This is a genomic window from Streptomyces diastatochromogenes (assembly GCF_002242805.1).
Classification (GTDB): domain Bacteria; phylum Actinomycetota; class Actinomycetes; order Streptomycetales; family Streptomycetaceae; genus Streptomyces; species Streptomyces diastatochromogenes.
Map to the genome: position 1 here is coordinate 456,864 of NZ_MCGQ01000007.1, position 57,090 is coordinate 513,953.

47 protein-coding genes and 1 riboswitch (2 of these 48 running past the window's edge) are annotated in these 57,090 nt (G+C 71.9%); of the genes, 16 read left to right on the top strand and 31 right to left on the bottom strand.

All coding sequences use genetic code 11. The features are described 5' to 3' along the window. Positions 1–1,561 carry the 5' portion of a DNA helicase PcrA gene (gene pcrA / locus BEK98_RS06585; RefSeq protein WP_094215436.1) on the bottom strand. Its footprint begins 929 nt before the window's first position, so the window shows 1,561 of its 2,490 coding nt (coding positions 1–1,561); its start codon is at positions 1,559–1,561; its stop codon lies beyond the left edge, outside the window. A gap of 263 nt (positions 1,562–1,824) precedes the next feature. Beyond that, positions 1,825–1,993, top strand: a riboswitch (cyclic di-AMP (ydaO/yuaA leader). 8 nt (positions 1,994–2,001) lie between these two features. Here pcrA and BEK98_RS06590 point away from each other — a divergent pair. After that, positions 2,002–3,159, top strand: a complete 1,158-nt coding sequence (locus tag BEK98_RS06590; RefSeq protein ID WP_094215437.1) for a C40 family peptidase — start codon at positions 2,002–2,004, stop codon at positions 3,157–3,159. Positions 3,160–3,286: 127 nt separating this feature from the next. Next, complete coding sequence (locus tag BEK98_RS06595) at positions 3,287–4,255, top strand: tellurite resistance/C4-dicarboxylate transporter family protein (RefSeq protein WP_094215438.1); 969 nt, start codon at positions 3,287–3,289, stop codon at positions 4,253–4,255. A gap of 3 nt (positions 4,256–4,258) precedes the next feature. On the opposite strand, the gene BEK98_RS06600 is transcribed toward BEK98_RS06595, so the two are convergent. Continuing rightward, a complete protein-coding gene (locus tag BEK98_RS06600; RefSeq protein ID WP_094215439.1) occupies positions 4,259–4,612 on the bottom strand; it encodes a hypothetical protein in 354 nt (117 codons plus the stop codon). A gap of 417 nt (positions 4,613–5,029) precedes the next feature. Here BEK98_RS06600 and BEK98_RS06605 point away from each other — a divergent pair, with 417 nt between their 5' ends. Beyond that, positions 5,030–6,094: a C40 family peptidase gene (locus BEK98_RS06605; protein WP_208643029.1), complete on the top strand. Its 1,065-nt coding sequence runs from the start codon at positions 5,030–5,032 to the stop codon at positions 6,092–6,094. A gap of 20 nt (positions 6,095–6,114) precedes the next feature. Here BEK98_RS06605 and BEK98_RS06610 read toward each other — a convergent pair whose 3' ends face one another. Beyond that, the gene (locus BEK98_RS06610) at positions 6,115–6,846 is read right to left on the bottom strand and encodes a LuxR C-terminal-related transcriptional regulator (protein ID WP_094215441.1); all 732 of its coding nucleotides are present in this window, start codon (positions 6,844–6,846) and stop codon (positions 6,115–6,117) included. Beyond that, positions 6,843–8,135 (bottom strand): ATP-binding protein, encoded by a 1,293-nt coding sequence (locus tag BEK98_RS06615; protein ID WP_094215741.1) that lies wholly within the window; start codon positions 8,133–8,135, stop codon positions 6,843–6,845. The genes BEK98_RS06610 and BEK98_RS06615 overlap by 4 nt, the downstream gene beginning before the upstream one ends. A gap of 209 nt (positions 8,136–8,344) precedes the next feature. Here BEK98_RS06615 and BEK98_RS06620 point away from each other — a divergent pair, with 209 nt between their 5' ends. Further along, a complete protein-coding gene (locus BEK98_RS06620) occupies positions 8,345–9,799 on the top strand; it encodes a PspC domain-containing protein (RefSeq protein WP_094215442.1) in 1,455 nt (484 codons plus the stop codon). After that, the gene (locus BEK98_RS06625; RefSeq protein ID WP_094215443.1) at positions 9,786–9,998 is read left to right on the top strand and encodes a hypothetical protein; all 213 of its coding nucleotides are present in this window, start codon (positions 9,786–9,788) and stop codon (positions 9,996–9,998) included. Before BEK98_RS06620 ends, BEK98_RS06625 begins: the two co-directional genes overlap by 14 nt. Here BEK98_RS06625 and BEK98_RS06630 read toward each other — a convergent pair. Together BEK98_RS06630 and BEK98_RS06635 are read right to left on the bottom strand one after the other, a co-directional pair. Continuing rightward, positions 9,995–10,525, bottom strand: coding sequence for a TQO small subunit DoxD (locus BEK98_RS06630; RefSeq protein WP_094215444.1), 531 nt, complete (start codon positions 10,523–10,525; stop codon positions 9,995–9,997). The genes BEK98_RS06625 and BEK98_RS06630 overlap by 4 nt on opposite strands. Before the next feature lie 156 nt (positions 10,526–10,681). Next, entirely contained in the window at positions 10,682–11,968 is a 1,287-nt protein-coding gene (locus BEK98_RS06635) for a hypothetical protein (RefSeq protein WP_094215445.1), read from the bottom strand. Between the two features lie 190 nt (positions 11,969–12,158). Between BEK98_RS06635 and BEK98_RS06640 the strand changes: the two genes are divergently transcribed. Continuing rightward, positions 12,159–13,073, top strand: a complete 915-nt coding sequence (locus BEK98_RS06640) for a DUF4429 domain-containing protein (RefSeq protein WP_094215446.1) — start codon at positions 12,159–12,161, stop codon at positions 13,071–13,073. Here the strand turns inward: BEK98_RS06640 and BEK98_RS06645 are convergent. Further along, entirely contained in the window at positions 13,066–13,860 is a 795-nt protein-coding gene (locus BEK98_RS06645) for a class II aldolase/adducin family protein (RefSeq protein WP_094215447.1), read from the bottom strand. The two genes, BEK98_RS06640 and BEK98_RS06645, sit on opposite strands and share 8 nt — an antisense overlap. Before the next feature lie 155 nt (positions 13,861–14,015). Here BEK98_RS06645 and BEK98_RS06650 point away from each other — a divergent pair, with 155 nt between their 5' ends. Next, positions 14,016–14,477: a pyridoxamine 5'-phosphate oxidase family protein gene (locus tag BEK98_RS06650; protein WP_094215448.1), complete on the top strand. Its 462-nt coding sequence runs from the start codon at positions 14,016–14,018 to the stop codon at positions 14,475–14,477. A 3-nt stretch (positions 14,478–14,480) separates the two neighbouring features. On the opposite strand, the gene guaA is transcribed toward BEK98_RS06650, so the two are convergent. Further along, entirely contained in the window at positions 14,481–16,061 is a 1,581-nt protein-coding gene (gene guaA / locus BEK98_RS06655; RefSeq protein WP_094215449.1) for a glutamine-hydrolyzing GMP synthase, read from the bottom strand. A gap of 284 nt (positions 16,062–16,345) precedes the next feature. Here guaA and BEK98_RS06660 point away from each other — a divergent pair, with 284 nt between their 5' ends. Then, entirely contained in the window at positions 16,346–16,603 is a 258-nt protein-coding gene (locus tag BEK98_RS06660) for a chorismate mutase (RefSeq protein ID WP_094215450.1), read from the top strand. 682 nt (positions 16,604–17,285) lie between these two features. On the opposite strand, the gene BEK98_RS06665 is transcribed toward BEK98_RS06660, so the two are convergent. From BEK98_RS06665 to BEK98_RS06680, 4 genes are all read right to left on the bottom strand, one after another. Next, positions 17,286–19,091 (bottom strand): GMC family oxidoreductase N-terminal domain-containing protein, encoded by a 1,806-nt coding sequence (locus BEK98_RS06665; RefSeq protein WP_094215451.1) that lies wholly within the window; start codon positions 19,089–19,091, stop codon positions 17,286–17,288. Between the two features lie 28 nt (positions 19,092–19,119). After that, complete coding sequence (locus BEK98_RS06670; RefSeq protein WP_094215452.1) at positions 19,120–20,733, bottom strand: succinic semialdehyde dehydrogenase; 1,614 nt, start codon at positions 20,731–20,733, stop codon at positions 19,120–19,122. Between the two features lie 126 nt (positions 20,734–20,859). Further along, positions 20,860–21,753, bottom strand: a complete 894-nt coding sequence (locus BEK98_RS50825; RefSeq protein ID WP_094215453.1) for a serine/threonine-protein kinase — start codon at positions 21,751–21,753, stop codon at positions 20,860–20,862. Positions 21,754–21,798: 45 nt separating this feature from the next. Beyond that, positions 21,799–22,701: an MBL fold metallo-hydrolase gene (locus BEK98_RS06680; protein WP_094215454.1), complete on the bottom strand. Its 903-nt coding sequence runs from the start codon at positions 22,699–22,701 to the stop codon at positions 21,799–21,801. Positions 22,702–22,772: 71 nt separating this feature from the next. On the opposite strand from BEK98_RS06680, the gene BEK98_RS06685 reads away from it, so the two are divergent. Continuing rightward, the gene (locus BEK98_RS06685; protein WP_094215455.1) at positions 22,773–23,708 is read left to right on the top strand and encodes an AraC family transcriptional regulator; all 936 of its coding nucleotides are present in this window, start codon (positions 22,773–22,775) and stop codon (positions 23,706–23,708) included. Here the strand turns inward: BEK98_RS06685 and BEK98_RS06690 are convergent. From BEK98_RS06690 to BEK98_RS06710, 5 genes are all read right to left on the bottom strand, one after another. After that, positions 23,695–25,287: a serine/threonine-protein kinase gene (locus BEK98_RS06690; RefSeq protein ID WP_094215456.1), complete on the bottom strand. Its 1,593-nt coding sequence runs from the start codon at positions 25,285–25,287 to the stop codon at positions 23,695–23,697. The two genes, BEK98_RS06685 and BEK98_RS06690, sit on opposite strands and share 14 nt — an antisense overlap. Before the next feature lie 53 nt (positions 25,288–25,340). Next, positions 25,341–27,020 carry a protein kinase domain-containing protein gene (locus tag BEK98_RS06695; RefSeq protein ID WP_094215457.1) on the bottom strand — a complete coding sequence of 560 codons (1,680 nt, stop codon included), beginning with the start codon at positions 27,018–27,020 and terminating at the stop codon, positions 25,341–25,343. A gap of 64 nt (positions 27,021–27,084) precedes the next feature. Beyond that, the gene (locus BEK98_RS06700; RefSeq protein ID WP_094215458.1) at positions 27,085–28,860 is read right to left on the bottom strand and encodes a serine/threonine-protein kinase; all 1,776 of its coding nucleotides are present in this window, start codon (positions 28,858–28,860) and stop codon (positions 27,085–27,087) included. Between the two features lie 162 nt (positions 28,861–29,022). Further along, positions 29,023–31,821, bottom strand: a complete 2,799-nt coding sequence (locus BEK98_RS06705) for a protein kinase (protein WP_094215742.1) — start codon at positions 31,819–31,821, stop codon at positions 29,023–29,025. A 165-nt stretch (positions 31,822–31,986) separates the two neighbouring features. Next, on the bottom strand, positions 31,987–33,993 hold the full coding sequence (locus BEK98_RS06710; RefSeq protein ID WP_208643030.1) for a serine/threonine-protein kinase: 2,007 nt from the start codon (positions 33,991–33,993) through the stop codon (positions 31,987–31,989). Positions 33,994–34,162: 169 nt separating this feature from the next. Here BEK98_RS06710 and BEK98_RS06715 point away from each other — a divergent pair, with 169 nt between their 5' ends. After that, positions 34,163–35,206 carry a serine hydrolase domain-containing protein gene (locus BEK98_RS06715; RefSeq protein WP_094215460.1) on the top strand — a complete coding sequence of 348 codons (1,044 nt, stop codon included), beginning with the start codon at positions 34,163–34,165 and terminating at the stop codon, positions 35,204–35,206. 71 nt (positions 35,207–35,277) lie between these two features. On the opposite strand, the gene BEK98_RS06720 is transcribed toward BEK98_RS06715, so the two are convergent. Next, a complete protein-coding gene (locus BEK98_RS06720; RefSeq protein WP_094215461.1) occupies positions 35,278–36,987 on the bottom strand; it encodes a glycerol-3-phosphate dehydrogenase/oxidase in 1,710 nt (569 codons plus the stop codon). A gap of 282 nt (positions 36,988–37,269) precedes the next feature. Between BEK98_RS06720 and BEK98_RS06725 the strand changes: the two genes are divergently transcribed. Continuing rightward, positions 37,270–38,478: a nucleotide sugar dehydrogenase gene (locus tag BEK98_RS06725; protein ID WP_094215462.1), complete on the top strand. Its 1,209-nt coding sequence runs from the start codon at positions 37,270–37,272 to the stop codon at positions 38,476–38,478. A 543-nt stretch (positions 38,479–39,021) separates the two neighbouring features. Here BEK98_RS06725 and BEK98_RS06730 read toward each other — a convergent pair. The 4 genes from BEK98_RS06730 to BEK98_RS06745 all read right to left on the bottom strand — a co-directional run bounded on the left by BEK98_RS06730 (position 39,022) and on the right by BEK98_RS06745 (position 43,526). Then, positions 39,022–40,146, bottom strand: a complete 1,125-nt coding sequence (locus BEK98_RS06730) for a GuaB3 family IMP dehydrogenase-related protein (RefSeq protein ID WP_094215463.1) — start codon at positions 40,144–40,146, stop codon at positions 39,022–39,024. Between the two features lie 125 nt (positions 40,147–40,271). Beyond that, complete coding sequence (guaB, locus tag BEK98_RS06735) at positions 40,272–41,777, bottom strand: IMP dehydrogenase (RefSeq protein ID WP_094215464.1); 1,506 nt, start codon at positions 41,775–41,777, stop codon at positions 40,272–40,274. Between the two features lie 164 nt (positions 41,778–41,941). Then, positions 41,942–42,529 carry a sigma-70 family RNA polymerase sigma factor gene (locus tag BEK98_RS06740; RefSeq protein ID WP_094215743.1) on the bottom strand — a complete coding sequence of 196 codons (588 nt, stop codon included), beginning with the start codon at positions 42,527–42,529 and terminating at the stop codon, positions 41,942–41,944. A 385-nt stretch (positions 42,530–42,914) separates the two neighbouring features. After that, positions 42,915–43,526, bottom strand: a complete 612-nt coding sequence (locus BEK98_RS06745) for a response regulator transcription factor (RefSeq protein WP_003948568.1) — start codon at positions 43,524–43,526, stop codon at positions 42,915–42,917. Positions 43,527–43,907: 381 nt separating this feature from the next. Here BEK98_RS06745 and BEK98_RS06750 point away from each other — a divergent pair, with 381 nt between their 5' ends. Beyond that, positions 43,908–44,237 carry a WhiB family transcriptional regulator gene (locus BEK98_RS06750; protein WP_094215465.1) on the top strand — a complete coding sequence of 110 codons (330 nt, stop codon included), beginning with the start codon at positions 43,908–43,910 and terminating at the stop codon, positions 44,235–44,237. 97 nt (positions 44,238–44,334) lie between these two features. On the opposite strand, the gene BEK98_RS06755 is transcribed toward BEK98_RS06750, so the two are convergent. Next, a complete protein-coding gene (locus BEK98_RS06755; RefSeq protein ID WP_094215466.1) occupies positions 44,335–45,234 on the bottom strand; it encodes a LysR family transcriptional regulator in 900 nt (299 codons plus the stop codon). A gap of 80 nt (positions 45,235–45,314) precedes the next feature. On the opposite strand from BEK98_RS06755, the gene BEK98_RS06760 reads away from it, so the two are divergent. The 3 genes from BEK98_RS06760 (at position 45,315) to BEK98_RS06770 (ending at position 47,591) form a co-directional block, all read left to right on the top strand. Continuing rightward, complete coding sequence (locus tag BEK98_RS06760; protein WP_094215467.1) at positions 45,315–45,983, top strand: MOSC domain-containing protein; 669 nt, start codon at positions 45,315–45,317, stop codon at positions 45,981–45,983. Between the two features lie 52 nt (positions 45,984–46,035). Continuing rightward, positions 46,036–46,809, top strand: coding sequence for an SDR family NAD(P)-dependent oxidoreductase (locus BEK98_RS06765; protein ID WP_094215468.1), 774 nt, complete (start codon positions 46,036–46,038; stop codon positions 46,807–46,809). Between the two features lie 74 nt (positions 46,810–46,883). Further along, on the top strand, positions 46,884–47,591 hold the full coding sequence (locus tag BEK98_RS06770; RefSeq protein ID WP_094215469.1) for an ester cyclase: 708 nt from the start codon (positions 46,884–46,886) through the stop codon (positions 47,589–47,591). 58 nt (positions 47,592–47,649) lie between these two features. On the opposite strand, the gene groL is transcribed toward BEK98_RS06770, so the two are convergent. The 4 genes from groL to BEK98_RS06790 all read right to left on the bottom strand — a co-directional run bounded on the left by groL (position 47,650) and on the right by BEK98_RS06790 (position 51,760). Continuing rightward, complete coding sequence (gene groL / locus BEK98_RS06775; RefSeq protein WP_094215470.1) at positions 47,650–49,278, bottom strand: chaperonin GroEL; 1,629 nt, start codon at positions 49,276–49,278, stop codon at positions 47,650–47,652. A gap of 120 nt (positions 49,279–49,398) precedes the next feature. Next, positions 49,399–49,707 (bottom strand): co-chaperone GroES, encoded by a 309-nt coding sequence (gene groES / locus BEK98_RS06780; protein WP_094215471.1) that lies wholly within the window; start codon positions 49,705–49,707, stop codon positions 49,399–49,401. Positions 49,708–49,988: 281 nt separating this feature from the next. Continuing rightward, positions 49,989–50,834 (bottom strand): polysaccharide deacetylase family protein, encoded by an 846-nt coding sequence (locus tag BEK98_RS06785; RefSeq protein ID WP_244201767.1) that lies wholly within the window; start codon positions 50,832–50,834, stop codon positions 49,989–49,991. Next, positions 50,831–51,760, bottom strand: a complete 930-nt coding sequence (locus tag BEK98_RS06790; protein WP_208643031.1) for a polysaccharide deacetylase family protein — start codon at positions 51,758–51,760, stop codon at positions 50,831–50,833. The genes BEK98_RS06785 and BEK98_RS06790 overlap by 4 nt, the downstream gene beginning before the upstream one ends. 90 nt (positions 51,761–51,850) lie before the next feature. Here BEK98_RS06790 and BEK98_RS06795 point away from each other — a divergent pair, with 90 nt between their 5' ends. Next, positions 51,851–53,023 carry a THUMP-like domain-containing protein gene (locus BEK98_RS06795; protein WP_094215472.1) on the top strand — a complete coding sequence of 391 codons (1,173 nt, stop codon included), beginning with the start codon at positions 51,851–51,853 and terminating at the stop codon, positions 53,021–53,023. A gap of 4 nt (positions 53,024–53,027) precedes the next feature. Here BEK98_RS06795 and BEK98_RS06800 read toward each other — a convergent pair whose 3' ends face one another. The 4 genes from BEK98_RS06800 to BEK98_RS06815 form a co-directional block, all read right to left on the bottom strand. Then, positions 53,028–54,338: an RNA polymerase sigma factor gene (locus BEK98_RS06800; protein WP_094215473.1), complete on the bottom strand. Its 1,311-nt coding sequence runs from the start codon at positions 54,336–54,338 to the stop codon at positions 53,028–53,030. Positions 54,339–54,383: 45 nt separating this feature from the next. Continuing rightward, positions 54,384–54,740 (bottom strand): YciI family protein, encoded by a 357-nt coding sequence (locus tag BEK98_RS06805; protein WP_094215474.1) that lies wholly within the window; start codon positions 54,738–54,740, stop codon positions 54,384–54,386. Positions 54,741–54,869: 129 nt separating this feature from the next. Beyond that, complete coding sequence (locus BEK98_RS06810) at positions 54,870–56,231, bottom strand: FG-GAP-like repeat-containing protein (protein ID WP_094215475.1); 1,362 nt, start codon at positions 56,229–56,231, stop codon at positions 54,870–54,872. A gap of 84 nt (positions 56,232–56,315) precedes the next feature. After that, positions 56,316–57,090, bottom strand: partial view of an LCP family protein gene (locus BEK98_RS06815; RefSeq protein ID WP_208643032.1) — the 3' portion only. It continues 281 nt past the right edge of the window; the window shows 775 of its 1,056 coding nt (coding positions 282–1,056); its start codon lies beyond the right edge, outside the window — the gene reads right to left on this strand; it ends in the stop codon at positions 56,316–56,318.

The following is a 57,090-nucleotide window of genomic DNA, read 5'->3' on the forward strand; positions in this document are numbered from 1 at the left end:
GGGGGAAGCTGATCTTCTCGCGCTGGGAGAGCGCGTCGATCATCGCCTCGGCACGCTCGCCGATGCCCCGCTTGGGGACGTTGAGGATGCGGCGCAGCGGCACCGAGTCCTCGGGGTTGGCGAGGACACGCAGGTAGGCCAGGACGTCCCGGACCTCCTTGCGCTCGTAGAAGCGGACGCCGCCGACGACCTTGTAGGGCAGGCCGACGCGGATGAAGACCTCTTCGAAGACACGGGACTGCGCGTTGGTGCGGTAGAAGACGGCGACGTCCCCGGCCTTCGCCTCGCCCGCGTCGGTGAGACGGTCTATCTCGTCGGCGACGAACTGGGCCTCGTCGTGCTCGGTGTCGGCGACGTAGCCGGTGATCCCGGCGCCCTGACCGGCGTTGGTCCACAGGTTCTTCGGGCGGCGGGACTCGTTGCGCTCGATGACCGCGTTGGCGGCGGACAGGATCGTCTGCGTGGAGCGGTAGTTCTGCTCCAGCAGGATCGTCGTCGCGTTCGGGTAGTCCTCCTCGAACTGGAGGATGTTGCGGATGGTCGCGCCGCGGAAGGCGTAGATCGACTGGTCCGCGTCACCCACGACGCACAGTTCGGCGGGCGGGAGGTCGGCCTCGCCGGGCGGTACGTCGGATTCGTCGGCGCGTGCGCCGGTGCCGACCAGCTCGCGCACCAGGGCGTACTGGGCGTGGTTGGTGTCCTGGTACTCGTCGACCAGGACGTGCCGGAAGCGGCGGCGGTAGTGCTCGGCGACGTCCGGGAAGGCGCGCAGCAGGTTGACCGTCGTCATGATCAGGTCGTCGAAGTCGAGCGCGTTGGCCTCGCGCAGCCGTGACTGGTAGAGCGCGTAGGCCTGGGCGAGGGTCTTCTCGAAGCCGTCGGTGGCCTGGGCGGCGAAGTCCTCCTCGTCGATCAGCTCGTTCTTGAGGTTGCTGATCTTGGCGCTGAAGGACTTGGGCGGGAAGCGCTTGGGGTCGAGGTCCAGGTCGCGGCAGACCAGAGCCATCAGGCGCTTGCTGTCGGCGGCGTCGTAGATGGAGAAGCTCGACGTGAAGCCGAGCCTCTTCGACTCGCGGCGCAGGATCCGTACGCACGCGCTGTGGAAGGTCATGACCCACATCGCGTTCGCGCGCGGGCCGACGAGCTGCTCGACGCGCTCCTTCATCTCGCCCGCGGCCTTGTTGGTGAAGGTGATGGCGAGGATCTGGCCCGGGTGCACCTGCCGCTCGGCGAGCAGGTGGGCGATGCGGTGGGTGAGCACGCGGGTCTTGCCGGAGCCGGCGCCGGCGACGATGAGCAGCGGGGAGCCGGCGTGGGCGACCGCGGCGCGCTGGTTCTCGTTCAGCCCCTCCAGGAGCGCGGCCGCGTCGAGCGCCGGGCGCGGGGCGCCGTCGCGGTAGTACGCGTCCCGGTCCGGCGGCGCGTCGAACTTCCCGCCGAACAGATCGTCCGGAAGCGGCTCCGGAGCGTGATCGTCCTCGGGCGGCGGCGGGGGCTCCTCCTCGTGCCCGCGAGGGGTCTGGAGGTCCGCCAGGAAGCTGTCGTCAAAGAGGCTGCTCATCGCTCTCCGAGTCTAGGGTGCCGCACCGACAACCGGTCGCCGTCCCGGAAACCATGGCCGGTTTCCGGGAGGGGCGGACGAGCGCGACCTGGACGCCAACAGCCCCTCACGCAGCGGAATCGCCCCGTGACACGGGAGCGGTCCCACCTCCAGGTCACGAAAATGTATCGGACATATAGTGCACCAACCTTCACACGAGTCACACCAGTTGGCTAGGTTGCCGATCGGGCCGCACGCCCCCTTCCGGCGAACGTCGCCGAGCCGCGCGGCCTCCGCCGAGTCCGGCGCGCCCCTGCACGGCGCCCGGAGCCGGGGACCCACCGAACCTTGGGGTGAATCGGCACACGTCCCGCCCGGGACGAGAGCCGTAGGGCAAACCTTCCGACCGCCCGAACCCGACAGCTAACCCGGTAGGCGGCACATGGAAGGAGTCGCCTCCCTTGGCGTCGCACCGCAAGCCGCGCCCCGCGGGCACCCGCGGAGCAGGTCTCCGCACCCCCGTCCTCGCCACCGCCGCCCTCACCTCCGTGGCCGTGCTGTCCCAGACGGCCGACGCCGCTCCCCCGGCCGATGGGAAGCCGAGCCTGGAGGAGGTCGAGAAGAAGGTCGACGACCTCTACCGCCAGGCGGAGTCGGCGACCGAGAAGTACAACGCCGCCAAGGAGCAGACCGGCAAGCAGCGCAACCACATCGACTCCCTGCGCGAGGAGGTCGCCCGGCGGACCGCCCGGCTGAACAAGGCCCGCGAGGAGCTGGGCTCGTTCGCCGCCGCCCAGTACCGCACCGGGGCCAGTACACCCGACACCGCCACCTTCCTGCTCGCGGACAGTCCCCAGGACTACTTCGACGAGAGCCAGCTGATGAACCGGCTGACCTCGCGGCAGAAGAGCGCCGTCGACGACTACGTCACCGAGCAGGCCGCGACCATGAAGAAGCGGCAGGAGGCCGCCAAGAGCCTCCAGACGCTGTCCGAGTCGCAGAACGAACTGCAGACCGCCAAGGCCACCGTCCAGAAGAAACTCGCCTCCGCGCGCACACTGCTGTCCCAGCTGACGGCCGAGGAGAAGGCCCGGCTGGCGGCGATCGAGCGGCAGAAGCAGCAGGAGGCCGCGCGGAAGGCCGCGGAGCTGGCGAAGCAGCAGGCGGCAGAGGCGCAGGCGCAGGCCCAGCAGGACAGCGGTTCGTCGTCGGGCGGCTCGTCCACGTCCGGCGGCTCGTCGACGTCCGGCGGGACGTACGCCACCAAGGCCGAGAAGGCGATCTCCTTCGCGCGCGCCCAGATCGGAAAGCCGTACGTGTGGGGCGCCACCGGACCCGGCTCGTACGACTGCTCCGGTCTCACCCAGGCCGCCTGGAAGGCCGCCGGCGTCACGCTCCCGCGCACCACCTACGACCAGGTCGACGTGGGAACCACGGTCTCCCTCGCCGACGCGAAGCCGGGCGACCTGATCTTCTTCTACGACGACATCAGCCACGTCGGCATCTACATAGGCAACGGCATGATGATCCACGCCCCCAAGCCCGGCGCGTACGTCCGTGAGGAGTCGATCTACTACGCCGGCGAATCGATCATCCACAGCGTGGTCCGACCCGCCTGAGCGTCCCTTTCTTCCGGCCCGACCGTCCCCTTTCCGCAGTCTGACCGTCCCCTTTTCGAGGTTTTCGAGCCCCACGCGCGCGCGTGCCCTCCGTGCTGCGCCCGCGTGGCTGCCTAGCATCGGGCGCATGCCCGGCATCTCAGCTCTGCGTGCGTGGTGGGCGGGGCATCCGCCGGCGGCGGGGGCCGCCGTCATGGCGACCGCCGTCGTGTCGGTGGGCCTGCATCTGACGGGCGACGAGACGGTGTCCCGGGTCTTCCTGTGGCTGGCCTGCGTCGCCTGGGCGGCGCTGGCCGCCGACTTCGTCGTACGGCTGGTGGCACAGCGGGAGCGCTGGATGGCCGAGGCGCACAGCCCGGGCGCGCTCACCGCGGTCGCCGCCACGGCCGTGCTCGGCACCCGGTTCTCGGCGCTCGGCCGGCAGACCCTGGCCGAGGCGGCGCTGGCGCTGGCCGTGGTGCTCTGGCCGCTGCTGCTGTACCTCGTCATGCGGCACTGGAAGCGACACATGCCGGGAGCGGTGTTCCTGTGTTGTGTGGCCACACAGGCGCCGGCGGTGCTGGCGGCCACGCTGGCCGCGGTCGAGACGGCGGCATGGCTCGCGCACGCCGCTCTGGTGCTGTTCTGGCTGGGCCTGGTGCTCTACGGCCTCGCCCTGCGGCACTTCGATCCGCGGCAGATCGTCGAGGGGGCCGGGGACCAGTGGATCGCGGGCGGGGCGCTCGCCATCTCGGCGCTGGCCGGGTCGAGGCTGCTCTCCGCCGACAGTGTGCGGCTGTACCTGTGGAACGACGACGACCGGGGCGTGCTGCGGAACGTGACGGTGGCGCTGCTCGTCCTGGATCTGGCCTGGTGCGTGATCCTGCTGGTCGCCGAGGTGGCCCGGCCCCGGCTGCACTACGACATGCGGCGGTGGGCGACGGTGTTCCCCATGGGGATGACCGGGGTGGCCACGCTGTCGGTCGCGGCCGCCGTGGACATCGGGTGGCTGAACGGGCCGGGGCGGGTGCTGGTGTGGGTGACGGTGGCGGCGTGGCTCGCGGTCGCGGCCGGCGCGGCCCTCAAGGCCCGCACCGGGATCACCGGACGGCGCTGAGCGTCACGTCCACAGCACGGCGATGAAGATGTTCGCGACGGTCAGCGCGCCGACCAGCCCGAACAGGCTCTTGTCCACCGTCTCCTCGTCGCGCTTCACGTACACCAGCCCGAGGATCACGATCAGCAGGGCCAGCTTCACGCCGATCTTGAAGGTGTTGACGTGGTGGCCGTCGGCCTGGTTGAGGCCGACCAGGGCCACACCGGTGACCAGCATGGTGAACGCGCCGTGCAGCATCCCGGGGACGAAGCGGGCCGTTCCCTGGCCCATCGCCTTCATCTGGGTGAGGAAACCGCCGAGCAGCGCGGCGATGCCGATGATGTGCAGGCCGACGAAGAGATGGATGAGTACGTCCATGAGCCCGGAGCCTAATCAGGGGCTCCACAGCCCTCTGTCACCGGGCCCACCCGGAGCATCCGTGGACCTTGCATATATGCGCGCCATAGCACCCCATGACTCCCGCGTGCCCCGCATTCCGCGCATCGGTCACCACGCTGCGTGAAGACGACGTCTCCAGCCCGGCAATACGGTCACATACGGTCACGCGGCGATCGCTCGAAGCCAGTTCCGTACTCCGCGTTACCTGACCGTCACACTCGGGTTTAGCGTCCTCCCCCAGGTGACCGGCTCCCCACCGCCGCCCGGGCCAGGGGCGGCAGTCGGGCACCACCGCCGAGAAAGGTCCGGCGACGGCCCGCTTCCCCTGTGCGGGCCGCCGCCGGGCACACCGCTCGTCCGGTCGCAGGAGTCCTACGGAAGGACGTGACGGTCCAGGTGGCAGCGCACCGAAAGCCCCGACAGCGCTCGCTCGGCAGAAACACGGCCCGCACGGCCGCCACCCTCGCTCTGGCGGGCGCGGCCACCGCGACCGCCTTCGACGGGACCGGCAACGCCGAGCCGCAGCTGACACCGACCCAGGTGAAGGCCAAGGTGGACAAGCTGTACCAGGAGGCGGAGACCGCCACCGAGAAGTACAACGGCGCGAAGGAGCAGGCGGATACGACCCAGCGGCGGCTGAACTCGCTGCGGGACGAGACCGCCCGCAAGCAGGACAAGCTGAACTCGGCCCGGGAGGCGCTGGGTTCGTACGCGGCGGCGCAGTACCGCGAGGGCGGCATCGACCCCGCCTGGCAGCTCGCCCTGTCCAGCGACCCCGACCAGTACCTGGACGGGGCCACGTTCGCCGAGCGGGCCGGCGAGCGGCAGGCCGGGGCGGTGACTCGGGTACGTCAACAGCTGCGGGAGATCGAGCAGTTGCGCGGCGCCGCCCGGATCGAGCTGAAGTCGCTGCGGTCTCGGCAGGCGGAGCTGAAGCGGCAGAAGAAGACCATCACCGGGAAGCTGGCCGAGGCGCGCAGCCTGCTGGCGCGGCTCACTCCGGCGCAGCGGGCGCAGGCCACCGGCGACGGCACCGCGCCGGGGCGCGCCTCACGCTCGGCCTCGGACGCCCGGGCCGACCTGGAGCAGGCGGGCTCCACCGCCGCCCCCGGCACCCGCGCGGCGGCGGCCGTCGCCTACGCCTACCAGAAGCTCGGCAGCCCCTATGTGTGGGGCGCGACCGGCCCGGACGCCTTCGACTGCTCGGGCCTGGTCCAGGCCGCCTACCGCTCCGCCGGCGTCTCCCTGCCCCGCACCACCTACACCCAGATCAACGCGGGCCGGCGGGTCTCCCGCTCGGAACTCCAGCCCGGCGACCTGGTGTTCTTCTACTCCGGCATCAGCCACGTGGGCATCTACGTCGGCAACGGCCGGATGATCCACGCCCCGAACCCGTCGGCGCCGGTCCGTCTGGCCCCCATCGACCAGATGCCGTTCGCGGGGGCCACGCGGGTGGCGTGAGGGCGGCTGCCCGGCAGGGGTCAGACCAGTCGTCGTGCCGTGGCCCAGCGGGTCAGCTCGTGGCGGTTGGACAGCTGGAGCTTGCGCAGGACCGCCGAGACATGGGACTCGACCGTCTTCACCGAGATGAAGAGCTGCTTGGCGATCTCCTTGTAGGCGTAGCCCCGGGCGATCAGGCGCAGCACCTCCCGCTCGCGCTGGGTGAGGCGGTCCAGGTCCTCGTCGACCGGCGGGGCGTCGGTGGAGGCGAAGGCGTCCAGGACGAACCCGGCCAGGCGGGGGGAGAAGACGGCGTCGCCCTCCTGGACCCGGAAGATCGAGTCGACCAGGTCGGTGCCGGTGATGGTCTTGGTGACATAGCCGCGGGCGCCGCCGCGGATCACACCGATCACGTCCTCCGCGGCGTCCGACACGGACAGCGCGAGGAAGCGCACCGGCTGCTCGGCGTCCGCCATCAACCCGGCGCACCGGCGCAGCACTTCGACCCCGCCGCCGCCCGGCAGGTGGACATCCAGGAGGACCACCTCGGGCCGGGTCGCGGTGATGACCGTGACCGCCTGGTCGACGTCCGCCGCCTCGCCGACCACCTCCACACCGGTCTCGGCGGTCTGCCCGATCTCGGCCTGCACGCCGGTGCGGAACATGCGGTGGTCGTCGACGAGCACCACGCGCACATGCCGCTTCCCGGCGGGGCCAGACCCGGGCGGCTCCGCCGCTCCCGCCGTACCGTTCGCCTCGGTCGCGTCGCTCATGACGTCTTCTCCGCCCTCTCCATCTCCAGCTCGACCTCCGTGCCGCCGCCCGGCACCGCCCGCAGCCGGGCCGTGCCGCCGTGGCGCTCCATGCGGCCGATGATCGATTCTCTAACGCCCATGCGGTCGGCGGGTATCGAGTCGAGGTCGAAGCCCGGGCCGCGGTCGCGGACGGACACGAAGACCGTCCTTCCCTCGACTTCGGCGTAGACCTGTACGGCACCGCCCTCGCCACCGTACTTGGCGGCGTTGACCATCGCCTCGCGCGCGGCCTGCATCTGTGCGCCGGTCCTCTCGTCCAGCGGGCAGTCGCCGACCACGACCACCTCGATGGGCACGCCGTGCTTGTCCTCTACCTCGGCCGCGTTGCGCCGGACCGCCTCGGCGACCGTGTCCGGCTCGTCGGCCTCGTCCTTGCCGGTGCCCTCCGGCTTGTACAGCCAGGTGCGCAGGTCCCGCTCCTGGGCGCGGGCCAGGCGACGGACCTCGCCGGCGTTGTCGGCGTTGCGCTGGATCAGGGTGAGGGTGTGCAGCACGGAGTCGTGGACGTGGGCCGCGACCTCGGCGCGCTCCTGGGCGCGGATGCGCATCAGGCGTTCCTCGGACAGGTCCTGGGTCATGCGGACCAGATAGGGGCCGGCCAGCAGCGTGATACCGACGAGGACGACGAGCGCGGCCTGGAGCACCGCACCGAGATGGGCGGCCGAGCCCTGCATGACGAAGACGGCGGAGACGCCGGCGGTGACCAGCAGGACGCCGGCGCCCGCGCGCAGCAGGGTGAGGGTGCGGCGGCGGCTGCCGACCTCGACCCAGCGGGCGCGGCGGGCGTTGTCCGCCTGGCGCCAGACGAGGGCGACACCGGCCGCGACCAGGACGGAGGGCAGCAGATACGCCTTGGCCGCGCTGGTCAGGTTGATGCTGCCCAGGAAGACCATGGACACGATGACCATGAGGAGCAGCGCGACGATCTGACCCTTGTCCGGCTTGCGGGCCAGCAGTCTGCGGCGGCCGTCCGGTGCGGTCGCGGTGCCCACCAGCGACTGCGGTTTCTGGTCGCCGACGCCGCCGACGCCGAGCGGCACGAAGAACCAGAACGCGGCGTACAGCAGCGCGCCGAGTCCGTTCGCCATGAACAGGCCGACGAAGGCGAGTCGGACCCAGATCACGGGCAGCCCGAGGTGCCCCGCGAGGCCCCGCGCCACTCCGCCGAGCCAGCGGCCGTCGCTGCTGCGGTAGAGCTTGCGCGGCGGCCGCGGGTCGTCGAGAGGCGAGGCTGCGGCTTCCGGCATGCCATCGATGGTCACATGGCCGCGGGTGCGGGGCATCAGGGTCCACCCCTAGACTCCCCTGATCTTCGAGCGGGCCGTTCGAAACGGCCCCCGACCGGGCCCCCGACGGGGCATCGAACGCCTCCCCGCCGCGTCTCAGGGCCGATCTCAGGGTTCGCCCAGGGTCATCCCGACTGCCGTGGCGGCGGCCGGGCCGTCACCATGGACGCATGACGGATCACGAGCACGCCGCGACGGGTCCGGGACCCGGCCCCGGCCCGAGCCCGGCCCCGGGCAACGGACCGCCGGATGCCGCGCCCGCCGCGACGGGACAGACGGGAACGGCAGGAGAGAGGGAGGGGACAGGAGCGACGCGGGAGCAGGAGACCACCGGGGAGCAGGGGATCACCGACGGTGTCCTCCGGTTCCGGCGCGACCGACGGCACAAGATGATCGCCGGAGTGTGCGCCGGGCTCGGGCGGAAGACGGACATGGACCCGGTGATCTTCCGGATCACCCTGGCCGTGCTGGCCGCGACCGGCGGCATCGGCCTCATCTTCTACGGCTTCGCCTGGCTGCTGGTGCCGTACGAGGAGGAAGAGGAGAACGAGGTCCGCAAGCTGCTGACGGGCCGGGTCGACGGCCAAGCGCTGGCCGCCGTGCTGTTCGCCCTGGTCGGCTGCGGGATCTTCCTGACCATGCTGAAGAACGGCGGGGTGCTGACCTTCGCCGTGGTCCTCTCCCTCCTGCTGGCCGGCGCCGGGTACTGGTCGCGGCGGCGCGGCGCCGCCGACCCCGACCCGCTCGCCGCGCAGGCCGCCGCCGACGCCCCTCCGGAGGCCCAGGCGCCGCCGGTCGTCACCACCTACCCGTCCTGGTGGCGGGACCCGATCGTCAAGGACGGCACCCATGTCGGCGGCACCGGCTATCTGTGGGGTCCCGGCGACACCCGCGACCGGGACCTCGTCCCGTCCGTGGACGTCGGCATCGCCAGCCCCTGGACCCACCACGGCTCGACGCACCCGCCGCGCACCGTGCCCGAGAGACCACGCGGCCCGCGCTGGATCGGCGGCTGGATATTCCTGCTCGCCCTGCTGGCCGGGGGCCTGGGCACGGGGCTGACCTGGGACACGCACCCGCTGGGCACCAGCCTGCAGGCCGGCCTGGCCTGCGCGCTCGTGGTCTTCGGCCTGGGCATCACGCTCAGCGCCTTCCTGGGGCGGACGGGGGCCGGGTCGGTGTTCCTGGCGATCGTCACGGCGGCGCTGCTCGCGGGGGCCACGGCCCTGCCCAAGGACATCACGACCCACTGGAGGGAAATGTCCTGGAAGCCGGCCGCGACGGCGGACGTGCGGTCGGCCTACGACCTCGGCACCGGCGTCGGCACCCTGGACCTGAGCCGCGTGCACCCGGCGAAGGGGCAGACCGTGGCCACGGACGCCGAGGTGGGAGCGGGGCAGCTGAAGGTGATCGTGCCGGCGGACGCGACCGTGAAGCTGAGCATCGACGTGGGGGTGGGCGACATCCGGTTGCCCGGCCGGAACAGCAAGGACGTGGACGTGGAGCCCGGCAGACGCAAGGACGTGACGCTGTCGCCGGTCAAGGGCGGCAAGGACGCCGGGACGCTGCGGCTAGGACTGCGGGTGGGCGTCGGAGAGGTGGAGGTCAGCCGTGCTGCGTCATGAGTTCCAGCCCGGGAAGCTGGTCGCCGGTCTCTTCCTCACCGCCGCAGGGGTCGTCTACGCCGGTGACGCGGCCGGCCTGTGGAGCACCCCCTGGTTCGCGGCCATCCCGCTGGTCACGGGCGGCCTCTGCCTGGCCGGTGTCACGGCGGCCGTGACCCGGGGCATACGCAGACGGCGCGGCGGCGCCGAGAGCGGCTAGCGGTAGCCGCCCGTGCGTTGCCGTCGACGGCGGCGCCAGACCGCGTCCAGGGAGAGGTAGGGCGCTCCGGCGAGGACGAGGGGCAGCCAGGCCATCAGGTAGGCGAGGTCGTTGCCGTAGTAGTAGGGCGACGTGGCCCAGCTGACGGTCAGCCACAGGCTGAGCGAGATCAGCGCGCCGCCGAGGGCGGCCAGCCGGCCCAGCAGGCCGAGCAGGGTGCCGATACCGACGGCCAGCTCGCCGAAGGCGATGGCGTAGCCGAAGCCGACCGGATTCTTCAGGGCCATGTCGATCAGGGCGGGGATGGCGGCGGAGTCGCGGGCGGCGCGCATCGTGTCCCCGACCGATCCGGCACCGCCGGACTTCAGGAAGGCGCTGTCGGTGAGTTTGTCCAGGCCGGCGTAGATGAAGGTGACGCCGAGGAAGATACGGAGCGGAAGGAGGGCGTAGCGGGTGGCAGTGTCCCGCCAGTCGCCGCCGCGGTTCAGGTAGGACGTATGTGTGTCCGTCCGCATGCCGTGAGTCATCGCTGTTAGCCGCCTCTCACCCGCCGGGCCGAACCCCTCACTCGACGATACGTACGACGAACGGGTCCGGTTCAATCCTCTCCCGGACGTTTTTCCGGATTTCGGGTCCGCGTGCGGGGGAGGGGCGGGAGAGCGGGCGGCGGCTCGGGGTCCGGCTCAGTCCGTCACCTGGACTATGCACCGGTTGGTCGCCACCCCCGCCGCGGTGACCACCTGCACCTCCACCGAGCCGGGCTCCACCTCGGCCGGTACCGGGACGGTCAGGACGGTGTCCGTGGGGTTGCGGAACCCGCCGCTGACGGGGACCAGCGGGACGTGGACGTCGACCGCGCCGATGCGCACGACCATCCGGGAGAGACGGTCGGCGCTCTGGGCGCCGGGCGGGACGAAGCCGGTGCCGCGGATCTCGATGTCGTCGCCGGTGCGGATCGGCCCGTCCAGGTCGCCGGGCTCACGGGCACGGACGACGGAGAGGATCACCGGACGGCCGCCCTCGGCGTACTTGCCGGCCAGGTAGGTCGCGGCCGAGATCAGCACCACGACCGCGAGGCCCCAGGGCAGGTCGGGCAGCTGGTCGGGGCGGCGGGCCAGCCGTACCGCGGCGAACGACAGGGCGACGGCGCTGATGACGACGTACTGGATGTCGGCGAAGGCGCCCCGGCCGGAGTCGTCGGTGAGCAGGTCGGCGGCGCGCGGCCGGTGGGCCGGTACCTTCTGCAGCCGCAGACCGAGGATGCGCAGGCCGACCACCCGGCGGACCAGCACGGCGATGCCGCACACCACGGCGAGGACGGTCACCACGCCCGCCCCGCGCGCGAGGTCGAGGCCGGCGATCAGCGCGTCGCGTTCGGCGTGGTCGGAGGCGGCGGCCAGGCGGCCCGCCAGCAGCAGCACCGCGTAGGCGACGAACAGCACCCAACAGGCGGCCACCGTACGGGAGGTGGACATCCGGTTGTCCTCGCCGATCACCGGGGCCAGCGCCCCGCCACGCGCCCGGTGGAACCAGGAGGCGGCGGTCAGCGCCCCCGCGACGACGAACGCGGCGAGCAGTGCGGCGGTCCGCGCGCTGGTCCAGCCCGCGCCGACCGCGGTGAGCGACTCGGCGAGCAGCAGGGCGACGACCCCGCCCCACACCACGCACGCCATGCGCAGCCACAGCCGGGCGAGCCAGGCCTCACCCTCCGACCGGCCCCGCTCGGCGACGGCCTCCGCCTGCTGGGTCAGCTCCGCTGAGACCCACTGGCGGGAGGCGGAGGCCGAGTGCGCCACGCCCGCCGGCAGGCCCTGCCCGGCCGCGAACTCGTCCCGCGCGCGCAGGAACGCGGCGACCGCCCGCCGGTGTCCCTCACGGGCCCCGTGCGGACAGTCCCCGCAGGTGCAGCCGCCTGCGTGCGCCCCGACGGCACCCGTTGCCGCGCCCTGTCTCGCCTCCTGCACCGCCACGCCCGACGCCCGCCTTCCCCTCGGCCCGAGACACGGCCGGCGGGCCCCTCTGCGGGCCGTTCCGCCGCCGTGCAACTCCCCAGTGTCGAGAGCGAATTGTGCCCTACGCAGGGCCGTCGGGGCCCGTCGGTCCGGGTCCCGGCGGGTGAAGTTCGGGCCACCGTGTTGACCCGGCTGCGAGAATCTCCCCATGGCCGAGATCATCCAGCGGGACGGCACCTGGGCGTTCGACGGCAGTACGATCCGGATCACCCCCGGACTCCACCGTTCCGTGCCGCTGTTCCGGCAGACGTACGGGGAGATCGCCGTACCGCTGGAAGCGGTGTCCGGCGTCGGCTACGAACCCCAGCGCAAGCGGGGCCGGCTCCGGATGCGGCTGCGCGAGGGCGCCGATCCGCTGCTGCAGGCCACGGGCGGGCGGCTGCCGGAAGCGGCCGACCCCTACCGGCTGACCGTGGACGCGGACCGCGGCGGGGTGGCCGAGTTCGTCGCCGAGGAGATCCGGCACGCGCTGCTGCTCGACCAGGTCCCCAAGGAGCCCACGGCGGCCTATCTGCTGCCGGGGCCGCCGGTGCCGGTCTCGGTGCGCTCCTCCGACGGCACGGTCTCCTTCGACGGCACGCAGGTGCGCATCGACTGGGCCGACACCTCCGACCGGGTCAAACGCGCGACCGGCCCTCGGATCATCGGCCTCGGCGACCTGGTCCAGGTCGAGTGGCTGCCCAACTCCGGCTACGAGGACGGCTTCCTCCGGTTCGTGACCCGGGAGACGGCGTTCTCCAAGCTGCCGCCCGAGCGGGACCCCTACACCCTCGACCTGTGGGGCAGCGTCCGGCGCGATCTGCTGACCGCGCTGGTCGCGGCGGCCGTCACCGCGCGGCTGCCGCATCCCTCGACCCGCACCGGCGGCGCGCCCGCGGACCGGGGCCGGCCGCCGGCCGCCGTGCCGGCGCAGGCCGACCACCACCACGACGTACTGCTGCGCCGGCTGCGGGAGCTGGGCGAGCTGCACCGCGACGGGGTGCTCACGGACGAGGAGTTCGCGCGGACGAAGGCCGCCGTCCTGCGGGGCTTCCAGCCGCCGTCCTGCGGGGCTCCTAGCTGAGCAGGTCCGGTTCGCTGCGGCTGATGTCCTGCCACAGCGGCTGGTAGTTGATCCAGGCCACCAGGTCGCCGCCGAGCTGTTCGCGGGTGGCGACGGCCTGCTTGTGGTCGATGAGGACCGGCCGGCCTGCCGCCTTCGCCATCAGCTGCACCTGGCACGACCGCTCCAGCGACATGAACCACCAGGCCGCCGCGTCCACCGAGTCCCCGACGGTCAGCAGCCCGTGGTTGCGCATCACGAGGGCCTTGCGGGAGCCGAGGGCGGCGGCGATACGGCGGCCTTCCTCGGCGTCGACGGTGACGCCGGTGTAGGCGTCGTAGAGCGCCACGTCCTCGTAGAAGGCGCAGCTCTCCTGGGTGATCGGGTCGATGAGGTCGCCGAGCGCGGCGACGGCCCGGCCGTGCACGGAGTGGCAGTGGGCGACGGCGACGACGTCGGGGCGGGCGGCGTGGACCTGGGCGTGCACGGTGAACGCGGCCTGGTTGACGTGGTAGCGGCCCTCGACGACCTGTCCGTCCTGGTTGGCGAGGACCAGGTCGCTGACGGTGACGTGCTTGAACGGCATCCCGAACGGGTTGACCCAGAAGCAGTCGCTGAACTCGGGGTCGCGCGCGGTGATGTGCCCCGACACTCCGTCCTCGAATCCGGCGCGCCCGAAGATCCGCAGGGCGCCGGCGAGCCGCTCCTTGCGGTGCCGGCGCTCGTCCTCGACCGAGTCGTGCATCGGCGGCATGGCGAACTGCAGCTGGTCGGTGGGCAGCGGCAGGGGCGGGGTGGGCCCGTGCATAGGTCCTCCAGCGTGGGAATTGCTGTACGGGCCGGAAGTTACCGCCGGTCAGCGCAAAAGGGCAGAGCTGTTTTGTAAAGATGACGTACGCAGCGAATACACGACAGAGGATGTCCGGTTTACCGGTGAGACTGGCGCGTATGGATCTGGCACGTATGAACTGGGCAGCCCTCACCACCACCGCACCCGAACTGGCAGCGCTCTCCGAGGAGCGTTTCGGCGCCCACCGGCACCACGTCCTGGCGACCCTGCGCCGGGACGGGTCCCCCCGCACGTCCGGCCTGGAGGTCCGTTTCCTGGGCGGAGAGCTGTGGCTCGGCATGATGCCGAACTCCCTCAAGGCCCTCGACCTGCTGCGCGATCCGCGCTTCGCGCTCCAGGCGAATCCGGGCGCCGACATGGGCAGCGGGGACGTGCGGATCAGCGGCCGGGCGTTCGAGGTCGAGGACGGCGCGGCCAGGGCGGCCTACGTCGAAGAGGTGGAACCGCCGCAGCCGTTCCACCTCTTCCGCACCGAGTTGACGGAGGTCGTGCGGACCTACGTCGAGGACGAGACGTACCTGGTCGCCCAGGTCTGGAAGCCCGGAGAGCCGGTGCGCACTCTCAGGCGACGGTAGGGACTACTCCCACTCGATGGTGCCCGGCGGCTTCGAGGTCACGTCGAGGACGACCCGGTTGACGTCCCGGACCTCGTTGGTGATCCGGGTCGAGATGCGGGCGAGAACGTCGTACGGCAGACGCGACCAGTCGGCGGTCATGGCGTCCTCGGAGGAGACCGGGCGCAGGACGATCGGGTGGCCGTAGGTGCGGCCGTCGCCCTGGACGCCGACCGAGCGGACGTCCGCGAGCAGGACCACCGGGCACTGCCAGATGTCCCGGTCGAGGCCGGCCGCGGTCAGCTCCTCGCGGGCGATCGCGTCGGCTTCGCGGAGCAGGTCCAGACGCTCCTTCGTCACCTCGCCGACGATGCGGATGCCGAGACCCGGGCCCGGGAACGGCTGGCGCTGGACGATCTCCTCCGGCAGGCCCAGCTCCTGGCCGACCATCCGGACCTCGTCCTTGAACAGCTTGCGCAGCGGCTCGATGAGCTGGAACTCGAGGTCCTCGGGGAGGCCGCCGACGTTGTGGTGCGACTTGATGTTCGCCGTGCCGGTGCCGCCGCCGGACTCCACGACGTCCGGGTACAGGGTGCCCTGGACCAGGAACTCGACCGCCGGGCCCGCGTCGGCGATGATCTCGGCCTGCGCCTGCTCGAAGACGCGGATGAACTCGCGGCCGATGATCTTCCGCTTCTCCTCGGGCTCGGAGACTCCCTTGAGCGCGGTCAGGAAGCGCTCCTCGGCGTCCACGACGACCAGCTTGACGCCGGTCGCGGCCACGAAGTCCTTCTCGACCTGCTCGGTCTCGCCCTTGCGCATCAGACCGTGGTCGACGTACACGCAGGTCAGCTGGTCGCCGATGGCCCGCGCGACGAGGGCGGCGGCGACGGCGGAGTCCACGCCGCCGGACAGACCGCAGATCGCGCGCTTGTCGCCGACCTGCTCGCGGATCGCGGCGACCTGCTCCTCGATCACGTTGCCCGTGGTCCAGGACGGGGTCAGGCCCGCGCCGCGGTACAGGAAGTGCTCCAGCACCTGCTGGCCGTGCGTGGAGTGCATGACCTCGGGGTGGTACTGGACGCCGTAGAGCTTCTTCTCGTCGTTCTCGAAGGCGGCGACCGGGACGACGTCCGTGGACGCGGTGACGGTGAAGCCCTCGGGGGCGGCGGAGCAGGCGTCGCCGTGCGACATCCACACGTGCTGCTCGTCCGGGGTGCCCTCGAAGAGGGTGGAGGACGCGCGGGAGACGTGCAGGTCGGTACGGCCGTACTCGCGGGAACCGGTGTTGTCGACGGTGCCGCCGAGGACCTGCGCCATCAGCTGGAAGCCGTAGCACATGCCGAAGACGGGGACGCCGGCCTCGAACAGCTCGCGGCCGAGGCGGGGGGCGCCCTCCTCGTACACGGACGAGGGGCCGCCGGAGAGGATGATCGCCGCAGGGTTCTTGGCGAGCATCTCCTCGACCGGCATGGTGCTCGGCACGATCTCGCTGTAGACCCGCGCCTCGCGGACGCGACGGGCGATGAGCTGGGCGTACTGCGCGCCGAAGTCGACGACCAGGACGGTGTCGGGGGTGGCGGCAGACTGAGTCGCTGGTGACACGGGGTGCCTTCTGGTGGTCGGGCGGGGGTCTGTGCTTCCGATTCTAACGGGGTGGGCATGGAGGCCCGACCGGCACAGGCGTGGCCCGTGGCATACTGACCCCATGCTCACGCAGACGACCTTCCTGTTTACCTATGGCACCCGGCCCGCCGGCTGCCATGGTCGTGCTGCTTGAGCAAACCGCCAAGCGACTTCCCAGGCGCCCCGGGCCGACAAGGCCCGGGGCGCCTGTCGTTTTCCGGGTTCTGTCGTTCCGGGGCCTCCACTTCTCCAGGAGCCCCGACATGACCACCGTCACCGCGGAACAGACCATCGCCGACGCCCGTGAGCGCATCGACGCGCTCGACGACCGGATCATCGGGCTCATCCAGGAGCGGATGGCCGTGTCCACCGTCGTCCAGGAGGCCCGGATCGCCTCCGGCGGCCGGCGGGTGAACCTCTCCCGCGAGATGGAGATCCTCGGCCGCTACCGCGAGGCCCTCGGCAAGCCGGGCACCGCCCTCGCGATGACCCTGCTGGAGCTGTGCCGGGGTCGCATCTGAGTTCGGTCCCGCTCTCACCCGTACGGCGCGTGACCGGCCCGCGGACCGCTTCGTTGATCCCGATGTCCGTGCCAGCCAGGGGCGGGCCCGACAGAACCACGCGTGGCTCGCTGGAGCGATGAGGCGTACGGGTCGTGCCGTGCGCCGTGGGACCTCGCTCCAGGGAAGTGACCGGACGGCAGGGGACAGCAGCCCGGTCACCCAAGAGAACGGTCGGCTCCGGGGACGCCCGGGGCCGACCGGCGGAAAATTGCAAAAATGCACCAGTGCCGGGTCAAACGGTTGCGGATGCCTCGCTCATCCCGCACGATGCGTAGAAAGCCCCAAGTCCCCTCGCAGACAACGGCATTGTCCTACCCCGGCTTGTTCGCCGGAGGTCGAGACCACATCACACAACAGGCGGCGCAACCCCCCGGCGCCGCCTCCAGGCACCGGCGCTGCCCTGACGTCGGTGCTGACGAATGAAGGGCCCCGCGGACCGAGTCCCGCGGGGCCCTTCATCATGCCCATCACGCGTGACTCGCGTCACATGAAAATCACGTGAGGCGACGCAACCGTTCAGGCCCCTCGCTGATCAAACCTGCTGCCGGATCAAGAAGACGGTAAGAAGCGAGGGACCTGCGTTCGGAGGGGGATGCAGGTCCCTCGGCACTTCTTCGCTCCGGCTGCTCCTCCGGTCCGGCTACTTCTTCGGCGGCACCGCCGGGATCCCCAGGAACGGCAGCTTCAGCGCGCCGAAGGCGTCCGCGGGGACCGCCGGCTGCCGGGGTTCCACCGGCTTCAGGCGTTCGTACGCCGCTCCCGGCGCCGGACGCGGATCCTCCTCGCCCTTGTTCGGCCAGTACGACATGGCCCGCTCGGCCTGCGCGGTGATCGTCAGCGACGGGTTCACGCCCAGGTTCGCGGAGACCGCGGCGCCGTCCACGACCGAGATGCCGGGGTGGCCGTAGAGCCGGTGGTACGGGTCGATCACGCCGGTCTCCGCGGAGTCGCCGATGGGGCAGCCGCCCAGGAAGTGCGCGGTCAGCGGGGTGCCCATCAGCTCGCCGACGTTGCTGCCCGCGAAGCCGTTGATCTCGGCGGCGAGGGCCGAGGCGGCCTCCGAGGCGGCCTTGATCTGCTTGGGGTTCGGCGCGCCGTGGCCCTGCCGGGCGGTGAGCAGGCCCTTGCCGACGCCGCCGGGCTTGAGGTACGTCGTCAGCGAGTTGTCCAGGGACTGCATCACCAGGCCGATGATGGTCCGCTCCGACCAGCGCCGGTTGGACAGGGAGCGGGCGACCAGCAGGGGGTGGCGGGCCGCGTTCGCCAGCCAGGCCAGGGCGCGCGAGGAGCCCTCGGCGTAGGGGACCTGGAGGATCGACAGGCCGCCCATCGAGTTGGAGCCCTTGCCGTAGCGGACGGGCTCGATGTGGGTGTTCTCGTCGGGGTGGACGGAGGACGTGATGGCGACCCCGCGCGTGAAGTCGGCCTTCGGTTCGCCGGTGGCCTTGCGGTAGCGGCGGTTGTCCGTCTGCGCGCCGACCAGCGCCTCGGAGTTGGTGCGGGTCAGGTCGCCGAGGCGGGCGGAGAGGTGGGGCAGCTGGCCGCCGGCCTTCATGCGGTGCAGCAGGGTCTGGGTGCCGTACGTGCCGGCCGCGATCACGACCCTCCGCGCAGTGAGGATCCGCCCCTTGCCCTTCTTCTTGTCGTCCGTCGGCAGCGTCGCCACCGCGTACCCGCCCCGCGAGTCGTCCGTGACGGACACGACCGTCGTCATGGGGTGCACCACCGCGCCCGCCTTCTCGGCGAGGTACAGGTAGTTCTCGTTCAGGGTGTTCTTCGCGCCGTGCCGGCAGCCGGTCATGCACTCACCGCACTCGGTGCAGGCCTTGCGGGACGGGCCGGCCCCGCCGAAGTACGGGTCGGCCACCTGCCCGCCCGGCTGCGCCTTCGCCGTCCCGTCGGCGTCCTTGCCGTCGCCGAAGAACACGCCGACCGGCGCGAGGTGGAAGGTGTCGCCGACGCCCATCCGCTGTGCCGCCGCCTTCAGGTGCACGTCGGAGGGGGTCATGGTGGGGTTGAGCCGGACGCCGAGCATGCGCTGCGCCTGGTCGTAGTACGGCTTCAGCTCCTCCTGCCAGTCGGTGATGTCCTTCCACTGCGGGTCGTCGAAGAAGGCCTTCGGCGGTACGTAGAGGGTGTTGGCGTAGTTGAGCGAACCGCCGCCGACGCCTGCGCCGGCCAGGACCATGACGTTGCCCAGCAGGTGGATGCGCTGGATGCCGTACATACCGAGCTTGGGGGCCCAGAGGTAGTTCTTCAGGTCCCAGGAGTTCTTGGGGAGCGTGTCGCGGGCGAAGCGGCGGCCGGCTTCCAGGACGCCTACCTTGTATCCCTTCTCGGTGAGGCGCAGGGCGGACACCGAGCCGCCGAACCCCGAACCGATCACGATGACGTCGTAGTCGTACCCGTCCTCGTCCCGGGTCTGGACAGACTTCTCCTGCGACACGTGCTCTCCTCGTTGAGAACGGGGTGGTCTAGCGGAAACGGAATGCCTTCATCAGCTTGAGACTGCGGCTCATGAAGGCGGCGTACTTCTCGTCGTCCATGCCCAGCGACGGCGCCATCGGCAGCAGCCGCTGCTCGGCCACCGTCTGGGCCTCCGTGTACTTGAGGATGCCCTCGGAGCCGTGGCGGCGGCCGAGGCCGGAGTCCTTCATGCCGCCCATCGGGGACTGGACGCTGCCGTAGGCGGGCGCGTAGCCCTCGTTGACGTTGACGGTGCCGGTGCGCAGCCGGGAGGCGATGTCCTGGCCGCGGCGGGCGCTCCTGGTCCACACGGACGCGTTCAGGCCGTACGGCGTGGAGTTGGCGCGCTCGACCGCCTCGTCGTCGGTCTTGAAGCGGTAGATGGAGACGACGGGACCGAAGGTCTCCTCCTCGCACACGGCCATGGAGTCCTCGACGTCGTCGAGGATGGTCGGCTCGAAGAAGTACGGGCCGATGTCCGGGCGGGCCACACCGCCCGAGACCACCTTCGCGCCCTTGGTGACGGCCTCCTCCACGTGCCGTTCGACGGTCTTCAGCTGCCGTTCCCCGACCAGCGAGCCCATGTCGGCGCCGTAGGCGAGGGAGTTGCCGAGCCGCATGGCCCTGGTGCGGGCGGCGAAGCGCTCCAGGAAGGCGTCGGCGACGGACTCGTGGACGTACAACCGCTCGATGGAGATGCAGAGTTGGCCGGCGGAGGAGAAGCAGGCGCGTACGGCGCCGGCGGCCGCCTTCTCGATGTCGGCGTCGTCGAGCACCAGCATGGCGTTCTTGCCGCCGAGTTCGAGGGAGACGCCGACCAGGCGGGCGGCGGCGCCCTGGGCGACCTCGCGGCCGGTGCGGGTGGAGCCGGTGAAGGAGACGTAGTCGGCGTGCCGGACGACCTCCGGGCCGACGACCGGGCCCTCGCCGAGCACGACCTGGAAGACGTCGGCGGGCAGTCCGGCCTCGATGAGCAGGTCACGGGCCCACAGGGCGGTGAGGCAGGTCTCGGTGTCGGGCTTCATCACGACCGCGTTGCCCGCGACGAAGGCGGGCAGCGCGTCGCCGACCGACAGCTCCAGGGGGTAGTTCCAGGGGGCGATCTGGCCGACGACCCCGCGCGGGTGGCGGAGTTCGGTGACCTTCGTCAGGGTCGGCATCGCGCCGGCGTGCCGCTTGGGCCGCAGGTAGGCGGGGGCCTTGCGGCCGTAGTGACGGGCGGCCACCGCGACGGCCTGGACCTCCTCGTGGGCGTGCAGGCGGGCCTTGCCGGTCTCCAGCTGGATCAGGTCGAGGACCTCTGCCTGCCGTTCCAGCACCAGGTCGTGGAAGCGGAGCAGCACGGCGGCCCGCTGCCGCACCGGTGTCCTCTCCCACACCGCCTGTGCGGCGCGGGCGGCCTGGAAGGCCTTGAGCACGTCCTCGGGCGTGGACTCGGGCAGGTCGGCCAGCTTCTCGCCGGTGAACGGGGTGTGGTTGGCGGTACGGCCGGAGCCGGCCACGCCCTTGGTCAGCTGGGCCACCAGCTCCGGGGTGACCACGTCGGCGGCGGTGCGGGCGCCCTCGGGGGCGGGCGCGAGGGGGTTGGTACCGGTGATGTCCGGGGCCTGCGAGTCCGTCATGAGGCGCAGGGTATGCCGCGGCGGAGGCTTTGGGTACCCGTCGGTAACGGGGATTCACCGACTGCACACACAACGCCAGTGATCACTGGCAGCGAATGCGCTGATCAGGGCGTTGTCGGATGACGATCACTCGGCCCCGGGTTTTTTCGCGAGGAGGAGACCGAGGGCGGCGAGGGGGGTACGGCGGCGGGGGTCGGGGGTGGGGACAGGGGTGGGGGCCGGAGCGGGAGGCGCAGGCCGGGGCTGCGGCTCGGGCTCGGGTGTCGTCTCCCCCGCCGGGACCAGACCCCCACACACCTCCAGCACCGCCGCCACCTCCTCCGCCCCCGGCCGCGCCTCCGGCTCCGGCGCGTGCAGCCGGGTGAGCAGCGGGCCCAGCGGGCCGGCGTCCCCGCCCTCGACGGCCGTGGCGAGCAGTGACCCGAGGGACCACAGGTCGGAGGCGGGGCCGGCACCGCGTCCCGACGCCCGCTCCGGCGCGACGAACTCGGCGGGCGCTTCCGCCACGTGCCCGTCCCCGATGCCGAAGTCGGTGACGACGACCCGTCCGGTGCCGGACTCGATCAGGACGTTGGCGGGCTTGATGTCCCGGTGCACGATCCCGACGGCGTGCGCCGCCCGGAGCGCCCCGAGGACGGCGAGCCCGACCCGGGCGGCCTCGGCGGGCTCCAGGGGCCCGCGCCGGACGGCCTCCCGCAGCGACTCGCCCTGGATCAACTCCATGACGATCCAGGGGAGTCCGTCCTCGGTGACGACGTCGTACAGGGTGACGGCCGAGGGATGCCGTACCCGGGCGGCGGCCCGGGCCTCCGTGCAGAGGCGGTGTGCGAGCCGCCGGCTCTGCTCGTCGTCCGCCGGATCCCCGGGCAGGACGGGCTCCTTGACGGCGACGTCCCGCTGCTCCTGCTCGTCGCGCGCCCGCCAGACGGTCCCGGACGGTCCGGCGCCGAGGCGCTCCAGGAGCCGGTAGCGCCCACCGATCAACTGTTCGTCGGGCGAGCGTTCGCCGTCTCCAGTCATGTCACATGAGTACCGTGCGCACCATGCCCTTGTCGAAGCGGGCGGTCAGACGGCCCACCGGTTCAGCGCGAACCCCCCTTTCTCCTTGCGTACTTCGACGGCACCAGCGCCACCGAAGTGCGCGGGGACGACCAACGCCCGCTCGTCGGCGGCGCGTTCGAGCACCCGGAGCCGGGTCGCGGCCGCCTGCCGTGGGTCGAGGCAGAAGCAGCTGCTGCACTCGGGGTGCAGGATCTGCACCGGGCTGTGCAGCAGGTCGCCGACGAACACGGCCCGCTCGCCGCGCGAGGCGAGGCGCAGCACGGAGGATCCCGGGGTGTGACCGGGGGCGGCCTCCAGGACGAGATGCTCGTCGATGCGGTACTCGCCGTCCCACACCACGGCCTGCCCGGCCCGGTGCACGGGCGCGACGCTGTCCTCGTAGACGAGCCGGTCGTCCACGCGCACGCCGCCCGCGTAGCCGCCCTCGGGCCCGAAGTGGTGGTCGTCGGCGGCCGGCAGGAGGTACCGGGCGCCGGGGAAGGACGGTACCCACACACCGTCGGCGTTGCGGGTGTTCCAGCCGACATGGTCGCCGTGCAGATGCGTGTTGACGACGACGTCGACGTCCTGCGGACGGATCCCGGCCCGCTCCAGGCGGTCCAGGAAGTCCCCCTCCCGCTGGTGGAAGAGGGGATTGCCGGGACGCTCGCGGCCGTTGCCGACACCGGTGTCGACCAGCACCGTGCGCCCGCCGGAGCGCACCACCCAGGTCTGGAGCGCCACCACGGCACGGTCGCCACCGGGCTCGCGGTGGTCGGGGACGAGTTCCTCCTCGTGGGCGCTCCACACCTCGGGGCCGCAGTCCGGGACGAGGGCTCCGGCGGGCACGTACGGCCCCCGCCACTCGACGATACGGAGCACCTCGACGTCGCCGACCCTGAAGCTCTGCACATTGTCATCAGCCATACCGATGACCCTAGGAGTCGGGATTGAACGTCCCAATGCTCGTTCGGCTCTGTCCAATACGCTGTTGTCTCATGGATGTGGTGAGCGATGCGATCTCGGCGGTCCGGGCCGGCCGGCCGTCCTCGAACCGGCTGCGGGTGCACGGCAGCTGGAGCGTCCGGCTCGCGCCGTACGAGGGGGCGGGCTTCCATGTCGTCCTGAGCGGCGCGTGCCGGCTCGTGCCGGACGGGGGCGGCGACCCGGTGCCCCTGGGCACGGGGGACGTGGTGCTGCTGCCGCACGGGGCGGGACACGTGCTGGCGGACCGGGCGGCGGGCGCCGCCGAGCTGCGGCGGGCGGTGCCGTTCGAGGAGGTGCGGGACACGGACGTACGGCTTCCCGGGTCCGGCCCCGGCGTCGAGCTGCTGTGCGGCAAGTACCGTCTCGACCGCAGTCGCACCCACCCGCTGCTGGCGGAGCTGCCGCAGGTGGTGCACCTGCCGCACCGGGTCGGCGACCAACCCGAACTGCGTACCGCCGTCGACCTGTTGGCGCGGGAGCTGGACGAGCGCCGGCCGGGCGCCTGCCTGGCCCTGCCGAGTCTGCTGGACCTTCTGCTGATCTACATGGTCCGCGCCTGGATGGCCCGGGCGGAGACGGGCGCGTGGCCGGCGGTGCTGAACGACCCGGTGGCGACGGCCGCGCTGCGGGCCCTGCACTCCGATCCGGCTGCCGCCTGGACGGCCGACCGGCTGGCCTCGGAGGCGGGCGTCTCCCGCGCCACCCTGTCCCGCCGCTTCACGTCCCTGGTCGGCCGCCCGCCGATGGCGTACCTCACCTGGTGGCGGCTGACCCTGGCGGCGACCCGCCTGCGCGACTCGGACGTGCCCCTGGCGACGGTGGCCCGGGAGACCGGCTACGGCAGTCCGTACGCCCTCTCGCACGCGTTCAGCCGGGAGTTCGGCACCACACCGGGGCGGTACCGGGAGCGGGTCCGGGCCGACGGGCCCGCCCTCACGGCTTCGTGAGGTCCAGGTTCGCGATCGCCGCCTTCGCCACCTCCCGGCCCCGGGCGGTGAAGTCGCCCTTGCCCGGGTAGCCGACGGTGAGCCGGTACAGGTCGCCGGCCTTGGTGCGGTAGTAGAAGATCTGGATCTCCCGGGGGCGCGGGTCCTGGCTGTCGTCGGTCGTGAAGGCGACGGTGTTCGTGGCGGCCTGCCTGCCGCGGTACGTGGCGTCGTCGTCCGGGTGCGTCCGCGCGCCCTTGGCCATGTCGAGGTCGTAGTCGCCCTCGTTCTTGAACTTCTCGTCGTCGGCCCGCATCTGGGCCACCGCGTTGCTCTTGATCTCGTTCAGGGAGTCGTCCGCCTTCCGGGTCAGGTCCAGGACGATCGAGATGCCGCCGCTCCAGTCCGTGTACGACACCCATGTCTTGTCGGTGGCGTCCTTGTCCGGGCGGCCCACCTGGTAGGTCGCGGGGACGGCGAGGGTGACCCCCAGCTCGGCGTCCGTCCGCTTCGCCCAGCCGTCGGGCAGCGGGCCGGCGAAGGGGTCGGCGAGGACGAGGTATCCGGCCGCCGCGGCCGCGACCACGGCGGCGCCCACGCCCAGCCAGACCTTCCGGCCGAGCCGCCGGGAGCGGGCGGCGGGCGCGGTGACCCGCACGTGCTGGGTGGGTTCCGGCGTCGGCGGGTCGGCGGCCGCCTGCAGCAGGGCGCGGACCCGCGCCGCCGTCGGGCGGTGCGCGGGGTCCTTTTGGAGCAGGCCGTTGATGGCCTCGGCCAGCGGGCCCCGCGCGGCGGCGGGCGCGGCCGGCGCGGCGTTGAGGACGGACTGGAGGGTGGCCGGGGTGTTGCTGCGGCGGAACGGGGAGACGCCCTCGGTGGCCGTGTACAGGACCACGCCCAGGGACCACAGGTCGCTCGCCGGGCCGGGGCGCTGCCCCAGGACGCGTTCCGGCGCGATGTACTCGGGAGAGCCGACGAAGCCGCCGGTGTCGGTCAGGCTGGTCTCGCCCTCGATCTGCGCGATGCCGAAGTCCGTGAGGACGACCCGGTCGTACCGGCCCAGCAGCACGTTGTCCGGTTTCACGTCCCGGTGCAGGACACCCGCCGCGTGCGCCGCCTCCAGCGCGCCGAGCACCTGCAGACCGATCCGGGCCGCCTCGCGCACGTCCAGCGTGCCCTCCTGGAGCGCGCCGCCCAGCGAGCGTCCGTGCACCAGCTCCATCACGATCCACGGGCGGCCGTCGACGACCGCGACGTCGTACACGCCCACCACCGCGGGATGGTCGAGCCGGGCCGCCGCGCGCGCCTCGCGGCGCATCCGCTCGAAGGCGTTGGCCTGTTCACGCTCGGGAAGGTGGTCCGGTATCCGGGGCTCCTTGACCGCGACCTCGCGGTCCACCATCTCGTCCTTGGCCCGCCACACGGTGCCCATCCCGCCGTGGCCGAGCTTGGCGAGCAGCCGGTAGCGCCCGGCGATCAGCCGCCCGGCGCCCTGGGCGGGCACCACCGCGGGCTGTGGGTCCGGGTTCGGTCTCGGCGGTTGCAGAACAAAACTCGTCGTGTCGTCGGCCGTACGGCCGGCTCCCCCGTCGCTGCTCATGGTTCATCCATATCGCGCCATGTGCGTTCCCAGCCACAGGGAAGGCCAACCGGTCACGAAGCCGTGACCGAGAAGGTGTCCACGGCCACGTCGAAGTACTCCCGGGCCTCCTTGACCTTCCCGACCGGCGCCGACACCCACACGTCGTACATCCGGCCGCTCTCCTCCCAGCACAGGTCGTAGGTGTGGCGCGGGCCCTCCGCGGCACTGAAGCCGTTCCAGCTGAACTCCCAGAGCGCGGCGGGGTGTCCGGCGTGCGTGGTCTCGGTGATCCGGCCGTCGTGGTAACCGGGGTTGGTGCTGGGCCCGTCGGCCGCCGCCCGGCTCATCACCGCGGCGGGGCCGCCCGTTTCGGGCGGGGCGACCTTGATGCCGAGGCGGAAGGTCTGCTCCGGGGAGAGGTAGAAGACCCGCTCGCCCTGGCGTTCGCGGGTGAAGTCCTGCGGTACGGCGAGGGAGAAACCGGCCGGGTCCCGGGCGGTGCGGTAACCGGAGGGTGCGGTACGGGTGGTGGAGGCCGCCGGTGCGCTGCTCGCGGTCGGCGTCGGGGACTTCGGGGCGCCGGTGGACGGGGAGTTGCTCGTCGGCGTCGCCGGGCTGCTCGCCGTACCGCTCGGTGTGCCGCCGCCTCCGTCGCCGCCCTGCTTCAGCAGCAGCGCCGCGGCCGAGACGCCCGCCCCGGCCACCGCGGCCACGAGCAGCGCGGCGACCAGCGCTCCGCGCGCGGACTGGCGGGTGGCCGGCGGCTGTTCGGCGGTGGGCGCGGGCGGGGTGAGCGAGCCACGCGGCACGTCGTGCTCGGTCGGCGTGTAGGGGATCGCGGGGGTACGGCTTCTGGAGTCACCGGTCCGGTGCGTGCGGACCGGGCGCGGTGTGCTGCTGCCCGGCGCGGCCGGGGTGCGCCCCGTCTCCAGGAACGTCCGCAGCATCCGCTCGGCCTCCGCCGCGTCCAGCCGCCGGTCGGGGTCGCGCTCCAGCAGGCCGAGTACGACGGGCAGCAGCGGCTCGGCCTGCGCGGGTGGCCGGATGTCGGCGGCGACGACGGCGTGCAGGATGCCGCCGAGCGAGTCGCGCCGGAACGGCGACTCACCGCTGAGCACCGTGCACAGCAGCGCGCCCACCGACCACAGGTCGGACTCCGGCCCGGTACGGACGCCGGACATCCGCTCGGGCGCGGTGTACTCGGGCGAGCCGACGAAGGAGCCGGTCTCGGTGAGCGTGGTCGCGCCCGCTACCTGGGCGATGCCGAAGTCGGTGAGCACGACCCGGTCGGTGCCGGACTCGACCAGCACGTTCGCCGGTTTGATGTCCCGGTGCAGCACCCCGGCCGCGTGCGCGGTGCGCAGCGCGCTCAGCAGGTCGATGCCGATCCGGGCGGCCTCCGCTGCGGCGACCGGGCCGCTGGTGGCGATGCGGTCCGCGAGCGAGCCGCCGTCGATCAACTCCATGACGATGTACGGCCGTTCGTCCTGCTCGACCACGTCGTGCACGACGATGATGTGCGGGTGCCGCAACTGCGCCACCGCCCGCGCCTCGCGGAAGGTGCGCTCCCTGCGGCGACGGGCGTCGTCGTCCGTGAGGGAGTCGTCCGGGGCCAGCTCCTTGACCGCCACCAGGCGGCCCAGCACCTCGTCGCTCGCCCGCCAGACGACGCCCATACCGCCACGCCCGATCCGCGCCAGAAGGCGGTACCGGCCCGCGATCACACGGAAGTCGTCCCCCTCGGATCCCATGAGCCCCATCATGCCGCACCGGACCCACGCCCTCCGGGGCGGTCATCGGCCAAGCCTGGGGCACTCAGCCGGAGTTCGGCTGCCAGCCCTGCAGGAGCCACCTGAACTGCTTGCTCGCCGTCCCCCAGTCGCCGGCGGTCGACGACACGTAGAGGGCGTACTCGACGCCCTCGCGCGAGTAGTACGTCTCCTCGATGGCGCGTCGCGGTCCGGCCACGTGGGGCCAGTCCTTCTTCAACGCGGTCCACGTGTACTCCCACACCGAGCCCTTGCGGTCGCGGTAGGTGTTCTCCTCCATGGTCACGAGCTTGTAGTCGACCAGCCGCTGGAGCTGCTGCTCCAGGTCCTTCTGATGCTGGTAGGCGTCGGCGAAGTCCGGGTCGGTGTCCATGGCGATGCGTACGAAGTGGACGCCGTGGTCGGGCGAGTAGTCGATCTGCTTGAGGCTGCCCTTGTTGCTGTACACCGTGCGCTTCCAGCCCTTGGGCAGGTAGAGGCTGAAGCCCACCGGGTCGTCGTACCGCACCCAGTTGCCGGGGACGGCACCCTCCGGGCCCGGGCTGCTCGTGGCCGAGGTCGCCGGCGCCGGGGTCGCCCCGCCCGTGTCGGTGTCCTCCTGCTGCATCGCGCTCCACTGCCGGAAGCCCACCGCGGCACCGCCGCCGAGCACGGCCGCGACGGCGACGACCAGCGCGAGCGTGCGCAGGCGGCGCCGGGGGCGGGGGCGGGCCGGTGCGCCGGGTCCCACCACGGTCGGAGGCATCCCGTGCGGGCCCACCGCCGTCGGACCGGTGACGGAATGCCCTGCGGCACCCGGCCCGGAGCCATCCGCGCCGGAGGAGCCTGCTCCGGGGATGCCTGCCCCGGAGGCACCCGCTCCCGAGGTGTACGACCCGGAGGTGTACGACCCACCGCCGTACGGCCCGCTGGTGTGGGACCCACCGGTGTACGACCCGCCGGCGTAGGAACCGCCGGTGTCCATGCCCCGCCCCTGGGTCGGCACGAACGCCTGCGCGGCGCTCGGTCGGCGGCCCTCCACCGCCTCGGCGAGCATCTGCTCCGCCTCCTCCGCGCTCGGCCGTTGGGCCGGCTCCTTGCGCAGCAGTGCGGTGATGACGGGGCCGAGCGCACCCGCGTGGCGGGGCTCCTCCGCCGCCTCCTCGACGACCGCCTGCATGGTGCTCAGCGGCGAGGTACGGCGGAACGGCGAGCGGCCCTCGACCGCCGTGTACAGCGTGGCGCCGAGCGCCCACAGGTCCGAGGACGGGCCGGGGTCGTGGCCGCGCACCCGCTCGGGCGCGAGGTAGTCGACCGAGCCGACGACCTCTCCGGTGCGGGTGATGGTGGTGTCGCCCTCGATCTGGGCGATGCCGAAGTCGGTGAGCAGCACCCTGCCGTCCAGGCCGAGCAGCACGTTGCCGGGCTTGACGTCCCGGTGCAGCACGCCGGCGGAGTGCGCGGCGCGCAGCGCCCGCAGCACCCACAGGCCGATCCGGGCGGCCTCGCGCGCGTCGAGGCGGCCGCGGTCCTTGACCGCGTCGGCCAGCGAGCTGCCCTCGACCAGCTCCATCACGATCCACGGGCGGCCGTCGTGTTCGAGCACGTCATGAACGGTGACGACGGCGGAGTGGTTGATGCGCGCGGCGGCGCGGGCCTCGGCCCGGGTGCGGGCGAGCAGAACGGCCTGGTCGCTCTCGGAGACGTAGAGCGCGGCGGTCAACTCCTTGACGGCCACCGTCCGGTGCAGCACCTCGTCGTGGGCGCGCCACACCCGGCCCATGCCGCCGCTGCCGATGGAATCGGCAAGCCGGTAGCGGCCCGCTATGAGCAGGCCCTGCATCTGATTCACGTTGCCCCGCAATGCTCTTGACAGGGTCAGACTAAGGACCGGTCCGCACTCTGGGAACAAGCGGGGGGCCAAGGAAACCGCACTGTGACGGTTGTCGCTTCTCCTCGCGAACGGGAACCGAATCCTCGGCCGCTCAACCGGTATACGGGGCGCTCAACCCGTGTAGCGGTACGTCGCGGTAGCTTGCTCGTACAGCCGCGTGACCTCGTCCCGCTCGGCCTCCGGACCCCGGACCTGGACGAGGTGGTAGCGGCCGTTCAGCAGGATCGCCATGTTGCGCACATACAGGTCGCGCCCCTGCCCGTCGGTCCAGGTGAACTGGCCCTCGGCCATGGTCCGTCCGCCCACCTCGATGGTTCTCAGGCCGGTGGCCGTGGCCCAGCTGGAGTCCCGGTACGGCTGCAGTTCGCGCTCCTTGTCCCGCTGGTAGACCATCGGATCGCTGCCGTAGGCCGAGGCACTGTCCCGGCCCGGTACGACGAGCAGTTCGAAGTTCCCGTGCGAGTAGACCACCTGGCCGCTGCCGTTCTTCGGCGTACGGTCCCAGCCCTTGGCGACGGCGATCTGGAAGCCGTCCGGGTCGGTCCGCAGGGTGAACCCGTCGGCGACGGAGGGGTCGCCGCCGGTCTGTGTCTCGGTGGCGGGCGCGGACGCCGAGGGACCGCCGTCCGCGGACTGCCCGGAAGACGGCTGCGGGCTGCGGGAGGGCGCGGGGCTCGCCTGCCCGGCGCTGCCGGTACGGCTGCTGCCCGCCGCGCCGCTCTCCCCCTGCTTCGGCATGAACAGCATCGCGTACGCCACCGCGCCGGCCAGCAGGAGCAGTATCACCAGCAGCAGCGTCCGGCCGAGGCTGCGCGGGGAACGGGCCGCCTCCTGCCGGGCCCGCTTGTGTCTGCCGTGCGGATGAGGCGCGGGCATCCCGGCGCGCCGCCGCCGCACCAGCTCACCACGGCGCCGGACGATCGGCAGCCGGCTCGGGTCGGCGGGCGGGACGGGTACGACATGGGTGCCGGCGTCCGGCTCGGGCGCGGAGCGCACCAGCGAGCGCAGCCAGCCGCTCAGCTCCTCGAAGTCCAGCCGGTCGGTGGGGTCCTGGCGCAGCAGCGACTCCACGACCGGGCGCAGCGGCCCGCACTCCTCGGCGAAGGCAGGCGGCTCCGCGCACACCAGCTGCACCAGCTCGGCCGTGGACTCCTCGGGGTAGGGCGCATGCCCCTGCACGGCCCGGAACAGCAACGCCCCGAGAGCCCACAGGTCGGTGGCGGCCCCGATCGGCGCCGCCAGCTGCCAGTTCTCATGCACGGGCCCGGCCTGCTCCGGCGCCCACCGCTCGGTCACCGGCCCCACCACGGTCATCCGCACCTGCCGGGCCCGCTCAGCGGCGAGCGCGGTGGCGGGACCACGCCGTACGGCACCGCCGCCGGGGTCGCCCCAGCGGGAGGCGCTGGTGGCCGGGGGCACGTCTGCGGAGGGGGCGAGGCCACCGCGTACGGCACCGCCGTCAGGGTCGTCCCAACGGGAGGCACCGGTCGCCGGGGCGGGTGCCTGGCCGGGAGCGGGAGTGCCGGAACCGCGCGGCACGCCGGCCGACGCCTGGCCGGGTACGGGCAGGTGGCCCGCGCCGGGTGCCGCGCCAGGGCGCCGTTCCCCGGGAGGCAGGACCGGTCGCTGTGCGTCGCCGCCCGGTGTGGTCGGCGAGGCCGGAGTGCCTGCGGGACCGGTGCGCGGTGCGGCGCCGTGCCAGGAGGTCGCGCCCTGCACCCCGTAGGGGTCGGCGATGCGGCCGGGCGGCGAGGCGGCCTGGCCGGAGGAGTACGGCGGCTGCGCCGAGCCGTTGGCCCCGGCCTCGCCCTCGGCGGGCGGGCGGGCCGCGGGCAGGGCGGCGCGGCCGTTCTGCTGGGCTTCCTGCACCCGGGCCGCGGCCCGGGTCCCCGCACGGTAGGCGGCGATGGCCCCGGCCCGCGCGGCACGGATGTCGTCGCCGCTCTCCAGGGCCCGTCTGGCCGGCGGCCCGGGGACGGTGGCCCCGCCGGAAGCCCCGTTCACGCCCGGCACCGGCAACCCACCGGCCGCCCGCGCCTGGATCGCGGCCCGCCGCGCGGCCTCGGGATCCGCGTCGGGGGACGGCGCGGGTCCGGCACCGTCAGCCGGGCCACTCACCGCACCGGCCGGAACACCGCCACCCGCGGCACCCCGCCCGCCGGAGCCACCGAGCCCCTGACCACCCGGCCCTTGCCCGTGCAGACTCGGCCCGCCCCTGCCGGCGCCGTCACCGGCCGGGCCGCCCGGCCCGATGGCCCCCGCCGCCCCTTCCCGGTCCTCCTGCCCGTTCTGAACCGGCACCGGGTCGTACCCGCACAGTGCCTCCTCCGCCGCGCCGACCGCGAGGCCGGTCAGCATCACGCGGCCGTCGTCGCAGACGAGGACCGTGCGGGCGGTGATGTTGCGGTGCACCCAGCCGTGGCCGTGCAGGACACGCAGCGCCATGAGGACGTCGGAGGCGACCTCGGCCGCCCGGTACGGCGTCAGCGGCTGCTCGGCCAGCAGCGCGGACAGCGGACGTGCGGCCACCCACTCGCTCACTATCCACAGTGAGCCGCCCTCGGCGAACACGTCGAAGACCTGGTCCAGCCGCGGATGGTCGGGGATGCTCGCCGCCGCCTGCGCAGCCTCGACGGCGCGCCGCACCGCCGGATCCGAGGGGCGGCGGGTGGCGGTCCGGGCCGCCGGGGTGCGACGCCCCTCGCGCTCCCGGGCGGTGAACCCCTCGGGCAGCCCTTCCGCGTCGAGCACCTCGGCCTCGACGACCTCCGGCAACGGCACCTGACGGACCAGCACCTCCTGGCCGCTGTAGGTGTCGAAGGCCCGGGTCTCGGTCAGTTCGTACTCGTCGGAGGGCGGCAGCGGCAGGCGGTAGCGGTCGGCGAGCACCCGGCCTGCGTAGTCGTCCACGTTGCCTCCCCCGGCCGCCTGGTCGTTCACATCCGTTCCCATACGGCCCGTTGCGCATCCACAACCCGGCTCCGTACGGTCCGCAACCATTCACGATACGTGCCGGAGGCAACCCGCATTGAGGGGATGACGGATTCTCACGGCCCCAAACAGGGCTCGTTCACATCACGACTTGGGCTCGAAGGACGTCGTCAGCGTCTTCCAGGTGTCCTTGCGCAGCCCGCTGTTCCACTCCGCGGCCTTCGCCGTGTACATCAGCCCGTAACCGAGATGGCCGTTCACCACGAACCCCCGGTCGATCGACCGGTACTTGGTACCACCCTCCACATAGGTGAACTCCCAGTCGGCCGTGTTCCAGCCGCGGTAGTCCACCTGCTCTATGCGGATCTTCCGGTACTGGGAGCGGAACATGTACCGCTCCTGGTTCTTCCAGTCCGCCACCGGGTCGTCCTTGGGCGTGCTGGTCCAGCCGACGAGCAGCTTCTGCCCGTTCGGCCCGGTGTAGCGGTCCCCGGCATCGCCGGTGGACCGGTACTTCCACCCCTTGGGCAGCCCGATCGAGTACCCCTGGGCACCCTTACGGGTCGACTCCACCGGTGCGCTCCCGCCGCTCTTCGAGCCGGACGAACCGGAGTTGTCGCCGCCGGACGGGCTCGCGCTGGCCTCCGTCGCCGCACCGGTGGTGGCGGACGCCGAGGTGTTCCCGTCCGTCCGAGCGCCGCTGTCGGTGGTCTCCTTGCTGCCCGTGCCCTTGTCCTGCTTGGTGGAGGCACTGGCCTTCGCCGGGGCCTTGGCACCGTTGTCGCTCTTGCTGTCGCCCCCGTTGAGCGCGATGGCCAGCACGGTGCCGATCACCGCGAGTGCGACCACCACCGCGATGATCACCAGCGTCCGCTTGGGCACCACGTCGGTGAGCGGCGCCCTCGGCACCGGCCGCGGCGGCAGGTCCAGGTCCGGCGGCGGCACCACGGGCCACCCCGAACTCGGCTTGTTCGCGCTGGAGTTCGGCCCGACGGCGGAACTCTGGGCCGGACCGGCCGGCCGCCCGGGCCTCCCGGCGCCCGCCGCCCCGGAGGAACCCGAACCGCTCCCCGCGGCCGACGCGCCACCCGCACCCGGCGCCCTCGTACCGCCACCGCTCTTCGGACGCACGGACGCCGACGAGCCGGCCGCCCCGGCCGCCTTGCGGACCGAACGCAGCGCCCCGCGCAGCTTCTCCCCGGCCTCCTCGCCCCGCTTGCCCTCGGGTCCGCCGGGCTGCGCCGGCAGCGGAACCACCCGCGTGGCGTCCATCGACTCCGGCTCCGGCGCATGGATCACCGTGTTGAGCATGGCCCGGGCACCGGCGTCGTCGAGCCGCTGGGCCGGGTCCTTGGTGAGCAGGCCGTAGATGACGTCCCTGAGCGGACCCGCGTTCTTGGGCTCCTCCAGGGGCTCGGTCATCACCGCGGTCAGCGTGGCGATCGCCGACCCCTTGTCGTACGGCGGCAGTCCCTCGACCGACGCGTACAGCAGGCCGCCCAGCGACCACAGGTCGGCCGCGGGCCCCGGCTTGTGCCCGCGGGCGCGCTCCGGGGAGATGTAGGAGGGGGCGCCGACGAGCATGCCGGTGGAGGTGATGGACGGGTCGCCCTCGACCTGCGCGATACCGAAGTCGGTGAGCACGACCCGGCCGTCCTCGGCGATGAGCACGTTGGACGGCTTCACGTCACGGTGCAGGATGCCCTCGCGGTGCGCCGAGCGCAGCACGTCGAGGATGGCCAGCCCGACCTCGGCGGCGCGCCTGGGCTCCAGCAGGCCGTCCTCGCGGATGACCTCGGCGAGGGACTTGCCCTCGACCAACTCCATGACGATCCACGGCCGGTCGTCCTCTTCGACCACGTCGAAGACCGTCACCGCGCTGTTGTTGCGGATCCGGGCGATCGCCTTGGCCTCGCGCAGGGTGCGCGTGATCAGGCGCCGCTTCTCCTCCTCGTCGATGTTCGACGGGAACCGCAGCTCCTTGACGGCGACCGTCCGGCCCAGGGTCTCGTCCTCGGCGCGCCACACCGTGCCCATGCCGCCGCGGCCCAGCACCTCTCCCAGCCGGTACCGCCCGGCGAGGAGACGACGCTCGCTCTTGTCCTGACGAGTCTCCTGACGAGATGTCCCCGCCCGCTCCGCCTCCGACATGCGTCCCCTCATGCAACCCGCCCTGACAGAGCCTCCATTGTCCCTCACCCGACAAGCGGCCGACGCCCAGGGTGCCCCTGACCCCGCCCCGGGCCCCGCGCACAGGAAGACCCGCTGAAGCCAGAGTTCCGCATAGCGGGATGATGGACCCGAGAAGAAGGGAGCCCGGATGCCGACGCTTCGGACAGTCCTGTCCATACCGGTGCTCCTGGCCCTGCTGCTCGCCCCCACCACCGCCGGCGCCGACTCCGCGGCCGCCGCCACGGACACGGTCCTCCCGCTGCTGGTCACCCGGGGCAGGGCGCCCGCCGCGGCCCTGCTGACCCGGGACGGGAACCACTCCCGCTACACCGCCGCCGGTCCGGGCATGGCGCCCGCCGACCACTTCCGCGCCGGCAGCATCACCAAGACCTTCATCGCCACGGTCGTGCTGCAACTGGCGGCGGAACACAGGCTCTCCCTGTCCGACACGGTGGAGCGGCACCTGCCGCAACTGCTGCGCGGACGCGGCACCGACGGACGGCACATCACCCTGCGCGCCCTGCTGACCCACACCAGCGGGCTCGCCGACTTCACCCGGGCCACCCGGGGGTCCGTCCCCCTGACCCCGCTTCAGGCCGTGCGCATCGCCCTCACCCTCCCTCCGACCCACCCGGGCCGCTACGTCTACTCCAGCACCAACTACGTCCTGCTCGGCATGGTCGTCCGGCAGGTCACCGGCCACTCGTACGCCACCGAGGTCCGGCGCCGGGTCATCGCTCCACTCGGCCTTACGGGCACCTCCCTTCCCGGATCCCGCGGCTCGCTTCCGCTGCCGCACGGCCGCGCCTACGCCGCGGACGGCTCCGACGTCACCCGGCTCGACCCGCGCGTGGCCGGCGCGGCGGGTGAGCTGGTGACCACACTGGCCGACCTCGACCGCTTCTACGCGGCCCTGCTCGGCGGTCGGCTGCTGCCCTCGCACTGGCTGCGCGAGATGCTCAACACCCGTGCCGCGCATGGCTCGTACGGCATGGGGATCTTTCCGGCAAAACTCCCGTGCGGCATCACGGTGTGGGGGCACAACGGCCGGATATCCGGGAGCTACGTGCGCACCGCAGCCACCGTCGACGGCCGTCGTGTCCTCACCTTCCGCGTGAACACGGACGCGATCGCAGATCCCCGCCTCGAACCGGCCTTGCTCGCCGCCGAGTTCTGCCCTCGCACCTGGTAGAACGCACCGGTTCCGAACGAAGATCCCGGTTCACGACACTCGTTCGAGTGAAAGCCCGAGGCGAGCCCGCCTCAGCTCAGCGGCACGATGTCCGGCGCCCCCAGCCGTGCCGCGTCCGCCGTCTGGTCGTCCGGCTGGAGCTGGGACTCCCGCTCGGCCTCGACCCGCTTCTCGTAGTGCTCCACCTCGCGCTCGATCTGGTCCTTGTCCCAGCCGAGCACGGGCGCCATCAGCTCGGCGGCCTCGCGGGCGCTGCGGGTGCCCCGGTCGAAGGTCTCGATCGAGATTCGGGTGCGGCGGGTGAGCACATCGTCCAGGTGCCGGGCGCCCTCGTGCGAGGCGGCGTACACGACCTCGGCGCGCAGATAGTCGTCGGCGGCCTGCAGCGGCTCGCCCAGGGCGGGGTCGGCGGCGATGAGGTCCAGGATCTCCTCGGCCATCGAGCCGTACCGGTTCAGCAGGTGTTCCACCCGGACCACGTGCAGTCCGGTGCGAGCCGCGATCCGCGCCCGCGCGTTCCACATCGCCCGGTAGCCCTCCGCTCCCAGCAGCGGGATCTCCTCGGTGACACAGTCGGCGACGCGCATGTCGAGACCGTGCACCGCCTCGTCGACGGCGTCCTTCGCCATCACCCGGTACGTCGTGTACTTGCCGCCCGCCACGACCACGAGACCCGGCGCCGGATGGGCCACGGTGTGCTCGCGGGACAGCTTGCTGGTGGCGTCGGACTCGCCGGCCAGCAGCGGACGCAGGCCCGCGTACACCCCCTGCACGTCGTCACGGCTGAGCGGGACGGCGAGCACCGAGTTGACGTGCTCCAGCAGGTAGTCGATGTCGGCGCTGGAGGCCGCCGGGTGAGCCTTGTCGAGGTCCCAGCCGGTGTCGGTGGTGCCGACGATCCAGTGCCGGCCCCAGGGGATGACGAACAGGACCGACTTCTCGGTGCGCAGGATCAGACCGGTGGTGGAGTGGATGCGGTCCTTGGGCACGACCAGGTGGATGCCCTTGGAGGCGCGGACGTGGAACTGGCCGCGCTCCCCCACCATGGCCTGCGTGTCGTCGGTCCACACACCGGTGGCGTTGACGATCTGCTGGGCGTGGATCTCGTACTCCCCGCCGCCCTCGACGTCCTGCACCCGGGCGCCGACGACTCGCTCGCCCTCGCGCAGGAACCCGGTCACGCGCGCCCGGTTGGCCACCTTCGCGCCGTACGACGCCGCCGTGCGCACCAGGGTCGCCACGTACCGGGCGTCGTCCATCTGGGCGTCGTAGTACTGCAGGGCGCCGACCAGGGCGTCCTTCTTCAGGCACGGGGCGACACGGAGGGCGTGACGGCGGGTCAGGTGGCGGTGCAGGGGCAGGCCCCGGCCATGCCCGCGGGCCATGGACATCCCGTCGTACAGGGCCACGCCCGAGCCCGCGTACAGGCGCTCCCAGCCCTTGTGCTGCAGCGGATAGAGGAAGGCCACCGGTTTGACCAGGTGCGGGGCGAGCCGCTCCAGGAGCAGGCCGCGCTCCTTCAGGGCCTCGCGGACCAGGGCGAAGTCGAGCATCTCCAGATAGCGCAGGCCGCCGTGGATGAGCTTGCTGGATCTGCTGGAGGTGCCGGAGGCCCAGTCGCGGGCCTCGACCAGGCCGGTGGACAGGCCGCGGGTCGCGGCGTCCAGTGCGGTGCCGGCGCCGACCACTCCACCGCCGACCACCAGCACGTCCAGCTCGCGCTCCGCCATCGCCGCCAGTGCCTCGGCGCGCTGCGCCGGACCCAGTGTCGCTGTCCTCACCGCTGCCTCCCGCTGTCGCACAACTCGCTCGCGTCGGCCGCACCCGGAGGGCGAAGCCCGGTTCATCCCCTCCTCATGCCCAAATTCTGACCGGCTTGCCCGACTTCAGCCACCACAGGCTCCCAACCTGTGGACAACACGAACGCAACCCCCGGAAGACACACGAACACAATCCCACATAACGGTCATATTTACTCCTAGTGTGACAGTGCGCTCGTTCTGGCTGTCCACAGCGGTTGCGCATCTGTCCCGCTTCGGTTATTGGGAAGGACGGGCCACGCCATGCCCGCAGATCTCGCCGTCATCGGACTCGGTCCCTACGGTCTGCCGCTCGCCCAGGCCGCCGTCGCCGCGGGCATCCCGACCATCGGGTACGCCACCGGCCCCGAGGCGGGTTCGCTCAGCCCGGCCGAGCTGCGGCGGATGCACGCGGCGGGCTTCCGGCCCGGCACCGACCCGGCCCAGCTCGGCCGGGTGCGCACCGCCGTGATCTGCGCACCCACCCCGCGCGGCGCCGACGGCGGGGTCGACCTCGGCCAGGTGGAGGCGGCCGCCCGTACCCTGGCCGAGCGGCTGCGCCCGCACACCACGGTCATCCTGGAGTCGCCCGTCCTCCCCGGGACCACCGAGCAGTTCCTGCGCCCCCTGCTGGAGGAGGGCTCCGGACTGCGCGCCGGCCGCGACTTCCACCTCGCCTACTCGCCGAGCCGCGTCGACCCCGGAAACCGCGACCACACCCCCGCCGGCACGCCCAAGGTCATCGGGGGCCTCACCCCCGCCTGCACCGAGTCGGCCGCGGCCTTCTACAACCGGCTCACCGACAAGGTGGTACGCGCGCGCGGGCTGCGTGAGGCGGAGGCCGTGCAGCTGCTGGAGACCAACTACCGGCACGTCAACATCGCGCTCGTCAACGAGATGGCCGTCCTCTGCCACGAGCTGGGCGTCGACCTGTGGGACGTCATCCGCTGCGCGGAGACCAAGCCGTTCGGCTTCCAGGCGTTCCGGCCGGGCCCCGGCGTCGGCGGGCACAGCGTCCCGCAGGACCTCACCGGCCACGCGAGCCGCACACTGCGCATGGTGGAGCTGGCCCAGCAGGTCAACCACCGCATGCCCCGGTACGTCATCCAGCGCGCCGCCACGCTCCTCAACGAGCACGGCAAGTCCGCGCGCGGCGCCCGCGTGCTCCTGCTCGGCGTCACCTACAAGCCCGACCTCGCCGACCTCCAGGGCACACCCGCCGAGGAGATCGCCGTCCGCCTGCTGAGGCTGGGCGCCTCGGTCAGCTACCACGACCCGTACGTGCCCTCGTGGAGCGTCCTGGACCGCCCCGTCCCCCGCGCGGACTCGCTGTACGAAGCGGCAGCCGACGCGGACCTGACGATCCTGCTCCAGCAGCACCGGACGTACGACCTGCAGGGGCTGTCGGTGAAGGCCCAGCTGCTGCTGGACACGCGGGGGGCTACGCCTACGGGGGCGGCGCATCGGTTGTGAAGGGGGGCGCGTGAGGTGCGTGAGCCTCCGGGGTTGGTGGCATAGGGCACTCGGCGCCGGTACCTTGGGAGCAGGTGGAGCCCACCGCAGCGGGTACTGCGGCAGGCTCCTGGAAAGTGATCGAGTGTCCGCCCCTAGTTCATGTAGGGGCGGCCGCTCACTTTCCGTACTTCCACAAGATCCACCTCCTCCGGCACTTCACCATCCGCAGACGGATCCGGTCCCATCGGGTGGGCTTGCGGTGACGGCCCATGGGCGCGCCCCCTTCCACGATGCCGCCCAGAGACCCGGTGGGCGGTCCGCTTGGGTTTCGGGCCGGGCCCCGAGGGCCGGGGTCCGGAACCTTGTCCTTGGAAGGGGGCGCCCCAGTGAACTGGGTCGCCGTCCACGGACACTATCGCCTCGATACGTCCGTTCAGGGCATATTCGCCCCAAAAGCAACCATGCGCCCCTCAAGTGCAATACACGCCCCGCCAGGGCCACTTGGACATGCGAAGGGGCCCGGACCGCGCAGGTCCGAGCCCCTGAATGACGCCGCGTGGACTACCGCCGATGCTGCGAGTCCGCCACCGTGACCTCCACCCGCTGGAACTCCTTCAGCTCGCTGTAGCCGGTCGTGGCCATGGCCCGTCGCAGGGCGCCGAAGAAGTTCATGGAGCCGTCCGGGGTGTGGGACGGGCCCGTGAGGATCTCCTCGATCGTGCCGACCGTGCCGAGGTCGACCTTCTTGCCGCGGGGCAGCTCCTCGTTGACCGCCTCCATGCCCCAGTGGTGGCCCTTGCCGGGGGCGTCCGTGGCGCGGGCCAGCGGGGAGCCCATCATCACCGAGTCGGCGCCGCAGGCGATGGCCTTCGGGAGGTCGCCGGACCAGCCGACACCGCCGTCCGCGATCACGTGCACGTACCGGCCGCCGGACTCGTCCATGTAGTCGCGGCGGGCCGCGGCCACGTCGGCGACCGCGGTGGCCATCGGGACCTGGATGCCGAGCACGTTGCGCGTGGTGTGCGCGGCGCCGCCGCCGAAGCCGACCAGGACACCGGCCGCGCCGGTGCGCATCAGGTGCAGGGCCGCGGTGTAGGTGGCGCAGCCGCCGACGATCACCGGGACGTCCAGCTCGTAGATGAACTGCTTCAGGTTCAGCGGCTCGTGCGAACCGGAGACGTGCTCCGCCGAGACCGTCGTACCGCGGATGACGAAGATGTCCACGCCCGCGTCCACGACCGCCTTGGAGAACTGGGCGGTGCGCTGCGGGGAGAGCGCGGCCGCCGTGACCACGCCGGAGTCGCGCACCTCCTTGATGCGGGCGCCGATCAGCTCCTCCTTGATGGGGGCGGAGTAGATCTCCTGGAGGCGCCGGGTGGCCGCCTCGGACGGCAGCTCGGTGATCTCGTCGAGCAGCGGCTGCGGGTCCTCGTACCGCGTCCACAGGCCCTCGAGGTTCAGCACGCCGAGGCCGCCCAGCTCGCCGATACGGATCGCGGTGGCCGGGGAGACGACCGAGTCCATGGGGGCGGCCAGGAAGGGCAGCTCGAAGCGGTAGGCGTCGATCTGCCAGGCGATCGAGACCTCCTTCGGGTCCCGCGTACGGCGGCTGGGGACGACGGCGATGTCGTCGAAGGCGTACGCCCGGCGGCCGCGCTTGCCGCGCCCGATCTCGATCTCAGTCACGTCTTGGCCTTTCCCTGATGCATTGCAGCGTCTTCCAGTATCGCCGACAGGTACGACAAGGGCGGCCCCGGATGCTCCGGGACCGCCCTTGCACGGCCTGTACGGCCCTCACGCGCGCGTGTGCGTCACTTCTGCCTGCTGTAGTTCGGCGCCTCGACCGTCATCTGGATGTCGTGCGGGTGGCTCTCCTTCAGGCCCGCCGAGGTGATCCGCACGAAGCGGCCCTTGGACTCCATCTCCTCGATGGTGGCGGCGCCCACGTAGCCCATGGTCTGGCGCAGGCCGCCGACGAGCTGGTGCAGCACGTTGGAGAGCGGGCCGCGGTAGGGCACCTGGCCCTCGACGCCCTCGGGCACGAGCTTGTCGTCGGACGCCACCTCGGCCTGGAAGTAGCGGTCCTTCGAGTACGACCTGCCCTGGCCACGGGACTGCATGGCGCCGAGCGAGCCCATGCCGCGGTACGACTTGAACTGCTTGCCGTTGATGAACAGCAGCTCGCCCGGCGACTCCTCGCAGCCGGCGAGGAGGCTGCCCAGCATGACCGTGTCCGCACCGGCGGCGAGCGCCTTGCCGATGTCGCCGGAGTACTGCAGACCACCGTCGCCGATCAGCGGGATGCCCGCCGGACGGGCGGCGAGGGAGGCCTCGTAGATGGCGGTGACCTGCGGGACGCCGATGCCGGCGACCACGCGGGTGGTACAGATCGAGCCCGGGCCGACGCCCACCTTGATGCCGTCGACACCGGCGTCGATGAGCGCCTGGGCGCCGTCGCGGGTGGCGACGTTGCCGCCGATCACGTCGACGTTCACGCTGGACTTGATCTTCGACATCCAGCTGAGCGCGTTGCTGTTGTGGCCGTGCGAGGTGTCGACGACCAGGAAGTCCACACCGGCCTCGGCGAGCGCCTGGGCACGCTCCAGCGCCTCGGGGCTGGCGCCGACGGCGGCACCGACGAGCAGGCGGCCCTCGGCGTCCTTGGCGGCGTTGGGGTACTTCTCGGCCTTGACGAAGTCCTTGACCGTGATCAGGCCCTTGAGGACGCCCGCGTCGTCGACCAGCGGAAGCTTCTCGATCTTGTGCTTGCGCAGCAGCTCCATGGCCTCGGGCCCGGAGATGCCGACCTTGCCGGTGACCAGCGGCATCGGGGTCATGACCTCGCGCACCTGACGCGTGCGGTCGCTCTCGAAGGCCATGTCGCGGTTGGTGACGATGCCCAGCAGCTTGCCGGCCGGGTCGGTGACCGGGACACCGCTGATGCGGAACTTGGCGCACAGGGCGTCCGCCTCGGCGAGCGTGGCCTCCGGGTGCACCGTGATCGGGTCGGTGACCATGCCGGACTCGGACCGCTTCACCAGGTCGACCTGGTTGACCTGGTCCTCGACGGAGAGGTTGCGGTGCAGCACGCCGACGCCGCCCAGCCGGGCCATCGCGATCGCCATGCGGGACTCGGTCACCTTGTCCATCGCCGCCGACAGCAGCGGGATGTTGACCCGAACATTGCGGGAGATGCGGGACGAGGTGTCGACCGCGTTGGGGAGCACCTCGGATGCGCCCGGCAGCAGCAGCACGTCGTCGTAGGTCAGCCCGAGTGTCGCGAATTTTCCGGGCACTCCGTCGACGTTTGCAGTCATGACACCTTCCCCAAATGGCCTTGATCGGTGCGGATGTCCATGCTAACGGGAAGCACGGCTAGCAAATTCCACGGTCCGGAGTGACTTCAGGCTTCGTATGTTCGTACGGAAACGAACGCGCGCCTGTTCAAGAGAGGGAGCTACCGAGGCTCCGCCCAGGGCAGTTACTGCTCGGCGAGCGCGCGCAGACGGCTCAGCGCCCGATGCTGGGCCACCCGTACGGCGCCGGGTGACATTCCCAACATCTGCCCGGTCTCCTCCGCGGTCAAGCCCACGGCGATACGCAGCAGGAGCAGCTCGCGCTGGTTCTCCGGGAGATTGGCCAGCAGCTTCTTGGCCCACTCGGCGTCGCTGCTGAGCAGGGCGCGCTCCTCGGGGCCGAGGGAGTCGTCGGGCCGCTCCGGCATCTCGTCCGAGGGGACGGCCGTGGAGCCCGGGTGGCGCATCGCGGCGCGCTGGAGGTCGGCGACCTTGTGCGAGGCGATGGCGAAGACGAAGGCCTCGAACGGGCGGCCGGTGTCGCGGTAGCGCGGCAGGGCGAGGAGGACGGCGACGCAGACCTCCTGGGCCAGGTCCTCCACGAAGTGGCGAGCGTCGCCGGGGAGCCGGGACAGCCGGGTCCGGCAGTAGCGCAGCGCCAAGGGGTGCACATGGGCGAGCAGATCGTGCGTGGCCTGCTCGTCCCCGTCGACGGCACGATGCACGAGCGCACCGATCGCCCCTGGGGCCGTGCCCGCCTCGTCGTCGCGCATCGGTCCATGGTGCACTGCGGCCGTCCGGTCCGTCGCATCGTGCTCGTGGTTGTGCACCGAAGCGTTATGAGCAGGTGCGCCGGCACTCATCCCCTGCGCCCTCCCCTTCCGCTCGACCGACTTGTCCCCGAGAGACTCCACATCTCAAGGATGCGGCATCCGCGCCGAAACGAGCACCGCGCGCACTCCGGTGACCCCCGCACGAGGACGAGTGGTGGATCCGTCCCCGCGGGTGCAGAGCAAAGCAGCAGGTCAGACAGGTGACCCAGGATTCCGGGCGGGACGGATCCACCACTCACCCCACCTCGACCCGCCCATGGGCAGCCACCACTGGTGAGCCGGGCCGGAGGCTGCGTGCCTGCGGCCGGCTCTCCCAGTGCGGGTGCTAGCGGACCAGGCCCCAGCGGAAGCCCAGGGCCACCGCGTGGGCGCGGTCCGAGGCGCCGAGCTTCTTGAAGAGGCGGCGGGCGTGGGTCTTGACCGTGTCCTCGGAGAGGAACAGCTCGCGGCCGATCTCGGCGTTGGAGCGGCCGTGACTCATGCCCTCCAGCACCTGGATCTCGCGCGCGGTGAGGGTGGGCGCGGCGCCCATCTCGGCCGAGCGGAGGCGGCGGGGGGCGAGACGCCAGGTCGGGTCGGCGAGGGCCTGCGTGACCGTGGCCCGCAGCTCCGCGCGCGAGGCGTCCTTGTGCAGGTAGCCCCGGGCGCCGGCGGCGACCGCGAGGGCCACTCCGTCCAGGTCCTCGGCGACGGTCAGCATGATGATGCGCGCGCCCGGGTCGGCGGACAGCAGCCGGCGCACGGTCTCGACGCCGCCCAGGCCGGGCATGCGCACGTCCATCAGGATGAGATCGGAGCGGTCGGCGCCCCAGCGGCGGAGGACTTCCTCGCCGTTGGCCGCCGTCGTCACGCGCTCGACGCCGGGCACGGTCGCGACCGCGCGGCGGAGCGCCTCTCGGGCAAGCGGGGAGTCGTCGCAGACGAGGACGGATGTCATGACCGCCCTCCGCAGCTGATGCGCGTCACCTTGAGCCTCCAGGCTGGTACGGAATCGTCACCTGTGCGGTCGACCGTCTCGGACGCCTGCCCGAGCGCTTGTGTTTTCAACCGCCTCCGCACTCTCAACGACGGTCACTCGAAAGAGTTACGGGGCTGCGTGCCGTCTTCGGCACTCTACGTGAGGGCGTCGACACGGTGCAGACATGCCCAACGGACCCTCAACTTTTCATCACAACCTATGCCCCATTTAGCCGTTTTTGCTCCCGTTTCTCAGTGTCTGGAGCTAGATTCGCAATGAGTCATATTTTCATCTCCTTAGACCGGAGATGTACGGTCGATGGCACCGTATCCGCCCAGCACGGCTACAAGGGGTCACGTAATGGCAGATTTCTCCCGCCTTCCCGGACCGAACGCGGACCTGTGGGACTGGCAGTTGCTCGCTGCCTGCCGCGGGGTGGACAGCTCGCTCTTCTTCCACCCGGAGGGCGAGCGCGGGGCGGCTCGGAGCGCTCGCGAGAACTCGGCCAAGGAGGTCTGCATGAGGTGCCCGGTCCGTGCGGAGTGCGCGGCGCACGCGCTGGCGGTGCGCGAGCCGTACGGCGTCTGGGGCGGCCTGACCGAGGACGAGCGCGAAGAGTTGATGGGGCGGGCGCGCAACCGCCTGGTGTCGGCATCGACCACCAGCGGGGGCACCGCACCGCACGCCTGAAGGAACGTTTCTGCAGTAACTACGAATATGCGAATAGCTGCGCACCCGGGCACACGTACGTGTGCCCGTGCCCCTTGAGAGGAGCCCGTCACCGGCGTTACTGCCGCCCGGCCGCCCGGGCCAGTTGCTCCAGCGTCGCCGCCACGGCCGGCACCTGGGCCAGGTCGGGCAGGGTGAGAGCGACGATCTGCCGTCGTACCGCGGGTTCCAGCGCCACCGTGCGCACTCCCCGGGGCCGTACCGACTCCACCGCGAGCTGCGGCAGCACGGCGACGCCGAGGCCCGCGCCGACCAGGCCGACCACCGCCGGATAGTCGTCGGTGGCGAAGTCGATGCGGGGCGTGAAGCCGGCGCTCTCGCACACCTGCACCAGCTGGCCGCGGCAGCGCGGGCAGCCCGCGATCCAGGGCTCCCGGGCCAACTCCCCGATGGCGACGGACTCCGCGCGCGCGAGCCGGTGCCGTTCGGGCACCAGGGCGACCAGACGGTCGGTCAGCAGGGGCCGTACGACGAGGTCGTCCCACTCCTCGGCGACCGCGGCTCCCTCGTAACGGAAAGCGAGCGCCAGGTCGCAGTCGCCCTCGCGCAGCAGTTCGACGGACTTCGGGGGCTCGGCCTCCTCCAGGGAGACGCGGGTGCCGGGGTGGGCGGCGCGCAGGGCGGCCAGGGCGGTGGGGACCAGGGTGGAGCTGCCGCTCGGGAAGGAGACCAGCCGGACCCGGCCGGCCCTCAGGCCCGCGATGGCGGCGACCTCCTCCTCGGCAGCGGTGAGCCCGGCGAGGATCCCGGAGGCGTGCCGGACCAGGGCCTCGCCGGCCTGGGTCAGGCGCATCTCGCGGCCGCTGCGGACCAGCAGCGGGGTGCCGACCGAGGTTTCGAGTGCCTTCATCTGCTGACTGACGGCGGGCTGGGTGCAGCCCAGCTCGCGCCCGGCCGCCGAGAAGGATCCGGTGGTGGCGACGGCGCGCAGGACGCGGAGATGACGGGCCTCGATCACCCCCCGAGCATAAGCCTGACTTGGACCTGGCGCCGCATATTGCGTCGACGCTTTGGGGTGCGGTCCCGTACCGTCGGAGCATGAAGCTTCTCTCGGTCAATCTGGGCAGCCCGCAGCCGGTGCCGTACACGGACCAGGCGGAGGGTGTGACCGGCATCGACAAGCGGCCGGCGGACGGGCCGGTGCGGGTGGCGGCTCCCGGGCCCAAGGGGGTCGGCGGGAGCGGGCTGGCCGGGGACGCGGTGTGCGAGCTGCGCCACCACGGCGGCTACGACCAGGCGGTGTACGCCTTCGCGCGCGAGGACCTCGACGACTGGGAGCGGGAGCTGGACAGGCCGTTGGCCGATGGCTGCTTCGGCGAGAACCTCACGACGGAGGGTCTGGACGTGTCCGGGGCGCTGATCGGCGAGCGCTGGCGGATCGGGTCCGAGGTGGTGCTGGAGGTGACGTCGGGGCGGATCCCGTGCCGTACGTTCCAGGGCCATTTGGGCGAGCGGGGCTGGGTGAAGAGGTTCACCCAGAAGGGCGCGACGGGTGCCTACCTGCGGGTGATCGAACCGGGTGAGATCCGGGCGGGCGATCCGATCGAGATCGTGCACCGGCCGGACCACTCGGTGACGGTGGCCATGCAGTTCCGCGCGGTCACCACCGAGCGGGAGCTGCTGCCGCAGCTGCTAGTGGCGGGCGAGGCGCTGCACTCCGAGACGCTGGCCACGGCCCGCAAGTACGTCGCCGGACAGGACCGCTGAAGAGCCGTCACCGTCAGCGGACTGTGTCGGTCCGGGTCACTACCCTTGGGCCATGACAACGGCTCTGATTACGGGATCGACCGCGGGAATCGGTGCCGCGTTCGCGCGGCGGCTGGCGGCTGACGGGCATGACCTCGTCCTGGTGGCCCGGGACGGCAGACGGCTGCGCGAGCAGGCGACCGAGCTGCACGACCGGCACGGCATCGAGGCCGAGGTGCTGAGCGCCGACCTCGCCGAGGACAAGGGTATCGAGGCGGTGGCCGACCGGCTCGGCGACCGGAAGAACCCGGTCGACCTGCTGATCAACAACGCCGGCTTCGGCAACAAGGGCCGCTATCTCGAAGTGTCCATGGCCGACGAGCTGCGGATGCTCAAGGTGCACTGCGAGGCGGTGCTGCGGCTGACGTCGGCGGCGTCCGAGGCGATGCGGGAGCGCGGGCGCGGCGGGGTGGTGAACGTCGCCTCGGTGGCGGCCTTCGTGCCCCGGGGCACCTACGGCGCCTCGAAGGCCTGGGTCGTGCAGTTCACCCAGGGCGCGGCGAAGGACCTGGCGGGCAGCGGCGTGCGGCTGATGGCGCTGTGCCCCGGCTTCGTGCGCACCGAGTTCCACGAGCGGGCCGGGATGGGCACGGACAACATCCCGGGCTGGATGTGGCTGGACGCGGACAAGCTGGTCGCGGCGGCCCTGGCCGACCTCGCGCGCGGGAAGACGCTGTCCATCCCGGACCCCCGGTACAAGGCGCTGATGGGACTGGTGAAGGTCGCCCCGCGCGGGCTGATGGGCGGCATCAGCTCGAAGACGGGCCGCAAGTACGGGCCCCAGTAGGACGGGTGGCGTCCGCGTTCCGGTGGGAAAATGGGCCTGACGGATCCGGACCCAGGGGGCCGGGAGGCGGCGCCATGACGTTCGTACAGCTCATCGATTGCAGGACCAGCCGGCTCGACGAGATGAACCGGCTGATGGACCAGTGGGTCGAACAGACCAAGGGGAAGCGGACCGCGACGCACGCGGTGGTCGGCAAGGACCGATCGGACGCGTCGCACGTCATCGAGATCGTGGAGTTCCCGTCGTACGAGGAGGCGATGCGGAACTCGAACCTGCCGGAGACCGACCGGATCTACCGGGAGCTGGTCGCCCTGTGCGACGAGATGCCGACGTTCACGGACCTGGACGTGGTGCGTGACGAGCCGTTGTACGCGGCCCAGGCGCGCCGGTTCTTCGACACCGTCGCGCTCCAGGGGCCGTTGCCCGCGCTGAACGACCTGATCGCGGAGCACTACCACGACCACGATCCGGCCAATGAGCAGGACACGCTCGGGCTGGACAACATGCGGCGTGAGATCGAGATGTGGCGGCGCGCCTTCGACTTCACGTTCACCATCGAGGACCAGATCACCCAGGTGGACCGGGTCTGCACCCGCTGGAGCTGGAACGGCATCCAGAAGGACGAGTTCATGGGCCTGCCCAACACCGGCCGCCAGGTGTCGATGACCGGGACGACCGTCTTCCGGTTCGACCGCGACGGCAAGATCCTCGAGGGCTGGTGGCAGTACGACCGGCTCGGGCTGCTGGGGCAGTTGGGCGCGCTGGACGCGCTGGAGACCTAGGACGGAACGCGAAGGCCCGGCACCCCGAGGGGGTGCCGGGCCTCAGTGCTGAGGTGCCTCAGTGGGAGTGGCCGTGACCGTGGCCGTGGCCCGCCTCGGCCGGCTCCTCTTCCTTCTTCTCGACGACCAGGGTCTCGGTCGTGAGCAGCAGGGAGGCGATGGAGGCGGCGTTCTCCAGGGCGGAGCGGGTGACCTTGACCGGGTCGATGACGCCGGCCTTGACCAGGTCGCCGTACTCGCCGGAGGCGGCGTTGTAGCCGTTGCCCTTCTCCAGCTCCGCCACCTTGGAGACGATGACGTAGCCCTCGAGGCCGGCGTTCTCGGCGATCCAGCGCAGCGGCTCGACGGCGGCGCGGCGGACGACCGCGACACCCGTGGCCTCGTCGCCGGTCTTGCCGAGGTTGCCCTCCAGGACCTTGACGGCGTGGACCAGCGCGGAGCCACCACCGGAGACGATGCCCTCCTCGACCGCGGCGCGGGTCGCGGAGATGGCGTCCTCCAGACGGTGCTTCTTCTCCTTCAGCTCCACCTCGGTGGCGGCGCCGACCTTGATCACGCACACGCCGCCGGCCAGCTTCGCAAGGCGCTCCTGGAGCTTCTCGCGGTCCCAGTCGGAGTCGGTGTTCTCGATCTCGGCCTTGATCTGGGCGACGCGGCCGTGGACGGCCGAGGTGTCGCCGGCACCGTCGACGATGGTCGTGTCGTCCTTGGTGACCGTCACGCGGCGGGCGGAGCCCAGCACGTCCAGGCCGGCCTGGTCGAGCTTGAGGCCGACCTCCTCGGAGATGACCGTGGCGCCGGTGAGGACCGCCATGTCCTCCAGCATCGCCTTGCGGCGGTCACCGAAGCCGGGGGCCTTGACCGCGACCGCGTTGAAGGTGCCGCGGATCTTGTTGACGACCAGGGTCGACAGGGCCTCGCCCTCGAGGTCCTCGGCGATGATCAGCAGCGGCTTGGAGGCACCCGACTGGATGACCTTCTCCAGCAGCGGCAGCAGGTCCTGGATGGAGGAGATCTTGCCCTGGTTGATGAGGATGTACGGGTCCTCCAGGACGGCCTCCATGCGCTCCTGGTCCGTCACGAAGTACGGCGACAGGTAGCCCTTGTCGAAGGCCATGCCCTCGGTGAAGTCCAGCTCCAGACCGAAGGTGTTGGACTCCTCGACGGTGATGACACCGTCCTTGCCGACCTTGTCCATCGCCTCGGCGATCAGCTCGCCGACCTGCTGGTCCTGGGCGGACAGCGCGGCGACGGCGGCGATGTCGGACTTCTCCTCGATCGGGCGGGCCGAGGCGAGGAGGTCCTCGGAGACGGCGGCGACGGCCGCGTCGATGCCCTTCTTCAGGGCGGCCGGGGAGGCACCGGCGGCGACGTTCTTCAGGCCCTCGCGGACCAGCGCCTGGGCGAGCACGGTGGCGGTGGTGGTGCCGTCACCAGCGATGTCGTTGGTCTTGGTCGCCACCTCCTTCACCAGCTGGGCGCCGAGGTTCTCGTACGGGTCCTCGACCTCGATCTCACGGGCGATCGTGACACCGTCGTTGGTGATGGTGGGGGCGCCGAACTTCTTGTCGATGACGACGTTGCGGCCCTTGGGGCCGATCGTCACCTTCACCGTGTCGGCCAGCTTGTTGACGCCGCGCTCGAGGGCGCGACGGGCGTCCTCGTCGAACTTCAGGATCTTCGCCATGACAGCGGGAGCCCTCTCGAAATCTGTGGGTGAAAAAAGAACTGCGCCCCGGGCGCCCGGCTTCTCAGATGGTCGCGGGGGCCAGGGGCGCAGCTGGGAGCAACTGAGTGCTCGAGGTGATTACTTCTCGATGATCGCGAGGACGTCGCGAGCCGAGAGGACGAGGTACTCCTCGCCGTTGTACTTCACCTCGGTGCCGCCGTACTTGCTGTACAGGACGATGTCGCCGACCTTGACGTCGAGCGGAAGGCGCTCGCCGTTCTCGAAGCGACCCGGGCCCACGGCGAGGACAGCGCCCTCCTGGGGCTTCTCCTTCGCGGTGTCCGGGATGACCAGGCCAGAGGCGGTGGTCTGCTCGGCGTCGAGCGGCTGGACCACGATGCGGTCCTCGAGCGGCTTGATGGCAACCTTGGAGCTGGTGGTCGTCACGATCCGACCTCCCCCTTCGGAGATCTCACGGGGTTAACTGTCTGAGGTGGCGACCAGGTGGATCCGTCGTCGCGGGTGCCGGACCTGCCCGTCGCGTATTTGGCACTCTCATCTGCCGAGTGCCAGAGCCGAGACTATGACCGTGATTAGCACTCGGTCAAGCGGAGTGCCAACGCCTGCGGCGCGTCGGCGGAGAAATCGGCCTGAACGGCCTCGTCCTCAAACGCCGGACGGGCTGGTTGACGCGGACGGCGCTGAAAAGAACCGTTGCCGAAGAACCGTTACAGGTAGTCCTCAAGGCGGCCCACCGTAAGTCCCCTTGCCTGGACGCGGCGCAGCAGGCGCGCCGTGCGTTCCTTCAGGGTGGGGCCGGTGGCCTCGTCGGGGCCGACCAGGACGATGTCGCCCGGGCGCAGGTGGCGCTCTCCGTGGGCGTAGGCGATGCCGTCGGAGGTCATGGCGGCGCGCCACAGGACGAGTGTGGAGATGCCGCAGTCGGCGGCCGCGCGCAGGGTGGTGGTGTCGTACGTGCCGTAGGGCGGGCGGAAGAGGCGGGGGCGGATGCCGAAGCGGGACCTGAGTTTGTCCTGCTGGCCGCAGATCTCGGCGCGCTGGCCGGCGTACGGCAGTCCGGGCATCGCCGGGTGGTCGAGGGTGTGGTTCTCGATGTCGGCGCCGACGGCGCGCAGGCGGGCGAAGTGGCCGTAGCCGGGGCCGACGACGCTGTCGGTGAGGAAGAAGCTGACCGGCAGCCGGAGGTCGCGGACCATGTCGACGAAGCGCGGGTCGCGTTCGGCGCCGTCGTCGTAGGTGAGGAAGACGACCTTGTCGGTGGTGGCGACGTGGTCCACGACCCGGGGCGGGAAGGCGCCCGCCCGGTGGGCCGTCGGGTGGCGGGCCGGGTGGCGGGGCGGGGCGGCGAGCGGGGCGGCCAAGCCCCAGCGGCGGTACGCCTGGCTGCCGGCCGGGCTCGGCTGCCGTACGCCTTGGGCCGCGCGTTTGCCGAGGCGTTCGATGGGGTCGACCGACTGGGCGCAGCCGGTGAGGAGGAGGGCCGAGGCGAGTACGGCGGCCAGCCCGGCCCGTACCCCTCCCGGACCGCGCCCCGGTCGCGCCCGGCGCCTCACAGGTAGTCCTCCAGGCGTGCCACGGCGTACCCCTCGCGCGTGACCTTGTTCAGGAAGCGGCGCATGTCGTCGACCATCGTGCCGTCCCAGTCTTCGCGGCCGCGGAAGTGGGTGAGCACGATGTCGCCGGGGTGCAGGTTCTTGTCGTCCTCGCGGTACTCCCAGTGGTCGACGAAGACCTCCTCGTCCCAGATCGGCGCGTACTTGATCCCGCAGGACTTGGCGGCGCGCAGGGTGTCGCCGTTGTAGTTGCCGTAGGGCGGGCGGAAGACGGTCGGTGCCTTGCCGAACCGCCGCTTCATGACGGCCTGCATGCCGCAGATCTCGTCCTTCTGCTCCTCGTAGGAGAGTCCGGGCAGGTAGGGGTGGGTGAGGGTGTGGTTGTTGAGGGTGTGCCCCTCGGACTGCATCCGGCGGAAGTAGCCGTAGTCGTCCTTGACGAGGTAGTTGCTGAGGAAGGCCGTGTAGGGGATCTTCAGGTCGCTCATCATGCGCAGGAACGCCGGGTCCTTCTCGGCGCCGTCGTCGATGGTGAGGAAGACGACCTTCTGCCTGGTGGGGACGGTGGTGAAGACCGGCGGCAGGTTCTCCTCCTCCTGGCCGTCCACCTCGAAGCCGTCGCGCGCGGTGATCTTCGGCTTCCTCGCCGGTGGCGCAGGGGGTCTCAGCGGGACCTCGTCGAGGTTCCAGTGCCGGGCGGCGGCGACCAGGCGGGCATGTTCGGCGGCGAGGCGGGCCTGCGGGTCCACCGGCCCGCCGTGGCCGCCGTGGCCGCCCTGGCCGGGGGCGCCCTGGGCTCCGGGGTCCGAGCCGAGGGCGGCACAGCCGGAGAGAAGGGCGGTGGAGGCCAGCGCGGCTGCCGCGCAGCGGAGGGCGAGCTTCGGAAGCCGTGCCCGACTTTTGTCATTTTGTACTACTACTCGCATGGCGTCGGATCCTTCCAGCCCCGGGCCCCGAACCCGGTCCGACACCGCCGCCGGAGGCGCACCATCCACCGACTGGCCCACAATGACCCGGTGAACGACCTCGCCCTTCTCCTCACCCCCGAAGGCCGCGCCCTCCTCGACGAGGTGCGCGACACCGACCCCGCACAGGAGCTGGCCGTCGCCACCCGGCTGCGCCGCGAGCACCCCGCCGAACTGGTGTCGGCGGCGCTGGGGCAGGCCCGGCTGCGGCAGCGGGCGGTGGCGAAGTTCGGGGCCGAGGACGCGCGGCGGATGTACTTCACGCCGAACGGGGTCGAGCAGTCGACCCGGGCGAGCGTGGCGGCGTACCGGGCGGGCCGTATGCGGGAGCTGGGCGTGACCTCGGTCGCCGACCTGTGCTGCGGGATCGGCGGCGACGCGATCGCGCTGGCCCGGGCCGGGATCCGGGTGCTGGCCGTGGACCGGGATCCGCTGACGGCGGCCGCGGCCCGGGCGAACGCCGAGGCGCTGGGGCTCGCCGGGCTGATCGAGGTGCGGGAGGCGGACGTCACGGAGGTGGACACGGCGGGCTACGACGCCGTGTTCGTGGACCCGGCGCGCCGGGGCGGGCGGGGCAGGATCTTCGACCCGGAGGCCTACTCACCGCCCCTGTCCTGGGCGGTCGCCACGGCCCTCGCCGCTCCCCGCGCCGCCCTGAAGATCGCCCCCGGCATCCCGCACGAGGCGATTCCCGCCGAGGCCGAGGCCGAGTGGATCTCGGACGGTGGGGACGTGAAAGAGGCGGTGCTGTGGTTCGGGGCCGGGACGCCGGGAAGCGTGCGGGCCACGCTGCTGCCCGGCCCGCGCACGCTGCTCGGCCGGGGGCTGCCCGATCCCCGGGTACGCCCGGTCGGAAGGTACTTGTACGAGCCCGACGGCGCCGTCATCCGTGCCCATCTGGTCGCGGAGGTGGCCGAGGAGGTCGGCGGCGGCCTGGTCGACGAGACCATCGCGTACGTCACGTCCGACGAACTGCGCCCGACGCCCTACGCCTCGGCCTACGAGATCACCGACCGACTCCCCTTCAACGTCAAGAAGTTGAAGGCCCTGCTGCGGGAGCGGGAGGTCGGCACGCTGACCGTGAAGAAGCGGGGGTCGGCGGTGGAACCGGAGGAACTGCGCCGGAAGGTCAAGCCGCAGGGACCCCACGCGGCGACCGTGTTCCTGACCCGGGTCGCGGGGGCCCCGACCATGCTGATCGGCGCCCCCGCACAGCCGCTGTAAACCCTCACTGACCAGGAAGGGAACGCAGTTTCGCCCGCAACAGCCGGCGCTCGCTCTCGTTGCGCGCCAGCCCCGCTGCCCGTGCGAACTCCTCGCGCGCCTCGGCGGTGCGCCCCAGCCGCGCCAGCAGGTCGCCGCGCACGCTGGGCAGCAGGTGGTAGTCGCGCAGGGCGGGTTCGGCGGTCAGGGCGTCGACCAGCTTCAGACCCTCGGCCGGGCCCTCGGCCATCGACACGGCGACGGCGCGGTTCAGCTCGACGACCGGGGACGGGGCGCGGGAGGCGAGCAGGCCGTACAGGGTGGCGATGGTCCGCCAGTCGGTCTCCTCGTAGGAGTACGCGTGCGCGTGGCAGGCGGCGATGGCGGCCTGGAGGGCGTAGCGGCCGGGGGCGCCGGTGGCGGTGGCGTCGGCGCGGTCGAGGGCCCGGATGCCGCGGGCGACGAGCATGCGGTTCCAGCGGCGGCGGTTCTGGTCCTTCAGGAGCACCGGTGTGCCGTCGGGGCCGGTGCGGGCGGCGGTGCGGGAGGCCTGGAACTCCAGGAGCGAGGTCAGGGCGTGCACCTCGGGCTCCTTGGGCATCAGGGCCGAGAGCACCCGGGCCAGGCGCAGGGCGTCCTCGCACAGGCCGGGGCGCAGCAGGTCGTCCCCGGCGGTGGCCGCGTATCCCTCGTTGAAGATCAGGTAGATGACGTCCAGGACGGAGCCGAGGCGGGCCTCGCGGTCGGGGCCGTACGGCACCTCGAAGGCGACGTTCTTCGTGGCGAGCGTCTTTTTCGCCCGGACGATGCGCTGGGCGATCGTCGGCTCCGGGACCAGGTAGGCCCGGGCGATCTCGGCCGTGGTCAGGCCGCCGAGCAGGCGCAGGGTGAGCGCGGTGCGGGCTTCCGGGGACAGCACCGGATGGCAGGTGGTGAAGACCAGCCGCAGCAGGTCGTCGTCGATGTCGTCCGGGTCGGCGGGCTCGTCGTACGACGCCGGGGCCGTGGTCTCCAGGTCCCGGCCGATCTCGGCGAGCTTGCGGGCGTAGGTCTCGCGGCGCCGGACCAGGTCGACGGCGCGGTGCCGCGCGGTGGCCATGAGCCAGGCGCCGGGGTTGTCGGGCACACCGTCCCTGGGCCACCGCTCCAGCGCCGCGACCAGCGCGTCCTGCGCCAGTTCCTCGGCGATGCCGACGTCCCGCACGATCCGGGCGACGCCGGCGACGACCCGGGGGGACTCCAGCCGGAAGACGGTCTCGATCGTGTGCGCCGCGGTCGGCTGTGCCGCGGTGGGCTGTGCCGCGGTGGGCTGTGCCGCGGTGGGCTGTGCTTCCACAGCCCACCATGCAACACCCCCGGACGGCCCTGGGCCAAGGACCGCTCAGCCCTCGGCGATCTCCCGCACCTCGCAGGTGACGGTCCAGAACTCCTCGTGGACCTGGAGGAACCGCTTGGTCCACTCCAGGGCCTCGGCCATGTCCTTGCACTGCATGATCGCGTAGCCGCCGACGACCTCCTTGGACTCGGTGAAGGGCCCGTCGGTGACGGAGATCTTCCCGCCCTCCCAGCGCGCGGTGGTGCCCTGGGCGGAGGGGGTCAGGCCGGCGGTGTCGAGCATGACCCCGGCCTTGGTGACCTCCTCGATCAGCCGGCCCATCCGCTGCATCAGCTCCTCGCTGGGGCCCTCGGCGGGGGCGGAGGCCTCGTCGATGCGCACGAGCGACAGATAGCGGGGCATGGTGACTCCTTCGGTCGGTGCGGCGGGGTCCGTCCCCGCCGCTCACCCATGCGTCGATCGGGAGACACCCGGATCGACACGCTCCCGGAAATTCCTCGAAGAAATTTTTTCCGGGGGCGTGCGGCGCCGCTACTTCAGCTCGGACCCGAATCCCGCCTTCGTGTACGGCGCTGCGACCGCCTTGCCGCCGAAGACGAGGGCCGCGTCCGTGACCACGCCCGTGGGGCGGCCGCGCAGGACCCAGACCGCGCCGTTGCCCGCGTCCTCGTTCGGCGCGGAGGCGGCCAGGTCGGCGTGTCCGTTGCCGTCGATGTCGACCAGGCCGACCGTGTAGCCGAAGGCGTCGTTGACCTCGGCGGTGCCGGGGACGCCCTTGGTGTTCTGGGTGAAGGCCTGCGCGCCGGTGCCGGTCAGGCCGGAGCGGCTGCCGCGCAGCACGTCGACCACGCCCTCGTCCTGGTTCTCGCCGGGCACGCCGACCGCCACGTCGTCGATGCCGTCGCCGGTGATGTCGCCGACGGCGACCGAGCGGCCGAACATGTCGTTCTCCTCCAGGGCGCCCGGGACGCCGGGGGTGTTCTGCGTGTACGACTTCCAGGTGTCCGGGGCGCCCAGGCCCGCGGCCGAGCCGTACGCCACCCAGATCTCCTCGTCCTCGGCGCGGCCGATGACGAGGTCGTCGACGCCGTCGCCGTTGACGTCCCCGATGGCCGCCGCGCGGTCCCCGGGGAAGTCGACGGACGGGGCGAAGCCCGAGGGGGTGCTGAGGTACACGTCGGTGCAGTGGCTTCCGTCGCCGCAGTACGAGGTGAGCGCGAGGTCGTCGCGGCCGTCGCCGTTGAGGTCGCCGGTGGCGCCGTCCTGGATGTCGATGTACTGGAGGTGGCCGGGGTCCAGGGGGGTCTTGGCGGCCGGGGTGCCGGTGCGCTTGAGCGGGCCCTTCCAGAGGGTGGCGGTGGTGCCGGCCGGGTCGTCGCCGCCGGAGAAGGTCGTGCGGAACAGGGCCAGGTCCAGCCGCCCGTCGCCGTCGAAGTCGCCGGTCTGGGTGTCGGCGGCGGGGACCGACGTACCGCCGGACAGTCCGCGTGGCCCGCCCCACACCACGACCGCGTCACCGGACGTGGAGCCGACGACCAGGTCCGCGTACCCGTCGCCGTCCAGGTCGCCCTTGGACAGCTGGAAGCCGAAGACCCCGCCCTTGGCCGGGCTGCCCGGGATGCCGGACGTGGCACGGCTGATGATCGTGCGGTGGCTGGTGGACAGGCCGTGCGGGCCGCCGTACATCACGGTCACGTAGCCCGCCCTGGCCTTGCCCCCGATCGTGGCCTGCGGGGCGCCGACGGCGAGGTCGGGGTAGCCGTCGCCGTTGAAGTCGTCGCGGACGGGCGCGGCCGTCTTCGTCGCGGACGCCTGCGGTACGGCGGCCCCGAGGGCGGTGAGGCCCAGGGCCAGCGGAAGCGCCCAACGGGCGTGCGAACGCAACGAGAACACCGGAAAACCCCCAGATGTACGGCGACTTGGTCACCGCAGGAGACTCACCGGCCACCCCCATGGTTGTACTGCCGGTGGTGCCGCTCAGCGCAGCGACGCCCACAGTTCGCTCGCCGCCGGTTCCTTCGCCACCACCCGGTTGGCGTCGGAGGGTGCCGTGACGACCGGCATCATCACCGTCTTCACCCGGTCGGCGGTGAGGCCCTTCAGGCTCTGGCCGAGCTTCATCAGTTCACCGAGGGAGTCCAGGCCGGTGTCCGTGGTGAGGCTGGCGGTCACCGCGTCGGCGACCTGGTAGAGCTTGGTCGGGTCGGCGAGGAGGTCGGTGTCGGCCATCTGCTCCAGCAGGGCCTTCACCAGCTTCTGCTGGAGGCCTATGCGGCCGAGGTCGCTGCCGTCGCCTATGCCGTGCCGGGTGCGGGCGAGGGCCAGGGCCTGGGTGCCGTCCAGGTGGTGGGTGCCGGCCTTGAGGTGCAGATGGCTTCTGTCGTCGTCGATGTCCTGGTCGGTGGTGACCGTGACCCCGCCGAGCGCGTCGACCAGCTTGGCGAAGCCGGAGAAGTCGATCTCCAGGTAGTGGTCCATGCGGACGCCGGTGATCGACTCGACGGTCTTGACCGCGCACACCGGACCACCCACCGAGTAGGCGCTGTTGAACATCGCGCTGTACGCCACCGCCGTGGAGCCGCCGGAGGACAGCGGGCAGGACGGGCGGGTGACGAGGGTGTCGCGCGGGATACTGACGACGGTCGCCTTCGTCCGGCCGGCGTCGATGTGCACCACCATCGCGGTGTCGGAGCGGGCGCCGGAGCTGTCGCCGCCGCCCAGCTCCTGGTTGGCCTTGCCGCTGCGCGAGTCG

Bases quoted from the DNA above. Each gene is read 5' to 3' on its own strand.
- BEK98_RS06595 (WP_094215438.1), top strand. From the start codon at position 3,287: ATGCCCGGCATCTCAGCTCTGCGTGCGTGGTGGGCGGGGCATCCGCCG.
- BEK98_RS06600 (WP_094215439.1), bottom strand. From the start codon at position 4,612: ATGGACGTACTCATCCATCTCTTCGTCGGCCTGCACATCATCGGCATC.
- BEK98_RS06610 (WP_094215441.1), bottom strand. From the start codon at position 6,846: ATGAGCGACGCGACCGAGGCGAACGGTACGGCGGGAGCGGCGGAGCCG.
- BEK98_RS06615 (WP_094215741.1), bottom strand. From the start codon at position 8,135: ATGCCGGAAGCCGCAGCCTCGCCTCTCGACGACCCGCGGCCGCCGCGC.
- BEK98_RS06620 (WP_094215442.1), top strand. From the start codon at position 8,345: ATGACGGATCACGAGCACGCCGCGACGGGTCCGGGACCCGGCCCCGGC.
- BEK98_RS06630 (WP_094215444.1), bottom strand. From the start codon at position 10,525: ATGACTCACGGCATGCGGACGGACACACATACGTCCTACCTGAACCGC.
- BEK98_RS06640 (WP_094215446.1), top strand. From the start codon at position 12,159: ATGGCCGAGATCATCCAGCGGGACGGCACCTGGGCGTTCGACGGCAGT.
- BEK98_RS06645 (WP_094215447.1), bottom strand. From the start codon at position 13,860: ATGCACGGGCCCACCCCGCCCCTGCCGCTGCCCACCGACCAGCTGCAG.
- BEK98_RS06650 (WP_094215448.1), top strand. From the start codon at position 14,016: ATGAACTGGGCAGCCCTCACCACCACCGCACCCGAACTGGCAGCGCTC.
- BEK98_RS06660 (WP_094215450.1), top strand. From the start codon at position 16,346: ATGACCACCGTCACCGCGGAACAGACCATCGCCGACGCCCGTGAGCGC.
- BEK98_RS06670 (WP_094215452.1), bottom strand. From the start codon at position 20,733: ATGACGGACTCGCAGGCCCCGGACATCACCGGTACCAACCCCCTCGCG.
- BEK98_RS50825 (WP_094215453.1), bottom strand. From the start codon at position 21,753: ATGACTGGAGACGGCGAACGCTCGCCCGACGAACAGTTGATCGGTGGG.
- BEK98_RS06680 (WP_094215454.1), bottom strand. From the start codon at position 22,701: ATGGCTGATGACAATGTGCAGAGCTTCAGGGTCGGCGACGTCGAGGTG.
- BEK98_RS06685 (WP_094215455.1), top strand. From the start codon at position 22,773: ATGGATGTGGTGAGCGATGCGATCTCGGCGGTCCGGGCCGGCCGGCCG.
- BEK98_RS06690 (WP_094215456.1), bottom strand. From the start codon at position 25,287: ATGAGCAGCGACGGGGGAGCCGGCCGTACGGCCGACGACACGACGAGT.
- BEK98_RS06695 (WP_094215457.1), bottom strand. From the start codon at position 27,020: ATGGGATCCGAGGGGGACGACTTCCGTGTGATCGCGGGCCGGTACCGC.
- BEK98_RS06700 (WP_094215458.1), bottom strand. From the start codon at position 28,860: ATGCAGGGCCTGCTCATAGCGGGCCGCTACCGGCTTGCCGATTCCATC.
- BEK98_RS06710 (WP_208643030.1), bottom strand. From the start codon at position 33,993: ATGTCGGAGGCGGAGCGGGCGGGGACATCTCGTCAGGAGACTCGTCAG.
- BEK98_RS06715 (WP_094215460.1), top strand. From the start codon at position 34,163: ATGCCGACGCTTCGGACAGTCCTGTCCATACCGGTGCTCCTGGCCCTG.
- BEK98_RS06725 (WP_094215462.1), top strand. From the start codon at position 37,270: ATGCCCGCAGATCTCGCCGTCATCGGACTCGGTCCCTACGGTCTGCCG.
- guaB (WP_094215464.1), bottom strand. From the start codon at position 41,777: ATGACTGCAAACGTCGACGGAGTGCCCGGAAAATTCGCGACACTCGGG.
- BEK98_RS06740 (WP_094215743.1), bottom strand. From the start codon at position 42,529: ATGCGCGACGACGAGGCGGGCACGGCCCCAGGGGCGATCGGTGCGCTC.
- BEK98_RS06745 (WP_003948568.1), bottom strand. From the start codon at position 43,526: ATGACATCCGTCCTCGTCTGCGACGACTCCCCGCTTGCCCGAGAGGCG.
- BEK98_RS06750 (WP_094215465.1), top strand. From the start codon at position 43,908: ATGGCAGATTTCTCCCGCCTTCCCGGACCGAACGCGGACCTGTGGGAC.
- BEK98_RS06760 (WP_094215467.1), top strand. From the start codon at position 45,315: ATGAAGCTTCTCTCGGTCAATCTGGGCAGCCCGCAGCCGGTGCCGTAC.
- BEK98_RS06765 (WP_094215468.1), top strand. From the start codon at position 46,036: ATGACAACGGCTCTGATTACGGGATCGACCGCGGGAATCGGTGCCGCG.
- BEK98_RS06770 (WP_094215469.1), top strand. From the start codon at position 46,884: ATGACGTTCGTACAGCTCATCGATTGCAGGACCAGCCGGCTCGACGAG.
- groL (WP_094215470.1), bottom strand. From the start codon at position 49,278: ATGGCGAAGATCCTGAAGTTCGACGAGGACGCCCGTCGCGCCCTCGAG.
- BEK98_RS06790 (WP_208643031.1), bottom strand. From the start codon at position 51,760: ATGCGAGTAGTAGTACAAAATGACAAAAGTCGGGCACGGCTTCCGAAG.
- BEK98_RS06805 (WP_094215474.1), bottom strand. From the start codon at position 54,740: ATGCCCCGCTATCTGTCGCTCGTGCGCATCGACGAGGCCTCCGCCCCC.